The organism is Clostridium grantii DSM 8605 (genome assembly GCF_900129965.1).
Classification (GTDB): Bacteria; Bacillota; Clostridia; order Clostridiales; family Clostridiaceae; genus Clostridium_AF; species Clostridium_AF grantii.
In genome coordinates, this window is record NZ_FQXM01000026.1 from 1 (window position 1) to 50,730 (window position 50,730).

General features: G+C 28.0%; 45 protein-coding genes and 2 pseudogenes. 7 read left to right on the forward strand and 40 right to left on the reverse strand.

What is annotated here, in order from left to right:
* Positions 1-232 (reverse strand): annotated as a pseudogene (locus tag BUB83_RS17065) (IS110 family transposase); the annotation flags it as partial.
* Between the two features lie 520 nt (positions 233-752).
* On the opposite strand from BUB83_RS17065, the pseudogene BUB83_RS23005 reads away from it, so the two are divergent.
* Positions 753-2,049, forward strand: a pseudogene (locus BUB83_RS23005) (IS110 family RNA-guided transposase).
* Positions 2,050-2,302: 253 nt separating this feature from the next.
* On the opposite strand, the gene BUB83_RS17075 reads toward BUB83_RS23005, so the two are convergent.
* The gene (locus BUB83_RS17075) at positions 2,303-2,701 is read right to left on the reverse strand and encodes a hypothetical protein (protein WP_073340018.1); all 399 of its coding nucleotides are present in this window, start codon (positions 2,699-2,701) and stop codon (positions 2,303-2,305) included.
* A gap of 192 nt (positions 2,702-2,893) precedes the next feature.
* Here BUB83_RS17075 and BUB83_RS17080 point away from each other — a divergent pair, with 192 nt between their 5' ends.
* Complete coding sequence (locus BUB83_RS17080) at positions 2,894-3,742, forward strand: hypothetical protein (protein WP_073340019.1); 849 nt, start codon at positions 2,894-2,896, stop codon at positions 3,740-3,742.
* Positions 3,743-3,787: 45 nt separating this feature from the next.
* Here BUB83_RS17080 and BUB83_RS17085 read toward each other — a convergent pair whose 3' ends face one another.
* From BUB83_RS17085 to BUB83_RS22330, 5 genes are all read right to left on the reverse strand, one after another.
* Positions 3,788-4,129: a DUF4870 domain-containing protein gene (locus BUB83_RS17085; RefSeq protein ID WP_073340021.1), complete on the reverse strand. Its 342-nt coding sequence runs from the start codon at positions 4,127-4,129 to the stop codon at positions 3,788-3,790.
* A 54-nt stretch (positions 4,130-4,183) separates the two neighbouring features.
* On the reverse strand, positions 4,184-5,974 hold the full coding sequence (locus tag BUB83_RS17090) for an ABC transporter ATP-binding protein (protein WP_073340022.1): 1,791 nt from the start codon (positions 5,972-5,974) through the stop codon (positions 4,184-4,186).
* Complete coding sequence (locus tag BUB83_RS17095) at positions 5,974-7,749, reverse strand: ABC transporter ATP-binding protein (RefSeq protein ID WP_200801496.1); 1,776 nt, start codon at positions 7,747-7,749, stop codon at positions 5,974-5,976. Before BUB83_RS17095 ends, BUB83_RS17090 begins: the two co-directional genes overlap by 1 nt.
* 436 nt (positions 7,750-8,185) lie before the next feature.
* On the reverse strand, positions 8,186-8,656 hold the full coding sequence (locus BUB83_RS17100) for a hypothetical protein (protein ID WP_073340024.1): 471 nt from the start codon (positions 8,654-8,656) through the stop codon (positions 8,186-8,188).
* Positions 8,657-8,706: 50 nt separating this feature from the next.
* Positions 8,707-8,937, reverse strand: coding sequence for a hypothetical protein (locus BUB83_RS22330; protein ID WP_073340025.1), 231 nt, complete (start codon positions 8,935-8,937; stop codon positions 8,707-8,709).
* 198 nt (positions 8,938-9,135) lie between these two features.
* Between BUB83_RS22330 and BUB83_RS17110 the strand changes: the two genes are divergently transcribed.
* Positions 9,136-10,023, forward strand: a complete 888-nt coding sequence (locus BUB83_RS17110; RefSeq protein ID WP_073340027.1) for a CsxC family protein — start codon at positions 9,136-9,138, stop codon at positions 10,021-10,023.
* Positions 10,024-10,145: 122 nt separating this feature from the next.
* Complete coding sequence (locus BUB83_RS17115) at positions 10,146-10,892, forward strand: DUF7852 domain-containing protein (RefSeq protein WP_073340028.1); 747 nt, start codon at positions 10,146-10,148, stop codon at positions 10,890-10,892.
* 82 nt (positions 10,893-10,974) lie between these two features.
* On the opposite strand, the gene BUB83_RS17120 is transcribed toward BUB83_RS17115, so the two are convergent.
* Both BUB83_RS17120 and BUB83_RS17125 read right to left on the reverse strand, forming a co-directional pair.
* Positions 10,975-12,105, reverse strand: coding sequence for a GerMN domain-containing protein (locus BUB83_RS17120; protein ID WP_073340030.1), 1,131 nt, complete (start codon positions 12,103-12,105; stop codon positions 10,975-10,977).
* Positions 12,106-12,179: 74 nt separating this feature from the next.
* Positions 12,180-13,079 carry a sensor domain-containing diguanylate cyclase gene (locus BUB83_RS17125; protein WP_084133648.1) on the reverse strand — a complete coding sequence of 300 codons (900 nt, stop codon included), beginning with the start codon at positions 13,077-13,079 and terminating at the stop codon, positions 12,180-12,182.
* A gap of 175 nt (positions 13,080-13,254) precedes the next feature.
* Between BUB83_RS17125 and BUB83_RS17130 the strand changes: the two genes are divergently transcribed.
* The gene (locus BUB83_RS17130) at positions 13,255-13,524 is read left to right on the forward strand and encodes a hypothetical protein (protein ID WP_073340031.1); all 270 of its coding nucleotides are present in this window, start codon (positions 13,255-13,257) and stop codon (positions 13,522-13,524) included.
* Positions 13,525-13,591: 67 nt separating this feature from the next.
* Here BUB83_RS17130 and BUB83_RS17135 read toward each other — a convergent pair whose 3' ends face one another.
* The 3 genes from BUB83_RS17135 to BUB83_RS17145 form a co-directional block, all read right to left on the reverse strand.
* Positions 13,592-14,221: a hypothetical protein gene (locus BUB83_RS17135; RefSeq protein ID WP_073340033.1), complete on the reverse strand. Its 630-nt coding sequence runs from the start codon at positions 14,219-14,221 to the stop codon at positions 13,592-13,594.
* 219 nt (positions 14,222-14,440) lie between these two features.
* Entirely contained in the window at positions 14,441-14,854 is a 414-nt protein-coding gene (locus BUB83_RS17140; RefSeq protein WP_073340034.1) for a hypothetical protein, read from the reverse strand.
* A 78-nt stretch (positions 14,855-14,932) separates the two neighbouring features.
* Positions 14,933-15,739 carry an NADase-type glycan-binding domain-containing protein gene (locus tag BUB83_RS17145; RefSeq protein ID WP_207649347.1) on the reverse strand — a complete coding sequence of 269 codons (807 nt, stop codon included), beginning with the start codon at positions 15,737-15,739 and terminating at the stop codon, positions 14,933-14,935.
* 203 nt (positions 15,740-15,942) lie between these two features.
* Here BUB83_RS17145 and BUB83_RS17150 point away from each other — a divergent pair, with 203 nt between their 5' ends.
* On the forward strand, positions 15,943-17,553 hold the full coding sequence (locus BUB83_RS17150; protein WP_084133649.1) for a MutS-related protein: 1,611 nt from the start codon (positions 15,943-15,945) through the stop codon (positions 17,551-17,553).
* A 25-nt stretch (positions 17,554-17,578) separates the two neighbouring features.
* On the opposite strand, the gene BUB83_RS17155 is transcribed toward BUB83_RS17150, so the two are convergent.
* The 8 genes from BUB83_RS17155 to BUB83_RS22260 form a co-directional block, all read right to left on the reverse strand.
* Positions 17,579-18,628, reverse strand: a complete 1,050-nt coding sequence (locus BUB83_RS17155) for a DHHW family protein (RefSeq protein ID WP_143160583.1) — start codon at positions 18,626-18,628, stop codon at positions 17,579-17,581.
* A 105-nt stretch (positions 18,629-18,733) separates the two neighbouring features.
* A complete protein-coding gene (locus BUB83_RS17160) occupies positions 18,734-20,140 on the reverse strand; it encodes an MBOAT family O-acyltransferase (RefSeq protein ID WP_073340038.1) in 1,407 nt (468 codons plus the stop codon).
* 21 nt (positions 20,141-20,161) lie between these two features.
* Complete coding sequence (locus BUB83_RS17165) at positions 20,162-20,635, reverse strand: DUF4358 domain-containing protein (RefSeq protein WP_073340040.1); 474 nt, start codon at positions 20,633-20,635, stop codon at positions 20,162-20,164.
* 21 nt (positions 20,636-20,656) lie between these two features.
* On the reverse strand, positions 20,657-21,493 hold the full coding sequence (locus tag BUB83_RS17170) for a GDSL-type esterase/lipase family protein (protein ID WP_073340042.1): 837 nt from the start codon (positions 21,491-21,493) through the stop codon (positions 20,657-20,659).
* Between the two features lie 147 nt (positions 21,494-21,640).
* Positions 21,641-22,936, reverse strand: coding sequence for a methyl-accepting chemotaxis protein (locus BUB83_RS17175; protein WP_073340043.1), 1,296 nt, complete (start codon positions 22,934-22,936; stop codon positions 21,641-21,643).
* A gap of 416 nt (positions 22,937-23,352) precedes the next feature.
* Positions 23,353-23,976, reverse strand: a complete 624-nt coding sequence (locus BUB83_RS17180; protein ID WP_073340045.1) for a site-2 protease family protein — start codon at positions 23,974-23,976, stop codon at positions 23,353-23,355.
* A gap of 74 nt (positions 23,977-24,050) precedes the next feature.
* On the reverse strand, positions 24,051-24,644 hold the full coding sequence (locus tag BUB83_RS22255) for a methyl-accepting chemotaxis protein (RefSeq protein ID WP_200801498.1): 594 nt from the start codon (positions 24,642-24,644) through the stop codon (positions 24,051-24,053).
* A 3-nt stretch (positions 24,645-24,647) separates the two neighbouring features.
* Positions 24,648-25,691: a methyl-accepting chemotaxis protein gene (locus tag BUB83_RS22260; RefSeq protein ID WP_200801497.1), complete on the reverse strand. Its 1,044-nt coding sequence runs from the start codon at positions 25,689-25,691 to the stop codon at positions 24,648-24,650.
* 257 nt (positions 25,692-25,948) lie between these two features.
* Between BUB83_RS22260 and BUB83_RS17190 the strand changes: the two genes are divergently transcribed.
* Positions 25,949-26,716 carry a 3'-5' exonuclease gene (locus BUB83_RS17190; protein WP_073340046.1) on the forward strand — a complete coding sequence of 256 codons (768 nt, stop codon included), beginning with the start codon at positions 25,949-25,951 and terminating at the stop codon, positions 26,714-26,716.
* Positions 26,717-26,840: 124 nt separating this feature from the next.
* Here BUB83_RS17190 and BUB83_RS17195 read toward each other — a convergent pair whose 3' ends face one another.
* From BUB83_RS17195 to BUB83_RS17290, 20 genes are all read right to left on the reverse strand, one after another.
* Entirely contained in the window at positions 26,841-28,598 is a 1,758-nt protein-coding gene (locus tag BUB83_RS17195; protein ID WP_073340047.1) for a methyl-accepting chemotaxis protein, read from the reverse strand.
* A gap of 217 nt (positions 28,599-28,815) precedes the next feature.
* On the reverse strand, positions 28,816-31,626 hold the full coding sequence (locus tag BUB83_RS17200) for a VWA domain-containing protein (RefSeq protein ID WP_159434111.1): 2,811 nt from the start codon (positions 31,624-31,626) through the stop codon (positions 28,816-28,818).
* A gap of 11 nt (positions 31,627-31,637) precedes the next feature.
* Positions 31,638-33,440 carry a BatA domain-containing protein gene (locus BUB83_RS17205; protein WP_073340049.1) on the reverse strand — a complete coding sequence of 601 codons (1,803 nt, stop codon included), beginning with the start codon at positions 33,438-33,440 and terminating at the stop codon, positions 31,638-31,640.
* Positions 33,437-34,312, reverse strand: a complete 876-nt coding sequence (locus BUB83_RS17210) for a DUF58 domain-containing protein (RefSeq protein WP_073340051.1) — start codon at positions 34,310-34,312, stop codon at positions 33,437-33,439. The genes BUB83_RS17205 and BUB83_RS17210 overlap by 4 nt, the downstream gene beginning before the upstream one ends.
* 2 nt (positions 34,313-34,314) lie before the next feature.
* Positions 34,315-35,301, reverse strand: a complete 987-nt coding sequence (locus BUB83_RS17215) for an AAA family ATPase (protein WP_073340052.1) — start codon at positions 35,299-35,301, stop codon at positions 34,315-34,317.
* Between the two features lie 39 nt (positions 35,302-35,340).
* Entirely contained in the window at positions 35,341-36,921 is a 1,581-nt protein-coding gene (locus tag BUB83_RS17220) for a hypothetical protein (RefSeq protein ID WP_073340053.1), read from the reverse strand.
* A gap of 20 nt (positions 36,922-36,941) precedes the next feature.
* Positions 36,942-37,838 (reverse strand): ABC transporter permease, encoded by an 897-nt coding sequence (locus tag BUB83_RS17225; protein WP_073340055.1) that lies wholly within the window; start codon positions 37,836-37,838, stop codon positions 36,942-36,944.
* Positions 37,838-38,764 (reverse strand): ABC transporter ATP-binding protein, encoded by a 927-nt coding sequence (locus tag BUB83_RS17230; protein ID WP_073340056.1) that lies wholly within the window; start codon positions 38,762-38,764, stop codon positions 37,838-37,840. Before BUB83_RS17230 ends, BUB83_RS17225 begins: the two co-directional genes overlap by 1 nt.
* Complete coding sequence (locus BUB83_RS17235; protein WP_073340058.1) at positions 38,764-41,172, reverse strand: hypothetical protein; 2,409 nt, start codon at positions 41,170-41,172, stop codon at positions 38,764-38,766. Before BUB83_RS17235 ends, BUB83_RS17230 begins: the two co-directional genes overlap by 1 nt.
* Before the next feature lie 43 nt (positions 41,173-41,215).
* A complete protein-coding gene (locus tag BUB83_RS17240) occupies positions 41,216-41,413 on the reverse strand; it encodes a hypothetical protein (protein WP_073340060.1) in 198 nt (65 codons plus the stop codon).
* A 181-nt stretch (positions 41,414-41,594) separates the two neighbouring features.
* Positions 41,595-41,948, reverse strand: a complete 354-nt coding sequence (locus tag BUB83_RS17245; RefSeq protein WP_073340061.1) for a DUF192 domain-containing protein — start codon at positions 41,946-41,948, stop codon at positions 41,595-41,597.
* 4 nt (positions 41,949-41,952) lie between these two features.
* Positions 41,953-42,879, reverse strand: a complete 927-nt coding sequence (locus tag BUB83_RS17250) for a type II secretion system F family protein (RefSeq protein ID WP_073340062.1) — start codon at positions 42,877-42,879, stop codon at positions 41,953-41,955.
* Positions 42,880-42,890: 11 nt separating this feature from the next.
* Positions 42,891-43,859 (reverse strand): type II secretion system F family protein, encoded by a 969-nt coding sequence (locus BUB83_RS17255; protein ID WP_073340064.1) that lies wholly within the window; start codon positions 43,857-43,859, stop codon positions 42,891-42,893.
* A 44-nt stretch (positions 43,860-43,903) separates the two neighbouring features.
* Positions 43,904-45,238, reverse strand: coding sequence for a TadA family conjugal transfer-associated ATPase (locus BUB83_RS17260; protein WP_073340065.1), 1,335 nt, complete (start codon positions 45,236-45,238; stop codon positions 43,904-43,906).
* A 33-nt stretch (positions 45,239-45,271) separates the two neighbouring features.
* Positions 45,272-46,456, reverse strand: coding sequence for a CpaE/TadZ family protein (locus tag BUB83_RS17265; protein WP_073340068.1), 1,185 nt, complete (start codon positions 46,454-46,456; stop codon positions 45,272-45,274).
* 42 nt (positions 46,457-46,498) lie between these two features.
* The gene (gene cpaB, locus BUB83_RS17270) at positions 46,499-47,260 is read right to left on the reverse strand and encodes a Flp pilus assembly protein CpaB (RefSeq protein WP_073340071.1); all 762 of its coding nucleotides are present in this window, start codon (positions 47,258-47,260) and stop codon (positions 46,499-46,501) included.
* Between the two features lie 10 nt (positions 47,261-47,270).
* Complete coding sequence (locus tag BUB83_RS17275) at positions 47,271-48,182, reverse strand: pilus assembly protein TadG-related protein (protein ID WP_073340073.1); 912 nt, start codon at positions 48,180-48,182, stop codon at positions 47,271-47,273.
* A 9-nt stretch (positions 48,183-48,191) separates the two neighbouring features.
* The gene (locus tag BUB83_RS17280; RefSeq protein ID WP_084133650.1) at positions 48,192-48,581 is read right to left on the reverse strand and encodes a TadE/TadG family type IV pilus assembly protein; all 390 of its coding nucleotides are present in this window, start codon (positions 48,579-48,581) and stop codon (positions 48,192-48,194) included.
* 97 nt (positions 48,582-48,678) lie between these two features.
* Complete coding sequence (locus tag BUB83_RS17285; RefSeq protein WP_073340076.1) at positions 48,679-48,870, reverse strand: Flp family type IVb pilin; 192 nt, start codon at positions 48,868-48,870, stop codon at positions 48,679-48,681.
* 386 nt (positions 48,871-49,256) lie between these two features.
* A complete protein-coding gene (locus BUB83_RS17290) occupies positions 49,257-50,327 on the reverse strand; it encodes a sensor domain-containing diguanylate cyclase (RefSeq protein WP_073340079.1) in 1,071 nt (356 codons plus the stop codon).
* Positions 50,328-50,730 lie beyond the last annotated feature (403 nt).

Sequence of the window (50,730 nt, forward strand, 5' to 3'; positions counted from 1 at the left end):
GTTCTAAGCCAACAATTATAGTCTTCTTTTGATTTTCCTTAGCTACTGATTTAGCCCATTCTTCAAACATTTTAAATCCATGTGAAGTATTTTCAAAGGGTTGTACTTTACTAAATTCTATACCCCTGTAATCAAATGCTCTCGCATATTGAATTTCCTTTGCGATATCAATTCCTATAACTAAAGTTTTTTCTGTAATTGACAAAATCTTTTCATTTTGTGTATAATTCATATTGAGTACCTCCACTGATAATTTTTAATTAGGGATAAACGTTCGAACGTCTTATACCCCGTATTTTATCAGCAGGTGCTCTTTTTTTCAAATTTCATTTTACTTCATAACAGGAATGCTCCTCGTATAATGTAGTTGTAAGCATTGATAATAAATCAGTCAAAATAACTACGAATATTTCTCCTAATATCTAATCTAATGTTCACAACCCATAACTTAATTTTAATTATTCTTTTCTTAACTCTGATTATTGTCAACTAGTATTAAAGGATACTGGAAACCAGTTATTCCACAGTGGTATAATATCTCCTGAATAGAGAAGATAGATGTTTTCCTCCTGAGAGGTAAGTGATTACCTATACTCGTAAAAAAGCGTATCATTCCATCAGTGAGTTTTCTGTGTTTTAGCTGGTTGGGTTTCCTTATTAGGAACTACCCGTGTCACAAACGAGGTTGCAGCCTCATTGATAGAAGTGGAATCTCTACTCTATCTCACTTTCTTATAAAGGAGATGTTTATTATGCCAAAATATTTAAATAACCTTGTTGTAGGCATTGATGTTGCTTCTGAATTTTCTTTTGTAGCTATTCTTTGTCCAGATGGTAGTCAGTATAGAAAACCTTTCAAAGTTTTCCACACAGTTGAGGGCTTCAACTACTTAATTGAGCAAACAAAAAAAGCAGAAGAAGAGTTTGCCATGAAGTCTACCTTCTTCATGGAGTCCACTGGCGTGTACCATCTAACTCTTTTCCACTTTCTCAAGGATAACAAGTTTGAGACCTTCGTTATTAATCCTCTTGTAACTAATTCTAACAAAAACAAGAGCATTAGGAAAGTGAAAAATGATAAAAATGATGCATTATCTATCGCCAAATTAGGAAAATATGAAGATATCAAAGTTTCATCTGATTCAGATATCAATATTTTTACAGTAAAATTGCTAATCCGTGATTACTACAAACTTATTGATACTAGATCACAATTTAAAAAGAAACTTAGTAATTCACTTTATATGGCTTTCAGTGGTTATCAAAAGGTTTTTTTGTGATACCTGTGGATATGTCTCAATTAATATACTTAAAAAATATCCTTCTCCACAGACAGTTCTTTCAGCTCCAAAGCAAGATATTATAGATATTCTGCTAGGTTCAAAGAAAGGTCTTAAATGGGCTGAAAAAAAGTACTCTAAACTTATTAAGTGTGCTGAAGATGCTACTTTCATTAGCCTACCATCATCAAGGTTATCAATATCCATAACTACTTCTATATCTCTATATGAAGCCATTGATACTGAAGCAGCTACTCTTTTAAGCGAAATTAAATCTTTCATAAATAGTGATGAAATATCTCCATATTTTTATAAAAACGTATCCCTCTTAATGTCTATTCCAGGCATCGGATATATTACAGCTATTACAATATTAGCTGAGATTGGTGGTATTGATAAATTTATCACTCCAAAACAACTTGTAGCTTTCTTTGGCGTAGACCCTGCTGTTAATGAATCTGGTAATTTTAAAGGTGATAAAGTTAAAATGTCTAAACGTGGCACAAGACTCGGCAGAAGAGCGCTATATGCAGCTGCTTTAGCTTCCATTAGGTCTAAACGTAATGCCGAAGCCACAAATGAAGTTTTACTTAAATATTATAAAGAAAACCTCAAAGGTAAAAAAGCCAAAGTTGCTTTAGTTGCAGTTATGCACAAGCTTATTAAGTACTTATTTGCTGTTTTAAGAAATCAACAAGAATACCAGCTTAGAGATCCTAAATTGCACCAGAAAATGTTCTTAGAAAACAACTCTAGGCAAGTAGCTTAATTAACTATACATCACCCTTTTTTTCCCATTGTTCGTGTTTTAAAATGGTCTTTTTGTTGTACTCAAAATTAATTCTAATAAATTTAAAAATAATTGTTGACTTTAATTAGCTGGTCTTAAATTTATTTTATCTTCCAAAATCTTTTTGGAATTAATTATACCATAATTTTAAGTTTATATCTCACTTGCTTTAGGTGGAATCAAATTTTATCCTCACTTTCCAACTAAAATTTCTCGGTTAGTAAATATCCTCTTATCTTAAATTGTATTCAAAACTTATAGCTATTTTTTCTATTAAACTCCTATAAATAGTTTTTTCTTGAATAATACCTTTACCAGATAATTTTCTACACAATTCAAAAATATCTTTAGATATAATTTCTATATCTTTTGCTTTTATTTCACAACATTTAATTTCATCTTTGAAGGCTATATCTTCAGTAATTTCATTAGTGTTATTTTCAATATCAGTATATTTTATTGTTTTTTTTATCATTCCAGAAATAGCAATTCTATCATCCTTTATCTTAGTTACTTCAATAGGCCCTTTAAAAGTATGTTTTACCGACATAATAGTTTGTGCTGGGGGTTCTAGATATAATATATGATTTATAACAATATCAGAACATTTTAACTCTTTTTCCTTAAACATAACTACGCTTCTTTCAAAATTAATATAACTCTTACCATATTATATTCTACACTTTCAAATATGGTAATGTTACTTTGTATTCCAGTTGATAATTGACAAATCTTTCGGATTGTATTACACTTAAATTATACTCATTACAACATGTTTACATGTTATATTATGTATATAAATATACTATTGAGGTGATATAATTTGAGTAGCGTCGTAACTACCTATAGATTAAAACAAGAAACAAAAGATAAAATCAAAATTCAATTGAGCTCTTTAGGGCTAACGCAAGAAGAATATTTCAATAAAGTAGTAAGCATAATGGAGTTAGAAAATGTTAAGCAAAACAATATATTTGCAGTAAATTCCACCGAATTGCAAGAGATAACTTCAAGATTATATAACTTATTTATTGGTTTATGTGACCAGGGAAATAGTTTTTTAAGCAATAAAGATTCAGAAATCCAAGAACTAAATAATAGATATAAAGATATGCTCTTAACTAAGGAAAATGTAATATCATCCTTAAAAAAAGAAGTTAAAGACGCTTCTCTTAGTTTAAATTCTTTGCAAAAAGAGGTAGACAAAAATAAGAAGGATTTATTTAAAGTAAAAGATGATAATAAAAATATTCTACATCAATTAGAAATGAGTTTAAAAGATAAAACTAGTTTATTAGAAGAATACAAGCAAAAAAATCAAGATTTATTAAATATGATGGAAGGCTATAAAGATTATAAAAAGAAATCTGAAGAACTTAAATCAAATACAAATTCTTTAATAAATACTATAAAGGCGAACAATCACACTATTGAAAATTTAAATAAATCCACGAATGAGTTAAAAGATAAATATAAAAACGATTTATCCATATTAAAAGACAAATTCACTCTAGAAAAAGATAAAGCTATTGTAGAATTAGAAAAAACTCACCAAAAGCATTTAGAGATAGTTCATCATAAACATAATGAAGAAATACAAGGGTATCAAGAAAAGTATAAAAAGCTACTTGAACAACTAGATAAAGAATCAAATACTAATTTAAAAGAGTAGATAAATTTGTATAACAAATTTATCTACTCTTTTTTAACATACAAACTACAATTTATCGGCCCAAGCCCCTGTAATAGGATATGCATAAACTTGCCCATCCCAAGTTTTAATGATAGCTATAATAGTAAAAACAATTTGCATTATTCCTAAGATAGGTAACATCAAAAATCCAATTAAGAGAATACATAATATTCCCGATATAGCGTAGGAAATATAAAATAATCCTTGTGACACAAAAGCTTGTTTCGCATTTTCCCTTACGTAATAATTTTCTTTAGAAATCAATAAATAAATGACAAGTGGTACAATAACTCCACCACCAACAAACAAAGCAGCGTGACTAGCAATAGCTAATAACTTGCTTTCTGTAGATAAACCATTTTCCAATAATAAAACCCCCTTTTGTTAGCATGATAAAGCAATAGCCCACCATTATTCTTTTTAAGCTCCTTCTTTCAAAAACCTGTACTGCGCATGGTATAAATCATAATATAAGCCTTCAATATTCATCAACTCATCGTGGTTCCCTGTTTCTTTAATTATACCATCATCTATCACAATTATTCTATCACAATCTCTAATTGTAGAAAGTCTGTGAGCTATTACAAAAGATGTTCTTCCATGAAGAAGTTTTTCGATTCCCTTTTGTACTGCACGTTCAGTGGTTGTATCAATATTTGAAGTAGCTTCATCAAGAATAAGTATTCTTGGATTAGCAAGTAATGCCCTAGCAAAAGAAATCAATTGTCTTTCCCCTACTGAAAGTCTTGAACCTCTTTCATTTACTTCTGTAGAATAGCCTTGTTTAAGTTTTGAAATAAATTGGTGCGCATTTACCGCTTTAGCCGCTTCAATAACATCCTCATCTGTTGCCTCTAATTTTCCATATCTTATATTCTCCATTATAGTGGTAGAAAATAAAAATGTATCTTGTAGCATAATCCCCATTTGAGATCTAAGAGATTCAAGATTCACAGATTTAACATCAATGTCATCTATAAGAACTTTTCCTTTTGAAGCATCGTAAAATCTACTAATTAAATTAACAATCGTTGTTTTTCCAGCTCCTGTAGGCCCTACTAAAGCAATTGTTTCACCTGGTTTTACCGTTAAATTGATTTCATTTAAAACTATATCATCATTTTCGTACCCAAAGGTAACATTTTTTAATTCTACCTTTCCATTAATTTTAGGCATCTTTCTGGCATCTTTTATATTTATGATATCTGGTTCAATATCCATAATTTCAAATATTCTTTCCGCTGCAGAAAAGTTTGTGATTAAAGTGTTATAGAATTGAGTTATATTAATAATGGGTCTCCAAAACATTCCCACATACCAAATAAAAGCTACCAGTGTTCCTACTGTTAATGTTCCTTCCCCTTTTATAAGTCTTACACCATACCAATAAACTACTATTGAACCAACTCCCCAAGATAATTCCACCATAGGCCAAAACAAGTCATTCAATCTAATGGCTGACATAAACTTATCCATCATTGAAACAACCAAAGAATCAAATTTATCTTTTTTATTCTCTTCCGTAGCAAAAGATTGAATTATTCTAACTCCAGAAAAACTTTCATGAGTAAATGCATTGAAATTAGATTTTTTTTGTCTGAATTTTTGCCATCTTCTTCTACTAAAAGTTTCTATAGTGAATATGAGTATCAATAAAAATGGCAAAAGTATAACAGACGCCAAAGCTAATCTAAAGTTCATATAAAACATTATTAATGTAACACAAATAATGTTAAGCAAATCTGGAATGAAATTTGTAATACTATTGTTAAATAGTTCTTGTAAGGAATTTACATCCCCCATAACTCTAGCTAAAATCTTTCCTACTGGTCTGTTATCGAAGAAAGAAAAAGTTAGCTTTTGAATGTGTCCGTATAAATCTTGTCTAATATTCACTAGCACAGCATTGGTTACAGAAGCCATCATTTTCATTCTTACAATTGAAACTATCATAGCCACAAAATTATAACCAACCATTATACAAGCTAATATTACTAGTCCTCGCAAATCTCCATTGGCAATATAATTATCCATACTTATTTGAAGTAAATATGGATTAATAACCCCACAAATCATGACGAAAATCAACATCAACATAACAACTAGTACTTTTAATTTATATGGTTTTAAGTATGAAAAAAGTCTATTTATAATTTCCATTCTTTTATGATTAATTATTGTTTCATCTTTATTAACTGAATTTCGAGCCATTATATCACCTCTCTATCATCTTCATTAAAATCTTTAAATTGTTCTAAATAAACTTCATAATACAATCCTTTTAATTGAAGTAATTCTTCATGTGTACCTTTTTCAACAATTTCACCATCTTCAAGGAATAGAATTTTATCTGCATTTTTTACTGCTGATATTCTATGAGCAATGATAAAAGTTGTAGGCTTTTCTTCTCTTGTATTTAAATTTCTAAGCAAATTATACTCTGTTTCCATATCCAAAGCCGATGTAGCATCATCAAGTATTAGAATACTAGCTTGCCTTATTAAAGCTCTAGCAATAGAAATCCTTTGTTTTTGTCCACCTGATAAACCAATACCTCTCTCCCCTACTACAGTTTGGAATCCATCAGGTAATTCTTCAATAAAGTTTAAAGCACAAGCACATTCACAAGCCTTCTTTATATCTTCTAAAGTTCCATCATACTTACCCATTTTAATATTTTCTTCAACCGTATCTGAAAAAAGAAAAGTATCCTGTGAAACAACCGCCATTTTACTTCTAATGCTATTTAGTTTTATATTCTTAATATTATGTCCATCTACTGAAATATCCCCTTTAGATACATCATAGTATCTTCCTATAAGATTTATAAGAGAGGTTTTTCCACTTCCTGTTGTACCCATTAACGCAATGGTTTCGCCCGCTTTAACTTCTAAATTAATATTCTTTAAAATATTTTCTTCTCCATAACTAAAATCAACATTATTAAATTTAATTTCACCTTTTATTTCATTTAACTGAATTGAATCTTCATTATCTTTTATTGCAGGGACAATATCCATGATAGCAAAAATTTTCTTTGCTGAGGCTTTATTTTGAGCCAACATATTTGTAAGCCAACCAAGCATTCTCATCGGCCAAACTAGCATACCACTATACATTATAAAAGCAACCAAGGTTCCTAGTGACATATCTTCTTTTACAACTAAGTATCCCCCTAAGCATAAAATAGCAACAATAGATATATTTGTTAAAAATTCTATTAAAGGAAAATATTTAGCCACAATTGAAGCTTGCTCAATATTCAAATCATAATTGACATTATTAAGTTTCAGCAATTTTGATATTTCGTATTTTTCTCTTGCAAAAGCTTTAACCAACCTTACCCCTGAAATATTCTCTTGAGCTGCAGTATTTATGGTTGCAGTTTGATCACTTATTTTACCATAAGTAAGCCCTATTTCTTTTTCTAACTTTAAAGCTATAAAAGCTATAGGAAGTACCACTAATGTAGTTACTAATGCTAGTTTCCAATTCAAATAGAACAGTATACTAGTAGCTATAATAAAATATGCTGCATTTTCAAGAAGTAATCTGAATCCGAAAGAAACTGTTTTCCATATATTGTCGATATCTTCTCCTATTCTTGCCATGAGCTCGCCTGTATTCATATCATCAAAATAACTATAAGGAAGACTTTGAACATGATTGTATAAATCCTTTTTTAAATCTTCACTTACTTTAGATGCCAAATCGTCTGCAACATATTCTTTTATATACCCAAAAACTGCCCTTAAAACTGTTATGCCAAGAATAGCTAGTAATAATAAAGATAATAACGAATATTCCTTTTTTTCGATGACCCTGTCCACAATGATTTTAGAAATGTAAGGATTAAACATATCTGCAATCATTGCAATAAGCATAGTAAGAGCCGGAATAATCACTCTCAATTTGTACTTCATAACGTACTTTAATAATCTTTTCAAGCTAACACCTCTTTCAATTGATAAAATAATAAAAACCATGGAATTTCTCCCATGGTTTACTTGCTAATAATAACAGAACATAATCTAATTTCTTTGTCATTATAAATAAAGCCATGGGTATAATAGCCCATGGCAGATAAACGTGAAATATAAAATAAAATCTATAAATATTCCTCACACTGCAAGGTAGGGCTGTAATATTCAATTATAGCTATCAATCTAACATCAAAAATTATAAAATTAGTATTAAACATATTAAAGTTTTTCATAATCCTACCTCCTTTTTTAGATTTTATTTACATTTATTATAGTAACTCTGTTTACTCAATTTGTCAACAATAAATATAGAAGTTTTTAACTTTAAAAGGAATCCATAAAAATATAGCAAAATAAAATCAAGTTTTTAAGTTTATAAAACCTAAAAACTTGATTTTAAATATACCTTTTTAATCATTGTAAGCCTTATATTAAATTCCTAACAATATTGTGCAATAATCCTCACTTTAAATTTACGTTCAGCACAAATATTTTTATCCTCAAATGCAAAACAGAACTCTTTACAAACATCTACACAAGAACATCTAGGGCCTATAACTTTGAATTTTTTTACTCTAAAACCAAGGATTTTATTGTCCATAGTTAAAATAACTACTCCTAGATTTACATAATTTCCCCCACATAAATCTTTTAATTTTAATTTAAGTCTTAAAAGTCTACCTTGACACTCCAAAGTAATTTGCTTATTTACGTCTTTTATAATCTCACAATGCTCAAATTTATCACAGAACTCACCTTCACAACATTCATCTCTATCTACTTTTAAATCTTTTTCAAAAGCTTGCTCCGAATTTTTATCTTCTTTAAAATCTTCTTTAGATAAATTGTCAACTTCAATTTCTGAATCGAATTCACTATTTACATCAATGATTTCATAATCTTCGTTCATTTCCATCTCTCCATTTTTTTATATTTTGTGTATTAACTGCTAGAATTGTTCTATATATAGTATTCACATCTACCTCTGTATGTTAAAAAATATTTATATAAGAACAAAACAAATAAGACCAGTAGTACAGAATCTAAAAATTCATTAAGTCTTTTATTACAAAGATCGGTTCTCGGCTTGTGCATCCTGATTTTAAACTCTTCTTCTTTTAATGTTTCACAAGAATTAAACTTAACGAATCTCTCAAATTCTTCGCATGAACAATTTACTTTCTTGCTCATATAAACTCTCCCTTTTAACGTTTGTTACTATATACTATGCATTTTTTCAATAGTGGGTAACAAAATTAATGGTAGTTATGTATTTCTTTTATAGATTCAGTTCACTTAGTACCTTTATTACTTGTTTTGCATATTATATTATTGAAATACAATAAATTTCAACCTATCTATATTAGGTTGACATATAGGAGGATATAAATGATTAAAGACGATACAAATCAAAACACAACTGAAAATTTAGATGAAGGTTTATGTACTAGTAGAATACTAGATTCTAGAACTATGCCTTGCTGTTGCAATAAATCTATGCCCCCTTTTGCAATGACTTGTGCTCCCTTTGTAGCAAAAATTCCTGTGGTTAAAAAAATATGCTCAGTGAATATTAATGTTAAATCAATTATAAAATTAGAAAGATTTGCTTCAGATATCAAAGATATTGATAAAGAAGTTTGCATAACACAAGCAACATTATGTCCAATTCATTCACCTTACACACACAGAAGATATGGATGGGTTAAATATCAATTATTCTTAGCTGGATATGTTAAGAAGAATATTCGATATTGCAAACCTACCTGTGAACCAGTTGGAAGATGCGGTTGTGTTAGTGGTCAGGTATTATGCACAACTTGCAAAATTCCTTTTGAGTGTTCAACAACTGTAAAATTGCCTAGGAGCAAAGTATGTGGAAAAAATGAAAGCTACCAGAAAAAATTTGAAACTCTAGGAGAAGATAAACTTTGTAGAGATCCATACGCTTTTCATTTGACAAATTACGAGAATTTTGAAGAATTACCTTATTGTGAGCTAGTTCAAGCTGTTATAAATGAATGTGATTTCGTAAAAAACCCTATGGATGATGGAACTTTTAAGAAGTTAGAAGAAAAAATGGTGGTAAGTGTCACTTTAAGAATTTTACAAAATGAAGAAATGTTTGTAGCACCAGGATTTCAACCCCCTTATGGTGGAAAAAATTCTGAATTAGAAGGTTCTGAAGAAAAGAAAGCACCTAAAGAACACGGCTTTGAGAGGGTTAATGACCCCTCATATTTAGATGAGGATGAGGATGAAGATGAAGATGAATAACTAGGCTTCCTTCTCTCATAAAATCATAAAATAGGCAACTTACGGGTTGCTTATTTTTATAGTTACATATCACATTTATTTGCATAGTATAATTATAGAAGAATTTGTAAAGGAGTAATCATATGTCCACCAAGCATAAACATAGAAGAAGTCAAGGAGAGAACAATGAAAAAATATTATTTGATGTAGTAAAGGTGGAAGAAGATACTATTATCAATGAATGTGCTCCTAAAATCCAAGATTCGGATAATAAAAGTAACATTTATGATACTGATTCTTACGCTGAATTACTTGAAACTCAGATAATTCCACAATGCTTCACTGAGTCTTCAAATGTTGTTTGTAAAGATGGAGAGTTTCTTTGCAAATTACCTGTAGTTATTGCTAAATGTGATATTTCAATAAACATTCAATCCATAGTGAAATTTTTTCAACCGATTCTTCAAGTGATTAATATTGAAAATAATGTTATCTTAAACAATTATAGCTACGAGCGAAAAAGTCACAACTTATTTTTAGATGGTTACGTGCGACAACTAATCCAGTATGCCACTGTAAATAAAATAAAAAAAGAAGTTATTAATGGTGAAATTAAATACTCTTTGATTTATCTTCCTTTCCAATGCACAAGTAATGCAAAACTTGAGAATTGTTTTGAATCCCAAGAAAAAAGCCAGGGGGTTTATTGCCAATTAATTTCAAGTAAGGTATTAGAAACTGCTATACAAGAAGATAAAATTGAAATCCAAAATTTTATCGTGGAAGAAAATACATTTGATAAAATGAATGAAAAAATTTATGTTTCCCTTCAAATCAATTTAATTCAAGATAAATTTATTTTAATAAACAAAAACCAGCACTCGACATGATTGCTAGTTTTTGTTTTACTATTCTAATTCTAACATTTTAAATTCCCTTAATAATCTTATCTCACAGGTTTTAATCACCTTATTAGAAATTCTTTATTTCAGCTATATCACTATAATCTACGTATAGAACTTGGCCTTTATCTAACTCTATATGACCAGATGAATAACTTTCACCATCAATAGTTAGCAGAATTTTATCAACGTTAAAGTAGTCTCCTAATGTATTAGTTAGAGCCTGCAAAATAAGACTTTCAGGCTCCGCGCCAGCATTCATTTCCTCAATAAATTTATGGTTTAGATCAATGTAAACTATATTTTGATTAGTGTCTACATATAATTTATTTATTTTCGTATTGGTACTCATTAATACTACTCCATTATCAGGTAGGTAGTCTTTATAGTTTTCTAATATTTTATCATCAATAGTATCATTTGTGTCAAAATAAACTGGAATTGTTTTATATTTAATCACAAATTTAGTTTCCTCTGAAATTGGATAATAAAATTTCATAGTTTGAAGCTGCGATTTTTCCTCTATTTTAGCCAGTGATGTAGATATCTCTGAACCATTTGATATAAATATTGATTTTACAAAACCTATATTTTTAGCATAATATTCTTTAATTTGAAATTCTTCATCTTCTCTAGTCACCTCTATAGCTGAAAAACTTCCATATGGGGTAGATATTTCTTTATCGATTGCGGTTATACTTTTTTTCCCTCCATCAGAAGTTTCCCATGTTGTCCCAACGATCAAAGGTTCTTTTAATAAGATTTCTTCTTTATTTCCTTGTGATACTTCACTTATAATATTTTGTCTATAATAAAACTCTTCTTTTGAGTTTACTTGTTTGATTTCTGTATCACTTACTTCTACTACTTTTGCTACTACAGTTCCACCATTGCTTGATCTTAATTGAATCTTATTGTCTTCAATAAAATCAACATAAACTTCTTGAGATGCATACTCATTACCTATCCCTTCATAATACATTCTTTTGTTTTCTATAAAAGGATAGTAATCCTCCACTGTAAGGGTTTCTTCAATATTATTTGAGCCATCATCAGTATTATTTTTCTCATTAATGTTATCCGGCAAATCTACAGAATTACTACCTTCTTTTTCAGTGTTTTTATTAGCTAAATTAACTTTTCCACAACCAACTAATACTACTAATGCAACTACCAATATACAAATAAGATTTTTTTTCATAAATTCACCTCAATTTAATGTTTTAAGGAGTTTTGCACACCTATAAATTAATACTTGAATCGTGATACCTCTATTTATCCTATGGTAACTTTATTCTTACCATTTAATTTACTTTGAGTCATAAGCGTAACCACCCTTTTGGTTATATCTTCTATTGTATCTTTTTCCTTTATCAAAGTTGCACCAATTGAACAAGTAACACCCATATTATTTTCTTTATTTCTTAAAGATGAATTTTTAACAATAATTCTCATTCTTTCTGCTAAATCCTTTAATGTATTAATATTATTTATTGAAGGTAAAATTACAATAAATTCATCTCCACTCCATCTACCAACTAAATCATTTCCTCTTGTGGATGCTTTAATACTATTTGAAACCATTTGAAGAACCTGATCGCTAATGCACTGTTCAACATTTTCATTTAAAACCCTAAAATTGTCAATGTTCAGCAATACTACTCCAAAAGAAGTATTAAAATGTTTATACTCAGAAATTTTTGTTTTCATAGCAGTTTCTAAGTATTTTTTATTTTTTAACGATGTAAGATTATCAAACATTGCTACAGCTTTTAACTTATCTATTTCTTTAATTGAAATTTCATTGTTTATATTATCTGTAAATACCTCTGTTGCTCCAATAATTTTACCTTCAAGATATAAAGGTGTTGTGCTAACATTCACAGAAACCCTATGACCTTCTTTATGATGTAAATATATCAATCTACTCTTACGGGAACCTTCTATAATTGTTTTATGTAAAGGACACCCATTAGAACAAAGTTTATTTCCTTTGTCGTCAATATGATTTAAAATGTTATCCATACAGTATTTTCCCAATACCTCTTTGGCGGAAAATCCACTAATTCTTTCTGCACCTTTATTCCAAAATGTTATTTTTCTTTCATTATCAACGAAATATATACCTTCATTTATATTTTCTAGGTTTTCTTTATAATTACTATAATCATTCATATATATCCCTACCTCCACTATCTTAATCAAAAGTTAATTATATTTTACCACATTTTTTATATTTACATCTATGATTTACCAAGAAAATTACATTGATAACTTTGATACCTTTGAAGAATTTCATAAAAGTATACCCATAATTATTTTCAATCATATTATAATAAGGGGTGGTTTTATGTTTGATAACAAAATACTACTTTTAACTACACTTATTTATGGTATTGTAGAAACTCTTGAAAAATTCGGCTTAAAAAAACAGTTGGCACATCCAATTGCTATCCCTTTAGGCATAATAGGAAGCTTTTTTATACTTCCCTCCACTTCTTTATATGAGCATATTATTAATGGTATATATGCAGGATTAATGTCTGTTGGAACATGTGATACTTTATGTAATGTGGTTGATAGAGTTAAAGAGAAAAATATATCCAAAATGAAAAGCTAAGATCCTTTTGACCTTAGCTTTTCTTTATCACTATATTAATTATATTACCATACAATAGTTATAATTCTTATTTTAATTGGATTTTATATAAGCCATCTTCTATTTCACGGTAAGCTAAATCTTCATTAATTGATTTAAGAAATGCTTTTATCCAGCTCTCTCTTAAAATATAATAATTTTCTACATTTCCACCAACAAAATCCCAATATTGTTTATGAAGACATCTAGTTCTTTTCCATGTTAATTCTGTATTTGATGATTCAATTATTTCATTAATTCTATCACAAGGCATTCCTTCAACTACATAATCATTTATAACGTTATAAATTGATTCTAAAGAATTTTTATCTTTATCGTAAGCTTTTCCTTCTCTATTTCCTTTTAAATTCATAATTTCATTTAAATCATTTATATAATCTTTATTTACTTCTAATATTCTTGTTACTAATGTGGCATATCTATATTCAGCTCTTGAAATTTTGTCTTGCAACCATCCATGAATATTTCCAGTATCAATCATATCTTCTAAAGGCTTGTTTTCTAACGGTTCACCAAATTCATCATAAATTTCTTTTTCCCATTCATCAACCTTTAATCCTTCTTTTTTCGCCCATATCTTTATATCTTTTTCCCCTAATTCGAATAAATTAATTTTGTTGAACAACCAGTAATGTATTTGACCTAAATATAAACTCATAATATTTTCCTCCTAAATTAGATTCATACCATAAGTATGCCCTAATATTTATTTTAAATTTAATTCCCAGTGTTTTGCTGAGGATTATATAACTATAATATCATACTTTTAAGTAAAAAAGTGTTTCATATGTTACACTTCAATTTTTTTATGAACTATTTAAAAAAATCATATAAAAAACAGCAATGACAAGTTTCTCATCAATTGCTGTTTTACCTTTTATTCCACTTGAGTTGCTAGTCTTTTCATAATGTCACGCATTTTAGATTCTTTTAAATCTTCATGAGCTATAGCTATTATTAATTTAATTGCATTTTCAGATTCATCCCATTTATAAGCTTTTATATCTAGAACTGCTTCCTCTGGAAGTAAATCTTCTATTTCTGTTGATATTTCCTCTGCTAAAGAAAGATATTCTTCAAATAATTCATCTTCTGTTAAATCATCCAAATTGCATTCTTCTTCAATTATCATATTTAAAACTTTTGTGTTAATACTTAAATTGTATGCCAAAATATCATCTCTTTTTGTCCCTTTGCTCATATCTTTGATGATTTTAAATTCTGTGTTTTTTTCAATTGTATCTTTTATTTCATTACTATCAACTATATTATTTCCAAATGCTACGTACATTTCTTCATCTCCTATGTTTTATTTTATATAAAGATTATACTATTTGTGAAATTTCATTGTAAAGATATTTTTTAAATACTATTTTTGTTCATAAACTAATTGAATTTCCGATATACATGTGTCAGAATATTTACTGCCTTTATAAACATCTAAAATTGTAATTTTTACTCCTATAGCATCATAAGTTTTAGGTAGCTTCAAGTAATAACTGTTTTCAAAATCATCCGGCAATTGAACTGTAAAAGTATCTTGCCCTATCAACTCTATTTCTAAAGTTTTAGGTCTATTATTTTCAAAATACAATTTCTCAGTTTTTTTATATCCATTTTCAATTATAATTCCATTCACGTCACTTGGCCAATGAAGTTTTATTTCTATCCATTCATCTATACCATTGCCTTCTTTTCCTTCATTCCATGCTGTATCTAATCGAAAATCATTAATAAAATCCGCATCATATTCTGTTCCATCTTGAACTAAAAAGGAAGAGCAACTGTTAAAATACTCTTTATAAATAGTATATTTTTCTTTATCCTCAGGTAATAATTTTAAAACTTTTATCTCATTTTCTTTATTTTCTAAAGTTTCGTCAACTGATTCTATTTGATTTTCCTTAGAATCATCCTCAGTTTTTTTATTACTTTCACTAGTGTTTATGTTATCCCTTTGTAAATCATCTTGTAAATTAGTAAATTCTTCAGTATTTTTAGTTAAAAAACTCTTTTTAATGTCTTTATAATTTGTAAGTAAATATAAACTTAAGATAAGTAAAGGTATTATAAAAATAGCAAAAAATATGAATTTATTTCTTTTTTTATTGTTTCTATGATTAACTCTTCTTTTACTGGTTCGACTTCTTCTATTTTCGTTTCTTTTATAGTTCATAAAATCACTCCAAACAAAGTTATTTATTTTATTTTCATTCGACATATATTATTGATTTCCTCCTAAAAACATAAACTTTGTTAAAAGTATTAACTTATATGCAATTAATAATGCAATTCTTATACATATATATTTTTTTTTAGTTTTATATTATAATAAATTTGTAAGATTTTTAATAAAATTTAGAATATGAGGTAATAGTTATGAATAATGATTTATCAGCAATGTTTATTTTAGAAAAATTAACCAACCGAAAAGCTCTTGGCTATATAAAGGATAATTGGAAAAAGACAATTAAAAAGAAAACTAATTTCACTGTTTTAAAAAAGTTTTATGAATTTTCTTCAAAAACCTCCATCTCCATAGACGATTTCACTTGGACAGATTTGACCATGGATGAGATTTTTAAAAAATTAGATAGAAATATGAGTACAGCTGGAGAGTATACACTTTACTCATTATTAAGAAACCCCTCTAAAGATATAAATGTTTTAAAACAGCGTGATTCTTTAATAAAAGAATTCCAAAATAATCAAGTTTTCCGTGAAAAAATACAAATACTTCTATTTAAATTAGGCCATACAAAACATAATATCAATTCTATCTTATTCGAAAAATCAGAAACTAATAATAAACTTCAAATAATAAGTAATCTTTTAGTAGCCCCTATCATAATTAATATAGCTTTATCTATTATATTAAAATCAACAGGGTTTTTAGGTCTTATTATTCTTAATTTCTTTATTAATATGTATTTCCACCAAAAAATGGAATCTGTAATTAATGAAAGAGCTTCTGCAGCTAGTTATATTGGTATGACTGTTAATACTGCTAATAAGATTTCAAAAATTGAAAATACTACACTATTAAGTTATTCTGAAAAACTCAAATCCTTATATGCTAAATGCAAAAAAATTGGAGATAGTTCTATTTTTATTGGTAGATTAAAAGGATTTGATTCGCTTGCTGACTATATCTTTATTCTTTTCTTAATTGAGGAAAGAAATTATTTTAAAATTTTATCTCAAATCGAAAAAAATAAAAGTGAGTTAAATGAAATTTTTAATTTAGTAGGCGAATTTGATGCACTTCAATCAATTGCCTCCTATAGAGAAGAAATCAAAGAATATACAACGCCAATTTTCGTGGAAAATAAACCATTTATACATGGTGTAGATCTTAAACATCCTTTAGTTGAAAAAGCTATTCCAAATTCAATATCTTTGCAAACAGAAGGTATGTTACTAACTGGATCAAATATGTCAGGTAAATCTACATATTTAAGAACTGTAGGAATTAACGCAGTTTTTGCTCAAACCATTTACACTTGCTTGGCAAAAGAATATAAAACTTGTTTTTACAACATAGTTACCTCCATAGAACCAGAAGATAATATTGTGGAAGGCAAAAGCTATTATTTGGGAGAAGCACAGTCCATTTTAAGAATAGTGAGAGCCTGTGAAGGTGAAGTACCTGTTCTTTCAATGATAGATGAAATTTTTAGAGGAACAAATCCTATTGAAAGAATAAGTGCTGCTGAAGAAATACTTCAATATTTAAATGATTCAAAAGCCACTATTCTTGCAGCAACACATGATATTGAACTAACTGAAACTTTAAAAAATTATAAAAATTATTATTTTAGAGAACATGTTACTGAAAACAAATTAGAATTTGATTACACTTTAAAAGAAGGGGTAAGTCCTACAAGAAATGCTATAAGAATACTTAAATATTTAGGCTATCCTACACATATAACTGACAAAATAGATGAAAAAATAGATATTAAAAACCATAAGAAAAGCAGCATATAGCTGATTTTCTTATGGTTTTTTTAATTTAATCACCATTTAAAAATGTAATTTCATTGTATAAATACAATATAGAATTTATATTATTGTCTTCTATTAACTCTTTAAGATCATCATCATAATATCTTAAATCCACCATATAAATTTCACTAAAATGAGAAATCAAAAATGGTACAAAACAATTTGCATAGGAATCTTTTATTAAAAGCAATTTTCCTTTGTTATCTGATAAAGGTATCTCACTTTCAATTTTAATTAAAGGATAGTTACCTCCAAGAAAAACTGAATACTTATCTTTCTCTTTTAAATATTCAAAATGGTATAGCTGATTTTCTATTTCACTGTTTTCTTTGCAAACACTTACTTTATTATTGCCAATTGAAGTGTATATTTCAATACTATCCGGTGATACATCATTAAATCCGCCCTTTGAGTATAATGTACCATAAAAATCTGTGGTAACTTTTTTTATTTTAAATTCCTCTTTGGATTTAGCTTTAAATCCCATTTCATTTGCAAGTTCTTCATAAGCATAAAAAGCACCTTTAGTTGTCCAATGATGATCTGTTTTATAAAAAATATATTCGTTTTTTTTAGATTTTAATTTATCTAATACATCTACATAAACAACTTTTTTATTCAACAAATTTTTAATTATTTCCAAATAAGCTACCGGATTATTATCCGGAGCTTTGTAAGGAAGTTTTTCTTTCAAAATTACACCTGAATTAGGCACCAACATAAAATATTCACTAACATTATCTATTGAGGCTGCTAGAGAATTAATATTTTCAATTTTTTTATCAATTTCTGCCATATCCGGTTTTTTAAAATGTTGAATTAAATAACCAGAATCAGTGTAAAATACATCGTTATTTTCTTTTTTCCCTAATGCAAGCATCATATCCGAATGAATGTTAATCCAAAAATCACGAAACACAAATTGGTCACATATATATTTTTCATAATCCTTAGTAAAGTCCCCAGTTAAAACTTCTTTCAATGAAAATATTGGACGTTGATCCAATACCCTATTTTCAGATTTAGAAAATCTTTTATCTTCATTAAAAAAATTCATAATTATAAAACCTAGAATGAAAAACACAAATAGGAATACTAAAACTTTATAATATATTTTATTAGAATATTCCAAATAAATCTTCCTTTCAAAAGAGCTAAAACTTCAAAATTTAAAATATAAAAAAGGGTTATAACTTTCATTTACAAGTGAAGCAGTACATAGAAGTAAAGAAATAGAATAAAAAATAATTATTCCTAAATTAAAATAAAGATTTTCTTTAGCCAAAATTATTTCTTTTATTTTTTTAAATATGGGTGTAGAAGCTAATATTACAAATATAAATACTATGATATTAGTATAAAATAAATATATAGCATTATCCGAAATCAGTTTATTACCACTTAATCCGGACATGATTTTAAGATACTCAAAAGCATTTCGCAAATTTTCAAATTCGAAAAATACCCATCCAACTATCACAATAATCAAAACATATGTGTGTGTTATAAATGATGGGAGTTTTTGAAGTCTTTCTAGAAGCCAAAGTTTTTCCACAACTATAAAAATCCCAAAATATAAACCCCAAATCAAAAAATTCCAATTTGCTCCATGCCAAATACCTGTTAAAGTCCAAACTATTATTAAATTTCTACATTGCTTTTTTAGCCCATATTTATTACCACCAAGTGGAATATATACATACTCTTTAAACCAAGTTCCTAAAGACATATGCCATCTTCGCCAAAATTCTGTTACACTCTTGGATATATAAGGATAATTAAAGTTTTCCTTGAAATTAAAACCAAACATTTTCCCTAGGCCTATAGCCATATCCGAATAACCACTAAAATCAAAATAAATTTGAAAGAAAAATGCTATAATACCTAACCAACTTTCAAATATTGATATTTCGGCAATTGAAGTTGTTTTAACTGTATTCCAAAGTAATCCTATATAATTTGCTAGTAAAACTTTTTTAATTAATCCATTGATAAACCGTTCTACTCCCTGTCCAAATAAAAGCATACTTTCTTTCCTAGTGTCTATTTCATTTAAAACATCTGAATATCTTACAATAGGTCCTGCAATTAATTGTGGAAACATTGTAACATACATGGCAAAAGATATGATTTTGTTTTGAACCTCTACTTTTCCCCTATAAACGTCAACTATATAAGAAAGAATTTGAAAAGTATAAAAAGATATCCCTATTGGAAGAGGAAGTTCAAATGTACTTAAATTTAAACTAAAAATCATATTTAGATTAATAACAATAAATCCATAATATTTAAAGAAAACTAAGCTCCCTAAACATATCATTACTGCCAATGCAAATAAAATATTAAATAAAACTCTATTTTCCCTATTTTTATCAATTATTTTAGCAAAGAAAAACATTGTTATTATTGAAAATAACATTAATATTATATATACCGGCTCCCCCCACGCGTAAAATATCAAACTTGAAATTAACAAAATAAGATTTTTTAAGTATCTAGGTGAAATATAATATAGAATTAGAGTTATAGGTAAAAACATAAATAAAAATATCAGACTACTAAATACCACTTTTTTACCTCCTACATATATTTAAAAACTTTCATCAAAAGCTTTCTGCACTTTGTTCCCTTCTTTGTGGATAGAAAAAAGTATATATTGGTTTTTAGATTCAAGTACATGTTTCTCAACTAAATAATATTCTTCTGGTAAATAATCTTTAAAAATTTCGCTTTTCTTTTCTACTCGTTTAGCTATCTTTTCCTTAATACTATCAATACTAGTTTTATCTTTTACTTTTATTAAAAGTATTTCTGATGCTTCTATATTACTAGGTGGAAGATATAAAACAAAATCTTCTATATTTTCTTTTTTTATCCCATATAACTTATCTAATTTATTTTCATCACCTTTAGTTAATTCTGAAATGTCTACAACTTGAGTAATTTTTTTATTTATTCGCTCTATAGATATTTCTTTAGAAGTATTTTCAGATTTTGATGTACAAGCAGCTAAATTTGTAATTATCAATAGAATCAAAAAAACTTTTATACATAACTTACTCATATAACACCCCTTCACTGTAAATTAAATTTCACCTTTTTTACTCATTAATATAATATAATCCAACCATTTATTGTAAAAGGTTTCTTTGAAATGAATTCCATCTTTTGCATATATAGACTCATCTTCGTTTTCTAAAATTTCTCCTATATTTAAATAATTCACATTTTCACTTTTTGCAAGTTCAATAATTTGATCATTATATTCATCGATATATTCATTATTTAAAACAGCTTTTGCTTTTGTTGCTACTGGAATCACTGGTAATATGGATTGAATGTATATATTTGTGTTTGGTAATTTTTCTTTTAATTCTTTTATAAGCTTTAAATAATACCCTGCATATATTTCACTAGTGAAGGATGTATCAATATCATTTATTCCCAAATGAATATATACATTATCCGGATTTTTATTTACAATTGTATCAATTAAATTCAATGCTTCATAAACATGCATTCCTGTTTTTGTAATAATCAAGTCATCATTTAATACACCATAACAGCTTAATCCATCAGTTATTGAATCTCCTATAAAAACATCATTTTTAAAAACTTCGTTATAATCAACATTTTTTCCAATGTTCTTTTTTGTTATTTGTGAAGTATTTTCCTTTTCTTTCAATTGTACCTTGGCATACACCTGTTCAATAAATGTTTCAATATTTGTTTCTCTGCACTTTCCTATTCTTTTGAATATATCATTCTTAGTTAAATTCTCCAGGGTTTCATCTATAGAAGTTTTATCTAGATTCTTTAATTTTTGCTGCATATAAATCTGACCAAAAGAATTTAAAGTATTCATATTTATAAAACAAATCAAAATCAAACAAACAAACAAAATTTTCTTAGCTATTTTCACTTACCTCACTCTATAATTGATATTTTTCAAACTTATTTTCATTTTAATATATATTAGATTTAAATTATTTTATGCAATTAAAGATACAAAATAAAAAAGTAGCTAATAATTAGCTACTTCAAATCTATATTATAAAATTCAACTTATTTAATATTTTCCAAAATCATCATCACTTAAATTAATATTCTTTGGAGATTGATTATTCATATTATCTAGCATCTTTAAAACATTTGGATTAATATCAACCAACTCATTGTTTGCTGATTTTAAAGACTCTTTCTTATGCTTTTTTAATTTAAAAATACTTGCATGTTCTTTTAATAAAGATGCTTGTCCAGAAAGTTCTTCACTTGCTGCTGCTGTTTCTTCTGATGTAGCTGAAGTTGTTTGTACCACATTAGCTATTTGAGCTATCCCTAAATTAACTTGTTCCACTCCTACAGCTTGCTCGCTAGAAGCATTTGCTATATTTCCAACTAAATCTGCTACTTTTGAAACCCCGTCAACTATTTTATTTAAAGCATCTGCTGTAGCGTTAGCAATTTTGCTTCCATCCTCAACTTTATTTATAGATCCCTCAATCATCTCTGTGGTTTCTTTAGCAGCATTTGCAGAACGCGCTGCAAGATTACGTACTTCTTCCGCAACTACTGCAAAGCCTTTCCCATGTTGTCCTGCTCTTGCCGCTTCTACCGCAGCATTTAAAGCCAATATATTTGTTTGAAAAGCAATATCATCTATAACTTTTATTATCTTTGAAATATTATTTGAAGACTCATTTATATCGCTCATTGCTTGTAACATTTTTTTCATTTGAATTGAACCTGTTGAAGCATTATTTTTAGCTTCTTTAGCATATTCTTTAGCGTTTTTAGCGTTATCAGCATTAAGTTTTGTTTGGGAGAATATTTCTTCCATAGATGCAGTTAATTCTTCAATGGAGCTTGCTTGTTCAGTTGCTCCTTGAGAAAGAGCCATACTTGAGTTTGATAATTGGTTTGCACCAATTAAAACTTGATCTGATGACAGGTTTATACTTGTCATAACTTCATTTAATTTATCTGTCATTTTTTTAAAAGAGTTCATTACTATTCCAAATTCATCTTTTCTATTAGAAAATGTTTCTGGCAATTCTTTTGTAAAATCAAAATTTGCTAAAGATTGTAATTGTGTTGAAACACCACTTAAAAACTTTCCTATATTTTTCGAAAGAAAGAATCCAATAATTGATGAAGATATCACATTTACAGTAATCATAATTATCATTATGGAATTTGCAGTATTTATTACTGTTTTTATAACCTCTGTTTCTTCTCCCGCTAATTTTAATTGATTAACGATGTTTGATATACCTGCTACTACAACTAAAGAACCAATTAAAGTTGAAAGAAAAAAACAAATAGTTATTTTTCTTCTTGTATCTAATTTGTTAAACCATGACATAATATTTCCCCCTATTTTTTTATATTCAAAATTGTACTTGACTATTAAGTGATTTAAAAAAATACTTAACTATTAAACTTGATCTTCATTCTATAGGTATCCCAGTTCATCTATTAAAAATTAAATTATAAATCATTTTTTAAATTTAATCTTTAACTATACTATATATATATGATAAAGTATTCCATTTATTTAGTCAATAATTATTATTACAAAAAATATCAACAAAGGTAATCTTTCGACATTTTAATCGTTAGAGGTATCCCAGTTCAACTATTAATTTATACGTGTCCAAAACTCCTAGAAACATGGAGATTTTGTACAAGTATAAATTAAGTTTCACAGTGGGATCCCTATAGATTACCTTATGTATTAAATATTAATATAAGTTATCATTTTTCATCACAGACTTAGCTTCAGAAAAAAATTCCAAGCAGAAAATTATATATAGCAATAATTGGTGGCATTATTATAAGATCTAAAGCACTTGTTATTATTAAAATAGGCAACAAAAATCTAGTTAAATTATTCAATGTAGAATTAAAATTTGTTTCTTTTAAGTTAAAAATATCACTAAAAATATGTGCTCCATCTAATGGAGGTACTGGTAAAAGATTAAACACAAATAATACTATGTTTATCCAAACCCCGTAGCTGAGAAAATTCATTATGACTTCATGTAAATTACTATTCATCACACTTTGCGGCATTAAATATGCTATCTTCATGATAATTAAAAAAGATATGGCTATTAGTAAATTCATTAAAGGACCCGCTAAAGAAACTAAAATATGATCTCTTCTTTTATTATTGAAATTATCAGGATTAACTTGAACAGGTTTTGCCCAACCAAAGCCAGCAAGGATAATCAGTAAAAGTCCAAAAATGTCCATATGTACAAAGGGGTTAAGTGAAAGTCTTCCTTGAAATCTAGGGGTCTCATCACCTAACCAAACAGCCATTCTTGCATGAGCAAATTCATGAAAAGTAAACCCTATTAAAATACCAGGTAATAAGTACACAGTTTGAAGTAATTCCATTTATTTCTTCTCCTTATTTTGCGTATATCTTACTATTAATTAATATAGAATCAATACCACATTTATTATCAAAATCAATATTTACCAAATTCTTCATTCGTTAAGTGAATTTCGTTTGAATTAGTTTCACTTAAATTTGTTTTATTTTTAATTAATGATTCAGTCTCATTGTCTCTGAATTTAAATGTAGCTACCTCATTCTTTAATAATTCAGCTTGATTAAATAATTCCTCACTAGCAGAAGCTGTTTGCTCTGATGTAGCCGAAGTAGATTGTACCACATTTGCTATTTGATTAATACCTTGATTTATTTGTTCTACTCCAGAAGATTGTTCATATGAAGCCGTTGCAATATTCTGTACCAAATCGCTGGCTTTTGTCACATCAATAACTATTTCATTAAGCGCCTTAGATGTAGCATTTGCAATTTTAGTACCATCTTTTACTTTCTTTATGGAGGTTTCTATCATTGATGTTGTTTCTTTTGCTGCATTTGCAGATCTAGCTGCTAAATTTCTTACTTCTTCTGCAACTACTGCAAATCCTTTACCATGTTGTCCTGCTCTGGCTGCTTCTACTGCAGCATTAAGTGCAAGTATATTTGTTTGAAAAGCAATATCATCAATAACTTTTATTATTTTAGAAATATTATTTGATGAATTATCAATTTCTCACATAGCTGACAACATGGCATTCATTTGTTTATTACCTTTATTTGCATTTTTCTTAGCTAATTCCGCAACTTCTTTTGCCATATTTGCATTTTCAGCATTTTTTCTTGTTTGTGTAGCTATTTCCTCTATGGAAACAGTCAATTCTTCAATGGAACTAGCTTGCTCCGTAGCTCCTTGAGATAAAGAAGAACTTGAATCTGATACTTGTTTAGATCCTGAAGCTACTTGTTCTGAAGATACATTTATATTTCTTAAAACGTGATTCATATTTTCTGCCATTCTAGTAAATGTTTTTGCAAGATTTCCAAACTCATCTTTTGAATCTATATCAATATGAATATTTAAATTACCTTTTTCTATTTCATTTGCAGATAGCGCTAATTTTTCTATAGAAATTCTTATAAATCTAGTTATAAGTATTCCTAAAATTAAAATAACGACTCCACCCGTTGCAATTAATACCAACATTCTTTGAATTGTTGCATCAAAATTATTCGAAATATTTTTTTCTAACAATTCTGCTTCTACCATATTTTCCTGTACAAGAGCATCTATATCATTATTAACTTCTGCAGCCATGGGATTTAACCTATTAGTCAACTCTGTTGCTGCTTCATAATCTTCAGTTTCCAAAAGCTCCAAAAATTCCGTTGTGAATTCAGTATATGAAATAATATCCTCTTTAAATTCACTCAAAAGATTTTGTTCATTTTCCGACAAATCATTTTTCTCGTAATTTTCAAGTAAAACGTAAGATTCTGACGTAATAGTTTCAATATGCTTTCTCTCATTATCAAATTTATTTAAATCTCTATCTATAATCATATCTTTTGAAACAACTTGAATAATTAATAAATTTTTTTGAATACTAGTTAGATATGATATCGGTAATAGCTTTTCTTTATAAATAACTTCAGCGTCATTATGTGATTCTTCCAAATTTAGATAAGCCACTGTTCCAATAAGTATAATAAAAAAAGCCATAATTCCAAAGCAAATAATTAATTTAAATCTTAATTTTAAGTTTCTTAGCCACTTCATAAATTTCCCCCCAATTGTTTAATAAATATTAGTTTTTCTTTTAATTTATCACTTTTTTAAATAAAATTATTACTACAATAAATATACTACTATATTTTTTTAATAAAATCCATGATTAACTATAAACAATTAATATATATGTTCTCAATTATATAAAAAATAATTTTTTTCCTTTTATTTATGGTAAAATAATCATATATTCATTATGAATAAAATGTTTACTCAAAATATTAGTAGTAGAAAGAAGTGTGTATATCTTGAATTATATAGTATTCGATTTAGAATTTAATAGTGGATTTAATGAAAATAAAATCACAGTCCCTGAAACAATAATTAAACAAAAGAGACATTGCTTATTCGAAATTATTCACATAGGAGCTGTTAAGCTTGATGAAAATTTTAGAAAAATTTCAGGATTCAATGAACTAGTTAAACCTCAAATATACCATCGAATAAATCCTTTTGTAGAAAATCTCACCGGAATTACCATGGATAGTTTAGCGAATGAAAACCACTTTAATGTAGTTTATAATAACTTTCTTCAATTTATGGGAGATTCTACTAGTGTATTATGTGTTTGGGGCCTTTCCGATATAAAAGAATTATTTAACAATGTGGAATATTACAAATTAAACACTACCAAACTTTCTAAAGAATATATTAATGTGCAATTCTATGCTTCAAAATATTTTAACTATCCAAAGGGAACTAATATAGGTTTAAGCAAAGCTGTTGACTTACTTAATATAGAAAGCAATAATAACTACCACAATGCTTTTTATGATGCTTGTTATACATCAGAAGTATTAAAGAAGATTTATAATGATACATTTAAGATCGATACCTACTGTTATTCTAAAAACTTTACCCCCAAAAGTAAATCTAATTCAAATAGCAAAGTTTGTGAAGAAGCCTTGTTTAATCAATTTGAAAAAATGTATCATAGAAAAATAACTACCGAAGAAAAGTCTATGATCAAATTGGCATACATGATGGGTAAAACAAATCAATTTACAACTAACTGATTTGACTCTTATACATTTTCATATTTATAATATTTAATGTCCTGTTTGAACTTTTATCCTTTAATAAATACTATAAACACCAAAAGCCAGTAAAATTTTTTACCGGCCATAAGTTTTTTAACTTTTAATATTTTCCGAACTCCTCATCACTTAAATGTATTATTCTATTTTTTGATGAACCCTGCTTTTTATCTACACCATCAAGCAATTTTGAGTTATCCTGGTTTAACTCTTCCATACTTTCATAAGCTGAACTTTCATAGATAGCATTATAGTTATCTTTTTTTAACTTAAATGTACTAACTTGCTTTCTTAACATTGCAGCTTGTGCAGATAATTCTTCACTAGCTGCAGCCGTTTCTTCTGAAGTAGCAGAGGTACTTTGAACAACATCAGTTATTTGTAATATTCCTTCATTAACTTGACTTACACCAATAGATTGTTCATTGGATGCTGAGGCAATATCTCCCACCAAATTAGCTGCTTTTGCTACCTCGTCTACAATTTTGTTTAAAGATTCAGAAGTATTTTTAGCAATTTTTGCTCCTGTCTCTACTTTATTTATTGATCCTTCAATCATGGTTGTGGTCTCTTTTGCGGCATTAGCAGAGCGTGCTGCTAGATTTCTAACTTCCTCAGCAACTACTGCAAATCCTTTTCCATGTTGTCCAGCTCTTGCTGCTTCAACTGCTGCATTTAATGCTAATATATTTGTTTGAAAAGCAATTTCATCAATAACTTTAATTATCTTTGAGATATTATTTGAAGATTCATTAATGTCTGTCATGGCATCAAGCATTTTTTTCATTTCAGTATATCCTTGTTTAGCATTTTCTTTTGCATTTTCTGCTATTTCTTTAGCTTCATTAGCTTTTCCCGCATTAAATTTAGTTTGAGCTGAAATTTGCTCCATAGATGCAGTTAACTGTTCTACTGAACTAGCTTGTTCTGTAGCCCCTTGTGCTAAAGAAATACTTGAATCAGCTACTTGCTTAGAACCTGATGCCACTTGTTCTGAAGCTACATTAATATTTGATAGTACTCCATTCATATTATCAGACATTATAGTAAATGCAGTAGCCAGTGACCCTAATTCGTCTTTTCTTTTAATATTCAAATCAATATTCAAATTTCCTGTAGCTATTGTATTTGCAGCATCCAATATTTTTTTAATTGGATTGCTGATAGATTTACTCATGAAAGAAGCAAGCATGTACCCTATAAATATTGAAACTATCAACACAATAAACAAAAGAAATACTGCATTTTTGTACTGACTTTCAATTACTTCTTTTTCATTAGAAATAAAGGTTTCAATATCATCTATATAATTTCCTGTTCCAATTATCCATCCAAATGGCTCATATAATTTTACATAAGCTCTTTTGGGAAGTGGAGTATCTCCCCCTGCTTTAGGGAAAAAATATTCTGAATAACCTTCTCCAGATTCCTTAACTATATTAATAAAATTTTGAATATATTTATTACCTTGTTCATCGGTTGCATTGATTCTATTGGTACCTTCAACATCTTTCTTTCCTAAAAGTACTACATTAGTACCTTCTAAAGTATCAACCCAAAAATACCCATTTTCTCCATATTTAGCGTTTCTAATCATATTAGCTGCAATTATTTTTCCTTCATCTTCCGTTATAATCCCTGCATCTATCTCATCATAAATACCATCAATTTGAGATACAATAATTTCTACTTGATTTTTAATCTTATCATTATAATTTTCATTTAAAATTTCCTTTGTTTGAGATAGTCTTTCATCATTGTTCTTGTTAAGTATAAATAAAGTAGCTGAACTAATAATAGCTGATACTAACAAAACGTTTAAAATAATGACAAAAATAAATTTTCCTCTTATACTACGCATTATATTCCCCCTAAAATTACTGTGTTTTTCTAAAATTCATCAAATGTTTAATTAAAAACAAAAGTATATTAATAATTTTGATTATATCAAATACTTAATTAAATCTCAATGTATTTTTGTTTAAATGTTTACAATTAAAAGGAAACCACTTATTAATCAATGCAAGTGGTTTCCTTTTAACTAAATGTTAAATTCATGTGAATTATAGAATATCTTCTTATTTCTTCTTTTTATTATTCAATAAAGCATCGGTATTTAATAATCCATTACTTTCTTTTTTTGTTTCTTTAATTTTTTCCTTCATTTCTTTTTTCTCAACTAATTTTTTTTCAGATAACTTACTTATTTCCATTTCTTCGACAACTTTTTCAACTTCCTTTGATTTTCTTTTATCTTTAATGTTTTTATTTTTAAGCTCATCAGTAAAGCTTTTATTTACAATAATCTTTTCTTTACTTCCAGATTTATTCTTATTTTTTGCTAGGTTCTTTAGTTTTTGCTGAAATTTTTCTACTGGAGGATTTAATCTTCTAAAAGCTATATCAAGAATAAAAAATATTAATGCTATTATTAAGAAAATATTAGTTAAATCTTTTTTACCTTGAACCTTATCTAAATTACCTTGGAATACTTCCTGAGGTTCCTCAATAAATTTTCCATCAATGGCTTTAACTAAATCATCTAAAACAGCACTAGTATTTCCAATATTATATTCTGGTGAATATGGGAGATTAACTCCAGCTTTGGCTGTACTTAAAATTTCATTTCCATTTTTCTGAATACCTTTTAAGATATAAACCCCTGTATCATTCAAATCCATTTCTCCACTATATTCTCCCGGAGAAGAAGGATATAATTTCACAGTTTTCTTTTCCATGGAAGGGGTTAAAACTTCAACTTCTGTATCCACTACAGACTCCAAATCTTTTGTGGTAAATTTGATTTTTGCTTTACTTCCATCTAGATTTACTTCCATATTACTATCAGAACTTTCATAATTATCAATAGTCCAGTTAATGATATTTTGCCACAATTTCATATTATTTTCCCAAGATATATAATTCGAACTCCATTTTCCGCTCATGTCAGAGTTCCAAGCAATAGTTTTTCCAAGCCCATATCTCCACATAGTAAGTATTGGATCTTCTTCACTACTTTTCAAAACCACTTGTGCAGTATCTTTTGGAGATGAACCTATATATCCCAAAAGATTTGGAAGTCCATTATCAGCAACTCCAGATAAAATAGAACTATAATTTTCAATAACCGGAGTAAATTCCTCATTGTTTAAATAAGTTCTTGATGCCATAAAAGCCTCTTTAGCAAATATTCTTGGAACATTTGTTGCTTCATCTGAATAATAGTATCTTCCATTTCCCTTTTTTGCTATATTTTCTAGTAGTACTGTATCCGACCCATTTCCAATAGCTACAGTAGAGATGGTTATCCCATCTTTATTCATTTCCTCAATAAGCTCCTCATATCCTGTTCTTTCTGCTTGCCCATCCGTCAATAAAATTATATGCTTAATTTTAGCATTACTTTCTTTTAAAGATTCATAAGCTTCCTCAATAGCCGGTAATATACTGGTTCCACCACCTTCTCTGATTGTACCTATATCTTCCGCTATTGCTTCTTTGTTTTTGATTTGTTGTCTTTCTACAACCCAAAATTGACTATCATCAAAAGTTAAAACTCCTATTTCATCTTGTTCTCTTAAAGCATCTAATGTTCTTGTAGCCGCTTCTTTTGCAAGAGCTAATTTTGCTCCAGACATACTTCCTGATTTATCTATAACCAAATTAAGTGCCATACTAGGAATTTCTTTTCTTCCCCTTAAATCCATATAAACAGGAAGTATTGTTTCCAAAGGGGTTTCAAAATATCCTCCTAATGCAAAAGAGTTATCTCCACCTACAGCAACAAAGCCGCCACCTATATCTTTAACATAAGATTCTAAAATATTTAAAAATTTATCGCTAAGATTTTCAGCAGATACATTGCAAGTGATAACACTTTTATATTTTGATAGATTTTCCAAGGTTGTTGGTAAACTTGAACTTCTTAATAAATCATACTCTATTCCTGAGGCTTGCAAAATTTTTATTATTTCATTTGCTTCTCCCTCATTATCTTGAACCACAAGTATTCTTGGTCTATCCTTTATATCAGTAAAAGCAGTGGCTTCATTATTCTTCACATTAGTATCATTAACCGCATTGATAGTAACTTTATAATTTATGAATCCTCCTTCAATAGCAATATCCTTAAATACAAATTTATTTTCTCCTTTATTTAACTTTACTTTTTCTCTTAACTTGCTTTCCTCACCGCTAAATAAATTTATCTCAGCATCAGTATTTATAGTGCTGTTAATTGTAACTACCACATTAAATTCTCCACCAATACTTAAATTTTGTGGTAAATCAATACCTTCAACAGATACTTCTTCTCCTGTGATTTTCTCTACTTTTTTCACCTTAAAGTCAATACCTTTTTCTTTTAGTAAAGCAGCCATACTTAAAATATTTCCACTATTTTCTTCTCCATCAGTAATTAATACTATTCTCTTTTTTGTATATTCAGGTATAATGGAAAAAGCAGAATGAATTGCAGTTTCAAAGTTTGTATATATGCCTTTTGGTGTGCTTTGAACACCAGAAAAAGAAAAATTCTTAGATATAAAACTATCCACTATAGCCTCTTCACCAAAAGCTGTCACTCCTATATAATCATTTTTATTTTTATATTTTATGGAATCTTTTATAAACTCATCTATTTGATTTTTTTCCGTTTTTACACTATCAGATAGATCCGCTAGAAATATAGTGGTTATTTCCTTTGAAGTCCATTTAATAGCCATATTACTTAAAGCAAGTATTAATAAAATAGCAATTGTGCACCTAAAAAAAAGCATAATTCTTTTTCTTAATTTATCAACTCTTAATTTTCTACTTATATAATAAATGAATATCAAACTTAAAGGTATAAGAATTAGTACCCACCATCTTTGAATTTCAAAACTCAAATTAAACCCTCCTAACTTCTCAAATAAACCCACCATTCACCCAATAAAATCATCAAGGCCAATAAAATAAGATAAGGTTGAATACTAAAAGCTAGTCTTCTAATGTCTTCATAATTTTGGGCTTTATTTTCTTGAGATACTAATTCCTTATTGATATTTGATTCTTTTTCAGCAGGAAAATTAACTGAAAATAAATTTTCTATGTTTTCCGACTCAATATTTTGAATTAATTTATATACACCAGGTTTGGCTGTGTCATCAAAATCTTTTATTGGATATTCTAGGTCTAAACCTTCTTTTTCATTGTTAGGCTTTATAATATACATGTCTTTTACTTGCTCAATAGCATTAATCTTAACTTTTTCCCCACAAAAATAGGAAATTCTATCACTAAAAGAAGCACCTAAAAAATAGTTTGTTATATTATTTATGAAAATTGGAAACTCAGCTATTAAAGGAAAATTACTATTATGCAAATCAAAAGCTAAAACTCCAATATTTCTACCTTTGTATTCACCAACAAAAGCAACTGATGAATCATTAACTTTAATAATTGATTTGCCCCAATATGGAAATTCAATATCCTTTATTTCTGATATAGAAAAATCAGCTTTTTCCATATATTTTGTCACATTATTTTCTTCTATTTCCGCTACTCCCCCTGAAAGATTTCCCCTAACCGCATAAAATTCTGAGTTTCCTTCAGGATTTATAACAAATATACTTCCCTTGTGGGGCATTTTTTCTGGAATCATGCCATCAAAAATATATAAATCATAATTATCATCTACGCTATTTATATCTGTGGTTTTAAAAAGCTCAAGATTATTAACTGAAGATAAAGATTTTTCAATAAAAAGATTTTTATTTGTTACAAGTAGGGCTTTCTTTGTTTTTGGTTGATTTATTACATAGTATCTTCTGTTATCCTCAATAAGCCCATCCTTTTCACTAATTTCCGCATAAATTGCTTTAGTATTATTCAACACCATTTGAAAAATCTCAGTTTTTGTTTCTCCTGCTTTAATATTCATATCCTTAACATTTAATAAAGTATCATTAATATCATATATAGCAAGTTCTCTAGTAACATCACTATTACTTCTATTTGTCACTTTCACCAAAACTTTTCCTTCATTCTCCGCTAAAGTAGCTGCTATATAATCAACACTTACATTATCCTTTTCCAAGGCCAAACTTACAAACTCTCCATTGATATCACTTAGTTCTACACTTGAATCGCTAAAAAATATTGCTTTATAGCTATCATATTGTTTTCCTATGGATTTTACTAAACTCAAGCTTTCGTTGATGTCAGCACTAGAATTTCTTGTTTTTAAACTTTTTATACTATTAATAATTTCACTGATATCTGAGGAATTGGTCAAAAGAATTTTTGCTTCTTCCTCCATTGAAATAATTGAAAATTTACTTTTCTTAGGTGCAGTTTTTACTAAGTTTATTGCTTTATTCTTGGCTTCTTCAAATCTGGTATTTTCATTATACAAAGCGCTCATACTTCCGCTATTATCAATAACAATAATATAATTATTAGCAGCTATTCCTTTAAAATTTATGTATGGGTTTGCTAGTGCAAAAACCAAAAAAATAATTGTTATTAATTGCAACAATAAAAGTAAGTTTTTCTTTAATTTTTGCCAAGGAGTATTCACTTCCATATCTTTAAGCACTGCATTCCACAAATATATGCTTGAAACTTGCTGCTCATTATATTTTTGTTTTAGAATATACATAAGGATTACAATAGGAATTAAAAGTAAAAACCAAAGAAAACCACTTGTAAGTAACGTCATCTTATCACATCCAATTTAATCAAGTTTTCAAAAACAACTTTTTCAATTTCATCATTCGAACTCACAAATATATAGTCAGCACCAAGTTTTTTGGAAAACTCTTTTATATTATTTGAAAATTCTTTTAAATGATTTTTATATTTATTTAATAATTGAGAAGTAATAAATATATTCTTTGATTCTTGAGTTTCTGAATCTATTAATCTAATTTGCCCCTGAAGTTCCGGGTTTAACTCTTCGTTTGATAAAATATGTATTAATATAACTTGTTGTTTTTTAAAAATTAAATATTTCACTATTTCTTCTAAATTTCCTTTTGTGAAAAAATCAGAAATAATTATAGCCACTCCTCCAGCATAAAAACTTTTCTTTTTTATAGATTCTCCAATATTTGTGTTTCCTTCAAATTTTATTTCTTTTAAATAATTAATACAACTATTAAACATATTCCTACCCATAAAAGTGGTAGAATTACGAAAACTAGAATCTTGAATATTATTTATACATACTCTATCGTAATTATTTAAAGATAAATAACTTAGAATTGCAGAAATTTTCAAAGCTTGCGTACTTTTTTTTAATTCTCCATAATCCATTGATTTGCTACTATCTATAAAAATATTTACAAAAGCTTCTCTTTCCTCCATGAAAATCTTTACAAAAAGCTTATCAAATCTTCCATAAGCATTCCAATCGATTCTTCTAAAGTCGTCTCCCATAGTGTATTCTCTGAAATCAGAAAATTCTACTGAACTTCCTTTAGCCTTTGATTTACGACCTCCAGCAGCGCCTTCTTTCATAAGCATTCTTACATTTAGAGATATATTTTCTAATTGCTTAAAAAAATCCCCATCAAATATTTGATCCTTCAAATTTACATCCCACCTAAACTCTTTATTATTTCTGAAATTATATGGTCTGCACTAACTTTATCTGCTATAGCATCGAAATTCAAAAAGAATCTATGTCTTAATGCTGGATAAGCAACAAATTCTATATCTTGAAAAGAAACATTGAATCTACCTTCCATTAACGCTCGTACTTTTGCAGTTGAAATTATGGCTTGTGCTCCCCTTGGACTTGCTCCAAAACGTATATATTTTTTTGTTATTTCCGGTGATTCTTCTTTATCTGGATGAGTAGCCAAAAGAATTTTTAAAGCATATTCCTGAACAGGCTTTGCAATAGGTATTTCTCTAGCTATTTCCCTCATTCTTAAAATGGTACCTCCATCAATAATTTTATTTAGCTCTACTTTTTTGTTAGTTATTGTTAAATTTATTATTTCATTTAATTCTTCAAAATTCGGGAATTGTACAAAGAGTTTAAAAAGAAATCTATCTAGTTGGGCCTCTGGTAATGGGTATGTTCCTTCCATTTCAAGAGGATTTTGAGTTGCTAAAACCATAAAAGGTTGTGGCAAATTATAGGTTTCTCTCCCAACGGTTATAGTTTGCTCTTGCATTGCTTCAAGCAAAGCTGATTGTGTTTTTGGAGTTGCCCTGTTTATTTCATCCGCTAAAACTAAACTTGAAAATACTGGCCCTTTTTCATATCTAAATTTATTCTCTCCATTTGAATCTTTTACAATAATATTTGTTCCCACCACATCAGCTGGCATTAAATCTGGAGTAAATTGAATTCTAGAAAATTCTAAATCTAGTACTTTTGAAAGAGTTTTAATTAACTGAGTTTTACCTAAGCCTGGAACTCCTTCTAATAGTATATTTCCACCCGCCAAAATTCCTAGTAAAACTTGAGTAACTATATCCTTTTGTCCAATTATTCCCTTTGATATTTCATTTTCTATTTTTTTAACGTTCTCAGCAAAAGATTTGATTTCCATTTCATTAATATCCATAATATCAACTCCTAAAATAAATTTTCACTAGCTATTTTGTTATTCTTCTAATGATGAAAAATAATCTTTAACCAAGTTTTTCATAGAATCAGGTATATAAGAATTCTCCATATTTTCATAAGCTTTATTTTTATACTGTCCCATTACTTGATTATAAGGCACAGAATTACCTTTGATACCTACTCCCTTTTCCGTAATGATTTGCTGTGAGCTTCCATCGTCATTTTTTTGTCCTGTCAATATTGAAGTTTCACCTTGTGAATCCATACTTGTAGGAGAAAATATTTTATCATAATCATTTACATTTTTACCGTTATTACCGTCTTTATTGCTTAACCCACCACTATTACTTCCTTCGGGTGATTCCTCACTGCCCTTATCGCTTCCACTTCCTGCTCCTCCACCGGTACCAGTTCCTTGTCCCCCACTACCATTCCCATTCCCTTGTCCTTTTCCTGTTCCATTGCCTTCACCATTACCATCACCACTACCCTGTTCCTGAGAGTTTCCGTTATTTTCTCCCTGAGCCTGTGAATTTAAAGCTTGTGCTACATTATTTAGAGCCTCCGCAAATTCAGCATTTTCCATTAACTCACTTATGCTACCTGACATTTCACTTAAAGCTTCAGATGATGCGCCCGCATCTCCCTCTGCTAATTTAGAAGCTAGATTTCCAATACTCTCAGCAAGTTCAGGATTATTTGATAATTCTTTTGATAAATCATTTAAATTCTTAGCAAGTTCACTTAATTTCTCCTGGGAAGCATCTTTTAATTTTTCAGAAACTTTTTTTAATTCCTCTGACAACTTTTCTTGATTTTTTTCCTTTAACATTTTTCCCATTTCTTTAGTTAACTCATTTTTCATTAAAGCCTCTGATACTTTCTTTAAATCATCATTTAAAAGTTCTTTTTTCAAAAGTTCTAATTTTTTACTGCTTTTTTCCAAGTTTTTATCAATACTTTCTTTGTTTTCTGATTCCTTCACTTGCTTTTTTAATTCTGATAGATTCTTTAGTAATTCCGCTTTCTTTATTTCATCAATATTTTTATTTTCTTCAACTTTTTTCTCTATTTTTTCTACTTCTTTAATGGCAATTTTTTTATCTACTTTTAATTGATGATTTTTAATTGCAACTTCATTTAAATCATTAGGCACAAAACTTAAAGCCGAAAAAATACAAACCAAAATTAATAGAGAAATTAGGAATTTTTTATTAGGTACCAAAGTTAATTCTCTTTTATAATCTAGTTTTCTTATATGTTTTAAAGCATCCTTTTTCTGTAACTGTGCCATAATTTCTTCATTTCCCTTTAATTCAAGAGAAGTTGTAATTCTTTCTTTTAATCCTAAAGAATCCGCTTTTAATGCCGTTGTTATATCTTTTGGCATTTTAATAAAACACCAAATCACACTTATTAATGCTGCTATTCCTACTAAAATTCCTGATAATCTATAGGGCTTATAAATAGGTATAAATCTTGATAAAATAACTATTCCAACTCCAATTGATACTCCAATAATAATACATATAATTAAATAGTTAATTAGCTGAGCAACAAATAATCTTCTTTTAATTCTATTAAGGATTTTCTTTATATCCAAATCAACATTTTCCAAATAAAAAACCCCTTTTCGTTTTACTTACTTTTTATTTTATCTTTCTTATTTTTCTTTACTTTGTTAATTTTTATTTTTTTTGATTTCTTTATGGGATTAAGCTTTATAGATGCCAAAAGAAGAAAAACTGCTGACATTATTAAATTAATTCCACAATTTATAACCCAAAATGGTGCAATTTCCTTACCTGTAAAATTATAAACCCCTGGAATATAAAACATTCCTGCATTCCCCACCTGTGAAGTAAGCAAAGAACCTAGTCCTGCAATAGGATTTAAATATATAAGAGGAAAAGTATTTTGCATTGTGCCAGTTCTATTATAAATCAATAAATAAAGTGCCGCTATAAAAATAGTTCCTAAAGTTAAAAACATAATAAAAACATAAGTTAAAACCGTTGCTGGAGTTGTTCTTTTTATAAAAGTAGAACAAAAAATACCTATGCTTCCAATAGTTATAGTAAGTATTACATAAAAAATCAATAATTGTAATAATTGAAATAATGAAATACCTCCAAAGAAAAATATTATTGAAAAAACAGGAAGTGCTGCTACAATCAATAACAAAATCTGATTTATTGAAGTGAACAATTTTCCTAAGATAATTGATATAGGTGACAATTTTGTGCATAAAAGTAAATCTAGTGTTTGACGCTCTCTTTCACCAGCTATAGACCCAGCAGTTAAAGCTGGCACTATGAAAGCTATTAAAACAAATTGAATAATGGCTAGGATAGCATAAATAGTTACAAATTCTCCTCCGCCATAAGATGAATAATAAGAATTCATTATTGTTTCAATTAATACAAACATAACAAATAACATCAATACTCCTACATATCCACCAATCATTCCAGCTGCTTTCCAATTTCTCATTCTAACCTTTAATTCTTTTTCCATAACAGGATTAATTCTCATTAAACTTCACCTCCATTTGTCACTCTCATAAATATGTCCTCAAGATTTCCATCTACTTGTGAAAAAGTAACTAAGGGAACTTCATTTTTTATTAATTCCTTAAGCAAATTATTCATATCAACATCATTCCCCACAAAATCAAAGTCCACTTTATTTTCACCTTCTATTATATTATCTACAGCTGAATGTTCTTTAAGACATCTAATAGCTTTGCTTATATCTGAGGTTACTTTTATTTTAATGGTTCTATTTTTATATACTTTATCCATTATCTCATCTACAGATCCTTTGATAACAATTTTTCCATGATCAATTATCCCAATAGTAGTACATATTTCTGAAAGTTCTGATAAAATGTGAGAACTTATTATAATAGTTTTTCCCATATCTTTTAAGTTTTTTAGAATTTCTTTCATATGAAATCTTGCTCTAGGGTCCATTCCAGAAGCTGGTTCATCCAAAATTAAAATTTTAGGATTGTGAACCAAACTTCTAGCAAGGCAAAGTCTTTGTTTCATACCACGAGATAAACTATCCACATAAGCATCTTTTTTGTTTGATAAATCTATAAGTTCTAATAAATCCGCACAAACTTTTTTGCTCTCATTTCCTGTTATTCCGTAGATAGAGGCATAAAAATTTAAATATTCACTAACTTTTAAATCATCGTAAACTCCAAAGAAATCCGGCATATACCCAATGTAGGATTTAACCTCTTTACTATTTTTAATAGCATCTACCCCATTTACATACACTTGCCCTTTTGTAGCACTAAGTAAGCCACATATTATCTTCATTGTAGTAGTTTTTCCTGCTCCATTAGGTCCCACAAAACCAAATATTTCTCCTTCTTCAATATTTAAGCTCAAATCATCAACTGCATTAAATTTTCCATAATTTTTATATAAATTCTCTATTTGAAGCATTATTTTACACTTCCTTTCACAGAGATTTTTGGAATTTCTGTTTCCATTCCATCCGTTAAAATACTTATTTTAAGCTTGAATCTGTTCTGTGAATCCAAATATTTATTAAAATCTGATTCAAGTACTTCATAGCTGTTGGTATCACTTAATTCCCATTGATTTGTTTGATTATTGTACATATATAATTCTACATTACTACTAGTGGCTTTAGTAAATTTAACACCTATTTCTTCCATATTTATTTGATAGTCATTAAGTGAAAAATTTAATTGATAATCCCCTTTTCCATAAATAAACCCACTATATTGATCATAGCCTCCATTGACATTTCCAACTGGAATAATCTCTGGAATAGTAAACCCTAAAGGATATTCTGCTTTACCATCTTTTATAAAAGTTACATCTGCATCAGCGATTATTAAACTTTTTTCAAAACTTTTAACTTCTTTCCCATTAATTAAAAAATCATCGTTAAATTTAGTATCTGCCCATGCTATAATTTTAGCGTTTTTTATACTACTTTGCATTTGGAAATAAGTATTTAAAAACTCTGATTTTTGACGAGACTTCTTAATTTCTTGAAGTTTATCGCCACTGGTAAAAGGACTAATATTGTTGTATCCATTTCTATTATATATTTTATCAGTTAAATCATAAATATATCCTCCATAGCTATGCCCCTTATCATTTACTTCTTTTGTTTCCCCCGCTTTAATATTTCCTATACTTATGTATTTATTATTTAATAAAATATAGCAATCGTAGATATCAAAATCAAACTCATTTGTAACTGTCCCAGAGTAAATTTTGTCTGAAAAATTAACAGCACTTAGGATATTCCCCTCTGGAGCCATACCATTACCAATTTCTATTGCATTATTACTAAAAACCGCCTTACTAAAAAACTCTATAGAATTAGTGTTTCCTTCCAAGACCTTTGAAGTAATTTTGACATCTTCTACTTTTAAAGAAGTTCCTGACATTGGCTGATAAGAACTATACATATAATAATCGTTATTCATCATTGGTATTAATTTTCTTTCATCTATTTCTTCCACTATAACATCTTGCTTCGTAGGAGTTAAAATACTAGCAAAGCTACTCATATCATTATTTCCATTCTTTCCAACATTTATATAATTAATTGAATTAACCACAGAAGTGGTCACTCTAGTTGAAATTCCCGATACAAACATCACAACAATGAAAAATAAAGATAAAGAAGGTACTACTCCCCACATTAATTCTCTTTTATCTAGCTTTTTTAGAACTAAGTAACTAATTGGTGACACCAATAAAAAATAAATCATAAAAATTATAAGAGTTTTTGCTGCTGTAGGCATAGGAAGTTCTGGAATATTTGTTAAATTATATTGAATTCCATTAAACATATTCATTTTTTCATCAGGGTTGGTAACTAAGTTGTTTGGAGACACGTCTGTACTAAGTTTTTTAATAAATTCATATCTAAAATCCCAATCTGATATTGGCTTTAACCCTAAATCAAAAGACAAAACTGCTATTGTTCCTTTTCCTTTTTCTAGTTTTTGTATAATAGAAGTTTCATTATCTTTTAATATAGATATACTATCTTTTACATTTAAATTTAATAGATTTATATCCATATTTTCATTTAATCCACCAGTATAATCAGATATAGCTTTAGTGTTAAATTTCTCTACTTTCCCAATATCACCTACTAAAAAATCATCTGAGAATAAATTCAAACTTTTTTCATAAGAAAGGCCTGTCCCGATGATTAAGGTTCCCCCATTATTAACCCAAGCTTTTAACACATTATATTGTTTTTCATTTAACTTTGATGTATCATAATTATTTATTATCAATGCATTAAAGCTATCAAAAGCATTAATACTTTCTGGAAACATGGTTTCATTTAAATAAATAGTTTTACTTTGACTAAAATTACTATTTTGAAAAGTTAAGGTTTTAAAATCACTAAGATAATTTATATTATCTGGATTATCACTTAAAACCCCTATCAAAGTATATTGAGAATCAATTCCATAACTTATGCTTTTAAGTTCCTCGTAATAAACTTTTTTTCCCTCATTTAATTTTATGTACATTTTTGAAGTATAATTTAAAGTAGGCATATTAATAGTTACATTTTTAGTAGAGTTTTGTGGAAGATTTACTTCTTTAGAATACATAGTAGTATTCCCATTTTCATCACAGATTCCTACTTGAACTTCTCCCTGAATATCCTTCAAGTTATTAGTTATTTCCAAATTAATAGGTGCATAATATCCCATCTTATAAGTTCCATCAAAACCAACATTAACATTTATTTTAATTTCATCTTCAGCAAAAGCTTCATTTGTGAAACCAAAAACAAATAAAATCATTAATATTGAAATGAATACTATTTTTTTTATCAATGACAATTAAATCACTCCCCCTGTTTCTTAGTTATTTTTTAGGTGTTGTTTATTTTTTTAATAATTTTATGCTATTAGTAGCACTTATACTTGAAAAAGGAATTACTATTAATATTATTAAAAGAAAGGCAATAATTTCTGTTATTACATTAAAAGGAACATATAAATTCCATATCCATCTCAACAAACTAAAATAGATCATAAAATAAACTATAGATAAAATCCAAAATAGTTTACTACCTTTCATAATTTATCACCTCTCCTATAATTCTTATTACTGTTTAATAATGTAGATACCCTTTACACATTATTACATTTTAAATATATTATATCACTTTCTATATTCATAAAAATAACAAATATATTACAGTTTCATTATAAATTATAACAATAACAAAAAACTATCCCAATTATTTTAGGATAGTTTTTTAAATATTATCACTTAAGAGTAATAACTCATCTCCTGTTGATATTTTAGATTCCACTAAAGTATTCACAGGCATTTCTATTACAGCCCAAGATTTTTTCACATAAGAACTTGTTTTTCCTGGCTTAATATTTTTTAGAATTTTTAATACTTTGTAGTTTTTATCTATAAAAACAGCATCTATTGGGAACTTCATAAAAAATGTATGTATTGATTTACAAGGATAAATAATTAAACATTGATTTTCTGGCAAATTCTCTTTTCCTAATAATCCTTTTAATCGCGAATAAAAGTTTTTGGCAATAATAACCTCTTTACTCACTATTAAATTCTTTGTTTTATTTTTAATTTGCATAAACTCACCCCCTTGCTAATTGTTCCAACATTTGTATTGCGGCCGGACCTAATATAATTACAAACACTGCTGGAAAAATAAATAAAACCATTGGAATAAGCATCTTTACTGGAGCTTTCATAGCTTTTTCTCTTGCTGCTTGTCTTCTTTTATCTCTTGCTTGTGCTCCTTGTACTTTAAGTACGCTTGAGATACTTACCCCCATTTTTTCAGATTGTATTACAGAAAAAATAAAAGTATTTATGTCAGATATTTTCATTCTTTGTGACATATTTCTTAAGGCTTCACTTCTTGTAACACCTAATTTAATTTCATTCAGTACTGTTTGTAACTCTGATACCATCTCCCCTTTAGCTTTTTCTACTACCTTACTCATAGCTGCATCAAAACTTAAACCTGCCTCAACACTTACGGTAAGTAAATCTAAAATATCTGGAAATTGGTGGATAATTTTTTTTTGTCTCATTTGAATTCTACTTTTTAACATAACATTGGGCAAAAAATAACATATTATATAAAACACAGCAAATATAAATATCTTATTTTTCAATAGAGTATCTACATCTTTAATGGCGAGAAAAAATAAGAATGGTATAATTATGTAAAATGAAACTTCTAATGCTATCCACCCATCTACTCCTAATCCATAAGGATAATTTGCTGCTTTTAAATTTCTTTCTATCTCATTTCTTACTTCTCTAGGAGTGATTTTTTGTATCAAATTTTTTATTTTTTCTAGAGATGGTTTTACTATTCTATCTTTAAAAGGCTTGTTTCTAATATCCTCCAAGTCTATATCCTCATTATAATGTTTCTCAATTTTTTCTAATCTATCTTCAACATTTTTTTTCTTAAAATATATTTCATTTGCTAATATAAAAAATATTGCAAAACTAATGGTAAAAAATAGTACTGTATATAAATAATCCACTTTTCCCACCCCTATAATTTGACATCTGTTAATTTTTTAATTAATAAAAATCCAATTATCTCGTTAATAACTACAATGATTAGTAAAATTAAACCCTTAGTATTTGTAATTAGCACTTTCATATAAGAAGGATTTATTAAAGTTAATACTATTCCCAAAACTATTGGGAGAAAAATAAGTATAGTACCGGAAGCTCTTCCTTGAGCAGTTAATGTTTTAACCTCTCTTTTAAGTAATATTCTTTCCCTTATAGTCTCTGAAATATTATTTAGTATTTCAGATAAATTCCCACCTGTTTGCATTTGAATAGATGTAGCTATCACAACTAACTCTAAATCTTCACTAGGCATTCTATTCATCAAATTATTTAAAGCTTTTTCCATAGGCAATCCAAGTTTCACTTCTTTTAATACTAATCCAAATTCTTCTGATATAGGAGCAGGCATGTCTTTTGAAATTATATCTATAGAATTAACAAAACTAAAACCTGCCTTTAAAGAAGTAATAATCATATCAACTGTACTTGGTAATTGCTCATCAAATTTATTCATTCTTTTCTGAACCATAGCATCTATATATACTTTATAGAAAAGTATTGTTCCTCCACCAAAAACTAAACTTACTAAAATATTTGCTGTAAAAATTAATGCCACAAGGAATAAACTAATTGAAGAAATGAAAATAGCAAAAATCATTTCTTCTGCTTTGAATAAAATATTTGCTTTCTGAAGAGATACATTTAATTTATTTTTAATCTTTGATAAAGCAAATATATTTATAAATTTATCTCCAATTAAACCATAATTCTCTTTTAAAATTTTTTTCTTGCCCTTAACACTTTTGTTTTCTCCACTTTGTAGTTCAGGTGAATTAAAATCATCCAACCTTTTTATTGGACTTTTAAAATATATAGCTTTAAGAATAAGCAAAACAATACTTAAACAAGTAATAAACACAATGAGTAAAAGTAAATAAATCAAGATCTCATCCCCTTTGATTTACAATATACTATTATATAAAACATTTAGTATTTTTTCATTAAAGCTCTAGGTTTAAATCCTGAGAATACGAATTCACCAAAAACTTTGTTATTATGATCCATACCTAAATAATTGAATTTTACAATATCTTGTAGTACGATAATATCTCCTTCCATTCCTTGAACTTCAGTTATATGAGTTATCCTTCTACTGCCATCCTTAAATCTAGTTTGCTGAACTATCAAATTAATTGCTGAGGCTATTTGTTGTCTTATTGCCATTAATGGAATTTCCATTCCTGCCATCATAACCATAGTTTCTAATCTAGCTAACATATCCCTTGGTGAGTTAGCATGACCAGTAGTGATGGATCCATCATGACCTGTATTCATTGCTTGTAACATATCTAAAGCTTCTCCAGATCTTACCTCACCAACAATTATTCTATCCGGTCTCATTCTTAAAGAATTTTTCACTAAATCTCTTATGCTTATTTTACCCTTACCTTCAAGGTTTTCTGGTTTTGTTTCCAATCTTATTACATGTGCTTGATGTAGTTGTAATTCAGCAGCATCTTCAATAGTAATAATCCTCTCATCACTAGGTATAAAAGAAGATATTACATTTAATGTAGTTGTTTTTCCACTTCCTGTTCCACCTGAAACCAAGATGTTCATTCTAGCTTTTACACAATCTTGAATCAATGCTGCCATACTATCATTCAAAGATCCAAAACTAATTAAATCCTCTATAGTATATGGATCTTTAGAAAATTTTCTAATTGTAACAACTGGTCCATTAAGTGAAAGAGGAGGTATAATGGCATTAACTCTAGAACCATCCGGTAACCTTGCATCCACCATAGGAGATGACTCATCAATTCTTCTTCCTAAAGGGGATACAATCCTCTCAATAACATTCATTATTTGATCATTATCTTTAAATGTAACATCAGACTCAATTAACATGCCATTTTTTTCTATATATATTTGTTTTGGTCCATTAACCATTATCTCTGTAACATCTTCATCCTGGATTAATTTTGTTATAGGTCCAAAACCTAAGATTCCATCCATAATTTCTATTGCTAAACTTTGTTTTTCTTTATTTTTTATTAAGATTTGTTTCTCATTTGTAACTTCTTCAAGAATCTCTATAACTTTATTTTTTAATTTATCTGAATCTATATGATTTGAATCATTGAATTCTTTAATAAGTCTTTCCTGAACTATTTCTCTTATTTCCCAATAGTTTTCTTTTTCTTCTTTTTTTACCTGAGGGTTCCACCTATCACTATTTAATTTTACATCTTCACCGAAATCATTATCCATTAAATTCATACCGCTATTACTCTTTCCTAATCGATTCATTAAAGACATCTAAATTACCCCTATTCTAATCTAATTGGTATATTATTTATGTAAAAATACTTTTTTCCTAGCAGTTTTATCGGCTATAATATTGTCTACTGCAACCATTAACTGTTTTGTTATTTTACTTCTTCTATGTGATAAAACGAAAGGAACTCCTTTATTCATAGCTTGTGTAGCTACAACAGCATCCTCTGATATTGTAAATAAAATCTTTTTATTCACACTTTTTTCTAACTCCAGCTTAGTAATACCAAAATTTTTATGATATCTATTTAATAAAATACATACTTTTCCTTCTTCATAGTCAAGTTTCTTCATAACTTGCAATCCAAGCTTTACATTTTTAATAGTTGATAAATCTAATGTTGTAACAAATAATATTTTATCTGATGCATCTAGTGTAGCAAGATTTATATCATTAAATATAGGGGCTGTATCTACTACTACATACCTATATTTGTCTGAAAGAAGTTTCAGTATTTTCTCAATAAGATTACTCGTTATTACATCTGCATGCTCTGGATTTAACGGTGCTGGAAGAATTTTTATTCCTGAAGGATGTTCAATAAGATATTCCTCTATTAATTCCCCATCTAAATTATCTATATCCTCATATAAATCTAAAATAGTTCTTCTAGGATAAATATCAAACATAATAGGTATATCCCCGAATTGAAAATCAAAGTCTAATACCACTACTTTTTCCTTAGTTTTTTCAGAAAGAGCCACAGCAATATTTGAAGTAAGGGTAGTTTTTCCTACCCCTCCTTTTGTACTAAAAATTGTGATTATTTTGTTTCTCACTTCAATCTCATTATAATCCTTTGCATTTTGTGAATATAATACATCTTTATAATTATCATAAAGGCTTATAATTTTATGCAAAGTTTCATGAGTATTTAGTGGCTTTTCCACTAGATCTCTAGCGCCTGATGTCATAGCACTTTTCATATTGTCAATTCCACTTTTATTACAAGAAATAATTACTATAATATTAGGCATAATAGATGTAAGTATTTTAGTAATAGCAAATCCATCTTGACCTGATAAATCTTTATCAATGATTGCCACATCTGGTTTCATTTCTTTGCATGATTTTACTACAAGATTTCCATCGCTACATTCTCCAACTATTTCTATTCTTTTTGATTTTGAGAAATAAGCTCTCAAATCAATATTATGATCTGAATTCTTATCAGCAATAAATACTTTAATAATATCCATAATTACACCTCTATTATAAAATATGCTAATTTATTCTTTTTTTTATTTTCTTTTAGGAACCATATCGTCTGCAATAGCTCCATTTGTATCAACACTTTCACTATCTTCTGGATTTCTTAATGTCAATCTTATTTCCCCTGTCATATTCGCTACAAGTAATTTTTCGGAATCTTCCGGAGTTAAAGAAAAGGTAACTCTAGCCATTTCTGTTTCTTCCTCATTAATAATTCCATTTTTGGAATCATCATTTAAAGAACTATTGGTATCTTGATCAATTGCGATAACTAATATGTTTTGCAATATGGTTTTCGCAATACCTGGGTATATTACAGTTGTTCCTTTTTCATCTTTTTCTTCCTCTGCTTTAAATAATATTACATCTACATGATCTCCTGGTCGTATGAAATGAGCTACTCCATTTACTCCATTCACTTCTATAGATATAGCTCTTTGTTCTATTGGTATTTTATAAGCAAAAGCTTCATTGTTTTCTTCTACAAGTAATCTATTGTATAAAATTTGTTCTCCTTGAATAATTTCTTGTGAGACTATTTTTCCTATTATATCATTTGCATTTAACACAGCGTTTTTCAAAACATATTTTGATTCTATTCTCTGTAGTTTAATCATAGTGTCATCAATTTCGGTTTTAGATTTTATATCGTTAGCAGCTATGTAAACTTCGGAGTAAGCTATTTCTTCCTCTTCATCTATGGAAATACTTTGTATATATTTATAAACCCCAAATGTAGCTATAATCGCTAACAAAAAAGCTATTATAATTGGTTTTTTATTGATTTTCATTTTTCTCCTCCTACTTTACAAGCTTTATTCCGCTTAATCCATAATTCGTTGCTGCTCCATCTACTTTTCCAGATTCTACACTTTTTATGAAATATCCTTTTATAGTTGTATGTCCATTTCCATTTCCTTCAATAGATAATTCATTTATAAAGAACTTTGCAAACCCTACAATTTCAACGGATTTTTTACCGTTAACATTTAATGAATCAACTATTGGTATTGTTATTAGTCTTGGACAATTTTCTTTATAATTATTGCTAGTACATCCATCTTTGCATTTTGATATTAAAGTTTGAACTTCTGAATTTACGCTAACTTTATTTCCAGTAGCTGTATATATTAGGTCTCCTATATAGTGCATTTCTTTACTACCATTTCTTACCGTTTCTTTTAAATCATCTGCTCCACTACCTTCTAAATATACAGTACCATAATTTCCACTATATCCGTTACCAGCACCTTCTTTTAAATTATATTCCTTATTAAATTCCAATGTAGTGTCTTCAATAGCATAAGGTCTTAAATTTTTCATACCTGAGATTGATCCAGTTATTGCAGAAGCTGATGTAACAACCTGTCCTTTATCTTTATTCATTAAAGGAGCAAATAAAAATTTAACTTCATTGTTTTCTGCTGTAACAGTTATTTTGTAATTTTTCTCAGAAAAAGCCACGTTAACTTTATCATTTTCAGCACCATTATCTACTGCATATTTTCGCGCAACTGATTCTGCTTTGGTTGTATTAGGCAACTCCCTTGCTGCTGCAAGCGCCGCCGCATCACAAGCATTTTGTAGTGAACTTTTTTCTACTGCTAACATTCCAATATCAATGGATAAAGCTACACATAAAAGCAAAACCACCATAGATATAGCAATTGTTATAGTAATTGTCCCTTTTTTCTTATTGACTATCATTATCATGGTTTCCTCCTATTCAACTCTCATTTTTGTGGAAGATTTTATATCAAAAGTACCTGATTCAGAAATTAAATTACCTACAATTGGAGTTATTAGCTTATAGCTGCAAGTCACAATAACTTCAACATTTTCATCATCTGTCCCTTTATTTTCATAATTTATTTTCGTTTCTTTAATAGTTAAAGTAGAAGTTTCATTATTTACTAAAGTTTTCACTTCACTATCTGTATATCCAAGGGATGCATATCTAGCACCCTCTCTAGAAGCATTTGATACAACAATATTTGTATTTAATATAAGTCCAAATTCTATAATTCCAAAAATCAACATTAACATTATGGGCAATAAAAGTGCTGTTTCCACTAATGCTTGCCCCTTGTGTTTAATAGTTTTTATTTTCAACTATATCACCTCTAAATTGCTTGATTATTTTTAAAATAGTCTATGCTTTTGCATAGACTATTTTATCTGTGTGAAAGTTTATAAAATATGTTAATATCTACTCTACTGCTGTTCCACCTAGTCCAGTAACAATTGAATTAAATTTACCCTTAATCCCGGTTCCTAAACTAGTTACTACTGCTATTAATACTACCGCAATCAATCCAATTATTAAAGCATACTCCACCATTGCTTGTCCTTTTTTTGTTTTTGGTAAACATCTTACATAAGTTTTTAAATAATTTAACATATTGTTCCTCCCAAATATTGTATTTTTTACAAAAAGTATCATTAATTTTCTTTGTAAAAATATTCTATCACTTTGTAATATTTTTGTAAAGATGTTCATATATTATATAATTTCCTTATATTTTTTAAAAATAATTAATTATACTAACAAAATATCACTTTAAATTCCATATAATTGAAATAAATTCTATGGAATTTATTGTATTTTGTCGATTTATTATTAATGCACTTACAAGATGAAACCGCTTATCAAACTTCAACAAATTTTTCACAAAAATTATTTTTAAAAATTTTCTTTTTGGTATACTTTTTTATATCATTTAAAGTATTTATTCAAAAAAAAACAGCTTAAGCTGTTTTTTGTTTTTTATTTATTTAATTGATTAACTAGATAGTTTTAACTTTATAACAATTCTTCCCACTTTTTTTAGCTTCATAAAGAGCTTCATCCGCTAGATTAATAAGCTTAAATATATCTAAATCTTTAAAATATAAAATATCTTTGGAAACTCCAACACTTATAGTGAAATTAAGTTTTTTATCTTTCTTAAAATAAGTATTTTCTCTAAATTTTTCGTTTATTTCGTTTGCGGCACTACATAGTTTTTCTTTATCTATGTTTTCAAAAACTATAAGCATTTCTTCTCCACCATATCTAAAAGCCGTACCATTATATTCTTTAGCCACTTCTTTAAATAATTCTCCTGTATACTTTAATACAACATCACCAAACAAATGTCCATAGTTATCATTTATTTTTTTAAAATCATCTATATCCGCCATTATAATACCAACTTTTTCTATATTAGTAAAACATTTATTAGTTAAAGTCCTATTTAAATGTGTTCTATTATACATTCCTGTTAAATTATCAGTTATAGAAGCTAAAGTAACACTTTCATATAAATATGCATTTTCAATATATAGTCCAAATTGTGCCACAATAAGCCTAAACAATTCAATCTTCGATTCAGATATTGTTTCTGGGTTATCATAATAAAGAGCAATATATCCATACTTGATATCTTTTCTATTTATTTCAATAGCAATAAAAGATCCCTTTGTTTGATTAAATTTAGGTTCATGAGCAAGGTCTTTTATAAGCAACTCTCCACCTTGTTTTTCTATAATTTCATAAATTTCATTTACATATTTGTCATCAATCACATTGGTATTAACTAACATATTTTTTTCATTAATACTCCATTTGGATTCTTTTTTTAAACAAATGGAACATGAAGTAACCCCTAAAACCCCTAAAACTACATCTATTATATTTTTTATAACATCAATTAATTCCAAAGAATTACCCATATAAAAGTTTACTTCTTTTAATGTGGTTAAAATTGTTACTCTTTCCTCTAGACTTTTCAAATATAAATCGCTTTCATTAGCTGCATTATCTATTATATCAGCTTCATCCGATGCTTTTTTATCTAAAATAATTGATTCTTTCATAGTTTTATGGTTCCCCTTCCAGTTAAATACCCTAAAAAAATAAATATTTTGTAGTGATACTCCTTACATAATAATAGACTCTCGGAATTAACCGAGTGTTATGTTTTAAGGGTTTCCTCAAAACACTTTAGTTGTAATCCTCCTACTTTTAGTAGGAAGTTTTTTATTTTCTTAAAGTGAAATTGGAAATTTCACTTCTAAAAAATATTATTAAAACTCAAAAAAACACTTGACTTTTGAAAATCAACCCAATAATCGCATTGAAGGGATTATTTCCTTTACTAACTGTGATTGGGGTGTTACAAATGAAACCTAAATATGTTTCTCATGAATCTTATCAAAACTTTGTATTATCAAATCTTCAAAAACATTACGCCGGAGGCGTTCTTACACTTGTGAATAA

What these genes read in the sequence shown, in the direction of transcription:
- BUB83_RS17075 (WP_073340018.1), bottom strand. Translation starts at nt 2,701, where the DNA reads ATGTTTAAGGAAAAAGAGTTAAAATGTTCTGATATTGTTATAAATCAT.
- BUB83_RS17090 (WP_073340022.1), bottom strand. Translation starts at nt 5,974, where the DNA reads ATGGCTCGAAATTCAGTTAATAAAGATGAAACAATAATTAATCATAAA.
- BUB83_RS17095 (WP_200801496.1), bottom strand. Translation starts at nt 7,749, where the DNA reads ATGGTTTTTATTATTTTATCAATTGAAAGAGGTGTTAGCTTGAAAAGA.
- BUB83_RS17100 (WP_073340024.1), bottom strand. Translation starts at nt 8,656, where the DNA reads ATGAACGAAGATTATGAAATCATTGATGTAAATAGTGAATTCGATTCA.
- BUB83_RS22330 (WP_073340025.1), bottom strand. Translation starts at nt 8,937, where the DNA reads ATGAGCAAGAAAGTAAATTGTTCATGCGAAGAATTTGAGAGATTCGTT.
- BUB83_RS17110 (WP_073340027.1), top strand. Translation starts at nt 9,136, where the DNA reads ATGATTAAAGACGATACAAATCAAAACACAACTGAAAATTTAGATGAA.
- BUB83_RS17115 (WP_073340028.1), top strand. Translation starts at nt 10,146, where the DNA reads ATGTCCACCAAGCATAAACATAGAAGAAGTCAAGGAGAGAACAATGAA.
- BUB83_RS17120 (WP_073340030.1), bottom strand. Translation starts at nt 12,105, where the DNA reads ATGAAAAAAAATCTTATTTGTATATTGGTAGTTGCATTAGTAGTATTA.
- BUB83_RS17125 (WP_084133648.1), bottom strand. Translation starts at nt 13,079, where the DNA reads ATGAATGATTATAGTAATTATAAAGAAAACCTAGAAAATATAAATGAA.
- BUB83_RS17130 (WP_073340031.1), top strand. Translation starts at nt 13,255, where the DNA reads ATGTTTGATAACAAAATACTACTTTTAACTACACTTATTTATGGTATT.
- BUB83_RS17135 (WP_073340033.1), bottom strand. Translation starts at nt 14,221, where the DNA reads ATGAGTTTATATTTAGGTCAAATACATTACTGGTTGTTCAACAAAATT.
- BUB83_RS17140 (WP_073340034.1), bottom strand. Translation starts at nt 14,854, where the DNA reads ATGTACGTAGCATTTGGAAATAATATAGTTGATAGTAATGAAATAAAA.
- BUB83_RS17145 (WP_207649347.1), bottom strand. Translation starts at nt 15,739, where the DNA reads ATGAACTATAAAAGAAACGAAAATAGAAGAAGTCGAACCAGTAAAAGA.
- BUB83_RS17150 (WP_084133649.1), top strand. Translation starts at nt 15,943, where the DNA reads ATGAATAATGATTTATCAGCAATGTTTATTTTAGAAAAATTAACCAAC.
- BUB83_RS17155 (WP_143160583.1), bottom strand. Translation starts at nt 18,628, where the DNA reads ATGAATTTTTTTAATGAAGATAAAAGATTTTCTAAATCTGAAAATAGG.
- BUB83_RS17165 (WP_073340040.1), bottom strand. Translation starts at nt 20,635, where the DNA reads ATGAGTAAGTTATGTATAAAAGTTTTTTTGATTCTATTGATAATTACA.
- BUB83_RS17175 (WP_073340043.1), bottom strand. Translation starts at nt 22,936, where the DNA reads ATGTCATGGTTTAACAAATTAGATACAAGAAGAAAAATAACTATTTGT.
- BUB83_RS17180 (WP_073340045.1), bottom strand. Translation starts at nt 23,976, where the DNA reads ATGGAATTACTTCAAACTGTGTACTTATTACCTGGTATTTTAATAGGG.
- BUB83_RS22260 (WP_200801497.1), bottom strand. Translation starts at nt 25,691, where the DNA reads ATGAAGTGGCTAAGAAACTTAAAATTAAGATTTAAATTAATTATTTGC.
- BUB83_RS17195 (WP_073340047.1), bottom strand. Translation starts at nt 28,598, where the DNA reads ATGCGTAGTATAAGAGGAAAATTTATTTTTGTCATTATTTTAAACGTT.
- BUB83_RS17205 (WP_073340049.1), bottom strand. Translation starts at nt 33,440, where the DNA reads ATGACGTTACTTACAAGTGGTTTTCTTTGGTTTTTACTTTTAATTCCT.
- BUB83_RS17215 (WP_073340052.1), bottom strand. Translation starts at nt 35,301, where the DNA reads ATGGATATTAATGAAATGGAAATCAAATCTTTTGCTGAGAACGTTAAA.
- BUB83_RS17225 (WP_073340055.1), bottom strand. Translation starts at nt 37,838, where the DNA reads ATGAGAATTAATCCTGTTATGGAAAAAGAATTAAAGGTTAGAATGAGA.
- BUB83_RS17230 (WP_073340056.1), bottom strand. Translation starts at nt 38,764, where the DNA reads ATGCTTCAAATAGAGAATTTATATAAAAATTATGGAAAATTTAATGCA.
- BUB83_RS17240 (WP_073340060.1), bottom strand. Translation starts at nt 41,413, where the DNA reads ATGAAAGGTAGTAAACTATTTTGGATTTTATCTATAGTTTATTTTATG.
- BUB83_RS17245 (WP_073340061.1), bottom strand. Translation starts at nt 41,948, where the DNA reads ATGCAAATTAAAAATAAAACAAAGAATTTAATAGTGAGTAAAGAGGTT.
- BUB83_RS17260 (WP_073340065.1), bottom strand. Translation starts at nt 45,238, where the DNA reads ATGTCTTTAATGAATCGATTAGGAAAGAGTAATAGCGGTATGAATTTA.
- BUB83_RS17265 (WP_073340068.1), bottom strand. Translation starts at nt 46,456, where the DNA reads ATGGATATTATTAAAGTATTTATTGCTGATAAGAATTCAGATCATAAT.
- cpaB (WP_073340071.1), bottom strand. Translation starts at nt 47,260, where the DNA reads ATGAAAATCAATAAAAAACCAATTATAATAGCTTTTTTGTTAGCGATT.
- BUB83_RS17275 (WP_073340073.1), bottom strand. Translation starts at nt 48,182, where the DNA reads ATGATAATGATAGTCAATAAGAAAAAAGGGACAATTACTATAACAATT.
- BUB83_RS17285 (WP_073340076.1), bottom strand. Translation starts at nt 48,870, where the DNA reads ATGTTAAATTATTTAAAAACTTATGTAAGATGTTTACCAAAAACAAAA.
- BUB83_RS17290 (WP_073340079.1), bottom strand. Translation starts at nt 50,327, where the DNA reads ATGAAAGAATCAATTATTTTAGATAAAAAAGCATCGGATGAAGCTGAT.